This is a genomic window from Acinetobacter sp. YH12023 (assembly GCF_013420135.1).
Lineage (GTDB): Bacteria > Pseudomonadota > Gammaproteobacteria > Pseudomonadales > Moraxellaceae > Acinetobacter > Acinetobacter amyesii.
The window spans coordinates 1-57671 of record NZ_VOYU01000011.1; the positions used below are offsets into that span (position 1 = coordinate 1).

Sequence of the window (57671 nt, forward strand, 5' to 3'; positions counted from 1 at the left end):
GCTCAAATAAACTTCGAGTAATTTCTACCATCAATCAATGAAAATAATTTCGATCAATCAATCAGTAAAAATCCACACAAGTTGTTCTTCATAATCTCTTAATGATCTTCTTGTTGGTTCGTCACCATCAAGCTAGGTCGGCTATATTACTCTTTATTTCTAAAGAGTCAACCAGTAATTTAAATTATTTTTAAACTTAAAAAATAAAACCCAACTTAATCAATTCAACCAAGTCATTGTTTTATCAGAAGTTTTAATCTTCATCACCGCCGATGGATGTGCATTCTACAGCATTTCTGTTCCAACGCAACACCCTTTTCCATTTATTTTTAGTTTTTCATTACGTTTGTTTATTTATTCTACTAAATTAGTATTTTTTACTTAAAAAAGTGTTTTTAGCGTACAGAAAGCATGCAATATGCCACAGGCACCCATAAGATAAACATTAAAATTGGCATAACACCGTGCACTTCTTCAGGTTTTCTATACAACCACTGAATAAATGGAATGCCGATACCAAATAATGTCGCCATCAATAGCACATCTACAAATCAACCTGTCAGCAGTAGCCACAGCAATACTGGTACACTCATCAACAAGCCAATTATCAATAAAACACAGTATTCGTATTTCCTGAGCTGCCAAAGTGTGAACCCCTGAATGATCCAGAATCGCTCTGCAGATTCAAAATTTGATTTTAAGTCCATTTTTATCACACCTAGATTGAATAAACTCAGTGCAATATAGATGGCACACATCAATTGGAATAATTGTGAAGCGGTAAAATCAAGGCTCATGATGTTCCAAGTATCTGCCTGTGTGGCAAACCAATACAAAATCACGACCGCTGTAACGGACATACCGATACTAACAATACGATGGGTTAGAAATCTTTTATGAAATGCCTGACGAATAATGAGTTTATTTTGATTGAGCCAGAGTGGGCTATATTTCTGTATCAGAAATACGCTAGGTACTTGCAGCTTAATTGGTTTTGATTTCCTACCGAGCAGCCAAAATTTTATTGCCGCTATACAGATGAAAGTAGATAACAACACCGCAACGAGTTGAGCGTCCAATATCGCTAGGCTCAAAATGGGCAAATATGTCAAAAGACAGACTAAAACCCAATATTAATTCTGTTGTAAAAACAGCATTTGTAAAATTAATAAATTAAAGATCCAAAGTAGCATCAATACACTGATGCCAATGGAAGCTAAGAATTCATACTCAACCCAAACATATAGAAGCGCTAAAATAAATGGCAGTATCAGCAAAAAGCTTAAACTGCCTAAAAATTTAATTTCCACTGCAAAGCGACTTTTAAGCGTGATGGGCAATAGCGCTAGATAGCCATACCCTTCTCCACCACTCAAAGCTTTACGCTGTATCGCACACCAAAATACATTTAAGGCAAGAAAGCCTGTCCAAATAAACACATTCGTGATTAATGATTTGCAATAAACCAAATCAATAATGGGCTGCACTAAAGATAAGAGCAGTCCGAATAGCATTGGTCCGAGAATTAATGTGATTAAAATAAGTAAATGCTTTTGTCGTGCAACTGCGTCTGCTGTGGTCTTGACATAAAATGCCCATCGATATTTCAAAAGCGTTTTTATGATTGTTCGCTGCCCAACATGTCTTTGTTTATTCATGCCGCCTGCTCATTGGACTTTAGCCGATCTAGCTCGATGATTTTTGCTGCAAGACTGTCTCTAAATACTGGATCATGGCAAGACAATAGAATCAATTTCGATTAGCTCTGCTGTAAAAGTATACTTGTTAATTCAGCCAAGGCATTTTGATCTAAGCCATTGCTCGGTTCATCCAAAATCAGTAAAGGTGCCGAAGTCATTAAGGCTGCAACCAATAAAAACTTTTTGGTTGTGCCAAAAGACATGTCAGCAAATGGCGTGGCTAAATAGTGTTCTAATTTAAATTTTTCAATGAAGATTTGATACTGCTCATGCGCTATCCCTCGAATATCACACATTAAATTCAGAAACTCCTGCCCTTGTAAAAAATCATAAATAGGGCTTTTATCTGGCACATAGGCCACAAGTTTCTTGTATTCATTGTTGTGAAGAGCATATTGCTGATCATTAATCAAAATATTGCCTGTATCGTAATCCAACATCCCAGCAATCATCGCAAGTAAGGTGGACTTCCCTACTCCATTCTCAGCAACAACAGCGACAATTCCGAATTCGCTTAACCCTAAATTTAAATTTGAAAATATACTTTTTCCCGCAAAAGATTTGGACAGTTGCTGCAAGCTCAAAGAAACCATCATGATGTTCCTGAATTTATTATCTTAAGTTATTGATTTATTATTAATCTATCTTCACATATCTTGGATCAGAATTTAATAGATTATTTAAGAGACAAATTTATTTTTTCAGTGTTATTCACTATCTAGATAAGCCAAAATCATCTTCGACAATTCCACTTTAAGCTGTTGTTCTGTAATTAAAAAACTATTATTGCTCACATAGCGCATCATGGTAAATAAAGTACTGTTAATGATCACAAAAGAGCGATGTTTCAGCGTCTCAAAGTTCCAATGTGAATAGTAGCGATTAAATAAATACATCCCGACTTCAAAAAAATGCTTTTCCAAAACCTGAGAGGCATCTGAATGACTGTATTGATGCCAATGTTTCAAGATTTCAATGAAGAAGCCGCGATCAGCTTTCAACATATCAAAGCCAAACTGAATACAAAGTGGGATCACCTCATAAATACTGTGCAGCTCTTGCTCCACGACTATATTTTTTAGTGCTAACCCCAATTGTTCTGATTTTCTGAGCAGTAACTCTTCTACGATTTGTTCTTTATTTTCAAAATATTGATAAATTGACCCAACGCTCACGCCAGATTTTTCCGCAATTTTTGGCGTCGTCAGCTCCAGTAAACCTTGTTCTGCAATACACAACTGCGCAGCTTGCAAAATGTTTTCCACGATCATTTTCGCGCGTTGTTGTTGTGGTCTTTTTCTCATTCTATTGCTCTCCAATGCGATAGTGTTATGCGAATTGAATGCGAATAAATATTCATATTAGTGTGGTATGAAACAATAACATTGAAGATCAAAACATGACCACTCACTTCAATACCCGGCTGTCTTCATTTCAGGCCACGCAGCAATCTAATCTGCTGAGTTTTCTGCTGTCTCATTTGACGGGTCAAGCTGCACAGCCGAATTACCCTCAATATCTTGCCCTCAATAAAGCCCTGCAATGTGGTGATCCACAGATGGAAAAAGTGCTCACGTGGATGATGCAGAACCCTAAGCAGCATCGTGAATATTTTGAAATCGCTTTATTTAAAGGCGTCGAGCAGCTTCCCTTTCCTATTCCTGAACTCGAGCATTTTTTTAAGCATGTTGAACAAACACCGCCTTGGTTAGAGCCAGAAAAAATACAGCAAGCCCTTGAATTCACCCATCGACTCGGGATTAACAATGGCGTTATTTTGCGAGACCTTTCACTCATGGTCGGTTATCTCTTCCCCGGTTTCAATCAGCCACTCATGCTGACCGGTGCTTTAAATAAACAAGCCGGTACACGTCTGGCTGAAACCACTAAATGGTGGGTAGATATCACTGAAGAACGCGGACTCGAACGTTTGCATGCAGGATTTACATCGACAATTTATGTACGTTTTATTCACGCTTTGGTACGGCATCAACTCCAAAAAGGCAAAGACTGGGATTTTGCAACGTGGGGGGTACCGATTAATCAATTTGACTTGGCGATGACCAATCTTGCCTTTAGCAGTGTGGTACTTTTGGGCATTCGCGCTTTAGGAATTTTTCCGTCAAAACAAGAAGTTGAAAGCTTTTTGCATTTTTGGCGCTATGTCGGCTGGTTGATGGGTATTGATGAAAAATGGTTAATTGAAAAAGAATCTGACGGTTGGAAACTGCTGTATTGGATGCAATTTGTACATCCTCAATCCGATGCAAGCAGCATGGCTCTCGGCGCCAGTCTCTCTAAAGAACCTTTTGAAAGACAATACAAATACCTTCGACCATTTCAGCAAAAACTGGCTTATCGACAACATCTGGAGCTGACACAATTTTTTATTGGCAAAAAACGCATGCATAAATTAGGGCTCAAACCACAGTCCGCCGCATGGTTTGCCTATTATTTATTGGCTAGAAATCTTGTCATGTATTCAGGCGCTAAGCATGTCCCAAGTTTAAATCAAAAATTACAGCAAAAAGGCCGTGCGATTCAAAAACTCGGTTTAGCACTGTATCAAAGTAAAGCCAAACAACTGACGAGTATGCACCAATAAAAAAGCAGAGCGATCGCTCTGCTTTTTGGATGACAAATGTCAGAACTTAGAATTTCATCGAAATACGTGCCCAATAATTGCGACCAATATTATTAAACTGTTGATCGGTCGCTAAACCTGTCCCTGCATCACCCAGTTTATTTAGATGTTCGGTATAGGTTTTATTCAGGAGATTATCTACACCCACAGATACATCTACACCCTCATCAATATGATAAGTACCATTTAAAGACAGTGTGCCAAAACCTGCACTTTCTTTCAGGTCATAACCCACGATATTGCCTTGGTACGCACTGATACGATTTTGCCCATCAACCACACGCCAAAACGCTCCCAAAGTATAATTATCTTGGATATAACGTAAGTTGATACGTGCTTCTAAAGGTGAGATTTGCGGTAATGGCTTGCCATCTGTGGTGTTTTTACCCCACGCATACATTGCGCCAACATCGGCTTGAATATGATCGCTAAATTGATAGCCAATCCCCGCTTCAGCTCCCGCAATGGTGGCATCGACATTTTTCGCACCCGCGCTAAAGGTTGAACCATGATCATGCTCACCTGTATTTGGATGATCGTGATAACTCATCAAAATAAAGTCCTGAATCAGCCCCGCATAGGCAGATGCCCATGAACTGAATGCTCCATGTTCATGTTGATAGCCCACATCTAACTGCAAGGTTTTTTCAGGCTCGACGCCATTAAAGGTGTTTGTTGTGCCTGCATTACCGTGTTTAGGACTAAATAACTCCCAATAATCAGGCATGCGTTCCACATAGCCTAGACCGATATAGGTTTTACCATTGTCATGTTCAGGGTGTTTATTTTCAAAACGAATAAAAGCACTTGGCAATGTTTCATTCAGCTCCGTGTTATAGCCACTCGCTTTCGAAGCGGCACGCTCATCTTTCACTTGCACTTGATCGAGACGAAGTCCGGAAACCAACTTATTGTTGTCACTCAATTGATAACTGACTTCTCCAAAACCGCCATAGGACTGAAACTTCATATCGGTTTCACGTGCTTTGTCTTTATAGCTATTGCGCATCCCTTTGCGATTGCTATGTTCATTGTTCTGTGTGTCAATGCCTGTAACAAAGCCAATCTTATCCCATTCATGTGTCACAGCCATACGTGCATTTAATGTTCTGCGAGCAACATTCGATGCCATTGGCATATTCATCATGCCACTTGGTTGAAACTCACGTAAGCTGAAGTTATCCATGACATGGTCATTAAAGCTATAGTTGACCTGTGCTTCGATTTTTTTAATCACCTCTGTGACATTCTTTTTCTCGACACGAAGGCCTAAGCTTTCACGGGCAAATTGCGAACCATCCATTGAACGGCCTGCGTATACCGCCTCACCATCGGCTTTACCTCCAGTAAGTTCTACCCATGTATCTTCGTTTGGCGTCCAACCGAGTGCCAAATCTGTATTCCAACGCTCCCAGTCTGACGGCACAGTATTACCATCTCCATCTTGGTAGCTGTCTGCAACAGAACGGCTAGCATTTAAACGGACATATTTATGTTCATCCCCCACGGCCGCTTCGACATTATGATCTAAACGACCATAAGAGCCGATCATCACACTGACTTGACCACGGTAGTTTTTATCAGCATCGAATTGTTCAGGTTTGCGTTCAAACAAGACTGTTGCAGCAGAACCTGTATTGGCATATTGAACCGTTTGAGGTCCTTTAATTACTGAAATTCGGTCATAACTTTCAGGGGAAATATAAGAAGTTGGTGCATCCATTCGACTTGGACACGCCCCTAGATTTTCTGTGCCATCAGTCAAAATTTTAATGCGTGAACCAAACATGCCACGGAAGGTTGGATCTGCATTGGTTCCCCCATTTTTAATGGCACTAAACCCCACAATACTTTTTAAATAATCGGCCCCATCACTGGCAGGTATCGGTTGAATCGGCTGTTTGGGGTTGGCACGAACAATCAGGCCATTGGCATCATTCCCCTGATGTGATGTCACCACAATCGGTGCCAAAGTCTGTACAGCATTGGTTTCCGTCATCTCTACGGACATCTCGTCAGCCATCACAGAAGTTGAATAGCAGGCAACACAAATTGCAGCCGCAAGAGGCTGTAGAAAAAATTTAGGCTGAGCCATGTTTATCTCACAAAATACATAAATAAAGGCGTACCTGAGTCCTCAACGACCCAAGTTAAAAAAAACGTCGGATTTATGCAGCGAGTGGTGGGGCTCGACCTTGCGGAAGTAAAAAGAGTTGTTGAAGAACAAACCAGACATGCTTGAAAGCTTTTTGAAAAGCAATTAAACGAACTTGAATTCGATCAAGCACTTCTTTTACATCAAGTTCAGGAGGCAAAACCAAATTGCCATAGACCGTACAATACTGACATTGATGACTGGCATCATGTTCATGGGCAGTATGATCGACTTGAACTTGCTCAGCGTGAGCGGAAGATGAATGGTGTGAATGTGCTGTATGTTCAGTATGAACATTGGGAAGTAAAAGTGCACGCGTAATGGTTTCGCAGACCGGAGCAACTTGATATTGCTTGGGCAACAATGGCTGTAAAAAAACAGCAATCTGCAAAAAAACGGCTGCAAAGGACAGCAGCACTCCACTACGAAACAATACAGGCAAACCCTAACATTTGTCTGGTGCAAGTATAACAAAGCCCAATCGAAATTGGGCTTGTCTCAGGTATTTTTTAACCGCGATCAATTAACGCTTAACTGCGACTTTATCTTTTTGACGCTGGCGAACCAATTTTTCCACTTTGTCACGTGCACGTTGACGTTTCAAAGGCGATAGATAGTCGACGAATAACTTACCATTTAAGTGATCCATTTCATGTTGGATACAAACTGCGAGAAGTCCGTCCGCTTCCACTTCAAATGATTGACCTTCAAGGTTAATTGCCTGAATTTTTACACGTGACGGGCGCTCAACTTTATCGTATATTTGAGGCACTGATAAACAGCCTTCTTCATAGGGCTGCGTCTCTTGCGTCAATGGCGTAATTTTGGGGTTAATAAACACCATGGGTTGATCTTTTTCTTCAGATAAATCCATGACTATCAGCTGAATATGGTGATCTACCTGTGTTGCTGCCAGGCCAATTCCCGGTGCTTCATACATAGTTTCAAACATGTCGGCTGCTAACTGACGAATTTCATCAGTAACTTCTTCGACTGGTTTTGCAATGGTACGAAGACGGGGATCGGGGAAACTTAAAATAGGTAATAAGGCCATACGACATCCTCACTTATGCCATTGATCAAAAAACAAAATGAAGGAATGCTTCATCAAAAAATTGTGTGTAATATCGTTATTATAACGCAGTTACATACATAATTTTAGGAATTATGATAATGAAAAAGGTTTTGAAGGGCATGCCAACTTTTAGTGCCTTGGGGTTTAAAAAACAATTATTGGCACTTACAGTCTGTGTAAGTGTGGGGATGGGAATGGTCAGTGTTGCAGAAGCTGCCCCTGCTCGTAACATCAATCCACCATCATTGAAGGCAGGTGCGCCTCAAGTTTATGTGGTGAAAAAAGGCGATACGTTATGGGATATTTCCAAGCGTTTCTTAAAAAATCCTGTGCGCTGGCCTGAAATCTGGGCGAGCAATAAACACGTGAAAAATCCGCACTGGATTTTCCCAGGTGACCGCCTATTAATGTGTACCTACAATGGCCGCCCAATCATCGGTAAAGATGAGGGTGATGGCTGTGAAGGTATCATTCGTCGCTATACAGGTGGCACTAAACTTCAACCACAAGTTCGTGTTGAATCCCTCAACAGTGCGATTCCGGTTATTCCATTGGAATATATTAAGCAATGGCTTGAGCGCAGCATGATTGTTGCAGCTGATTCTGTGGAAGGCACACCTTACATTTTAGGTACAGCTGATCAACGTGTATTGGCAGCCAAAGGCCAAACAGTTTATGCACGCGGCCAAGGTATGCAAGTCGGTCAACGTTATGCTGTTTACCGTGAAGGCGAACCGTACATCTTCACCGATGTAAACGGCAAAAAATACAATGCAGGTTTAGAACTGACTCAAGTCGCTTCAGGTGTTGCCGTTCGTGGTGAAAATGACATTACCACTTTAGAACTGACCGATACTTATAATGCCGAAGTTCGTCGTGGCGATCGTGTTCTTCCTGAATATGACCCAATGCTGCCAACGCTCTTCTATCCAACCAATGCTGAAAATGTCACTGCTGGCGGTAGTATTGTTCGTGTCATGGGCTCGATTGGTACTGCAGCGGTTCACAGTGTTGTGACGATCGACCGTGGTAGCTTGCAAGGCGTTCAATCTGGTCAAGTCTTTAGCGTGAACCAAAAAGGTGAAATCGTGACTGATCCGAAAACCAAAGAACGTGTTCAACTTCCAGGACAACGTATTGGCAACATCATGGTATTCAAAACGTTTGATAACTTAAGCTATGCTTATGTACTTGAGAGCGAATTACCAATCAAAGTGGGTGCAACGATTCAGCCACCACTAATGGATGACTAAGACCAAATCCATAAAAATGAGGCTGTATTCAGCCTCATTTTTTATTATCCAACAACGATATCACTAATAATTTTAACCCATAAAAAGAAGACATATTCAAAGGTCTCATTATGCTCAACTCATTGACTGACTTGCATTTAGATTACATTCGTCTGTGGTTTGTGGTGCAACACTCACTTCGTAGTTTCTATAAAATTCAGCAGCACTATCCTGCCCTACACCACGCCCTTAAGCCTGATCAAATCACCACATGGCAAAAATTAGGACTGCATAAAAATCATTTAAAGCGCTTTGAGGAATTTCACAGCCCAAGTGGACAGCTTAGCTTTGAAAAATGTTTCAAGGATATTGAACAATACAGTGACTTTGTACTGATTCCTGAAGACCTAAACTATCCACAACAGCTGTTACCTTATAGCGACAAGCCGCCCATTCTATTTGGGCAAGGTAATGCCCAAGCCTTGATGCAACCCCAGATTGCAATCGTTGGTAGCCGCAAACCCAGCCCACAAGGTCGACAAATTGCCTATGATTTTGCTTATTATCTGAGTGAGCAAGGGTTCTATATCAATAGCGGTTTAGCACAAGGAATTGATGAAGCGGCACATCGCGCTGCCATACAACACCACAGAACCATTGCCGTGATGGGCACAGGTTTAGATCAAACTTATCCGACCGCACATCAGCGTTTAAGACAAGAGATCATCCAACATGGAGGAACCGTAATCAGTGAGTTTCTACCGCACACTCCCCCATTGCAACACCATTTTCCACATCGAAATCGTATCGTCAGTGGGCTTAGTCTTGGTGTCATCGTGGCGGAAGCGGCATTAAAAAGTGGTTCACTGATCACGGCTCAACGCGCTGCCGAACAAGGCAAATCTATTTTTGCCATTCCAGGGCATATTTATAGTGAGTCACATCAAGGTTGCCATCAACTCATACGCGAAGGTGCAATTTTGATTGATCATCCACAACAGGTCATTGAAGACTTGGCATTGGCTACACAATGGCAATCGCAGGCTGCCGAAACCTTAACAAACACCGAAATAGCGACACCCAAAACAGCAACACCGGACACCCCTCCACCCGAACCCATACCAGAACATTTAATTGCGCTGTATCGGCAACTCGATTGGGTCGGCCAAAGCCTTGATCAATTGTCCATTCAACTCAAAATCGATACCGCGACATTAACCAGTCAACTGATGGAATTAGAGTTAATGGGCTATGCCACACAACAAGCCGGACACTACCTACGTTGTCGAATGGGTAAATTAGGTTCACAATAGTCCTTTGTCGAATCAGATAAGGTCTATAGAAATGATTACCACCTCTGTTGCAGAAGCAGCTTCCTGTCTTAAAAAAGGTCAGGTTCTCGCATATCCTACAGAGGCTGTTTGGGGATTGGGCTGTGATCCCTACAATGAGCAAGCCTTTCTCGAAATTTTGCGCTTAAAACAACGTCCCATTGAAAAAGGCGTGATTTTATTGGCTGCCAATGTCGCTCAAGTTGAACACCTGCTCCAAGGCTTAACAGAAGATATGCGTCAGCAAGTCATTGCGACATGGACCAACCGTAAACCCAATGAGCGTGCAACCACATGGTTATTACCAGCTGGTGACCATATTCCAACATGGATTAAAGGCAATCATCCCAAAGTCGCAGTCCGTGTGACGACCCACTCTTTATGTGTGGCTTTATGCCAAGCTTTTAATGGCTTTATTGTGTCTACCAGTGCCAATCCTGCAGGATTAACCCCTGCACGTTCCTTACAAGAAGCCAATCAGTATTTTGCCAATGAACTAAATTACTTAAATGGTGATCTCGGCCTAAGCCAAGAACCAAGCAAAATTATTGATGCTGAAACAGGTGAAATCATCCGCGCATAAGCTCGGATGCCTGTCTATACCTGCCTTTTAGAAAATACAAAAAAAAAAAAAGCTCAGCCATATAGGGATGGCTGAGCATAAAAAAGGATGTGTATAAAATCACATCCAGAGGGTCTTGCAATCTCTGGGTAAATATCAAGTAATTATTAAGAATTACTTCCTCATTTACGATGAAAGTATTATGTAATATTTTTTTAAATTTAACAAATATATTTTTTATATAAATAAAACTACTGATAAGCACTTTATTTGTGATTTTATAACCACTTAGTCAAAATATGTATCTATTTTTGATTGATTTTTAAGACGAGAATTTGTTTTTTTAATTCAGTTTTACACTCAAAAATCCATTTTCAAAAGATTTGCTCTATAAAAAATAAGTTTGTTTGCTTATTTTTTAATCAATAATTCTCATAAATTTTCAACTTTTTACTAGATTTACTTACGCTGCGCCAAGATCACCCCAGTAATCGCCATCACTGTGCCGACGGTATGATAAATCATCCACTGCTCAGCCAACCAGAAATAGGCAATAATCGCGGTAAATACCGGCATCAAATTCATAAAAATACTGGTGCGATTCGGGCCGAGATGTTGTACAGCCAACATCCATACCAATGGTGCAATCAGTGATGGAAAAATTGCCGCATAAAATACACTTGGCGCATTGGCAGGATTAATCGCGTCTATGCCTAAATACAATACGAATGGCAAGTGATATAAAACGGCAAAGAAAATTTGTACATATAAGCTCAACAATAGCGGAAGTTTCAGTTGCCATTTTTTTAAAAACACCCCATAAAAGGCATAGAAAAACACTGCGAAGATCATCAGGATATCGCCGAAATGTCCGCCCATATTCAGTAATTGACTGAAATCGCCTTGCGCAATGACAAACAATAGCCCCGTAAATGAAATCGCACAGCCTAAGATGGCATAGCGGTTGGGTACATCTTTAAGTATGAAAAATGCAACGGCAATCGTAAAAACAGGGATAAAGGCATTGATGATGCCCATATTGGTCGCCGTCGTATAATGCGCAGCGGTATAGCCCAAGCCTTGATATAACACCATGCCAAAAGCACTCAGCACAGCCAATTGCTGCCAATGCTGCCCTATAAGCTGTCTTTGCTGCCAAACGGTTTTGAGCATAAAGGGGGTCAGGATCAAAAATGCAATAAACCATCGATAAAAACTGATACTGACTGGTGAAATATAATCCGTCACATAGCGGGTGACGGTAATATTTAACGACCATATAAATACCGCGATCAGAGGCAAACAAATTGCAAATTTCGCCCAACGCGCTTGAAGCAACATGTCTGACTCCTCAATATATCGTGCAAAGATTGGTCTAGGTATTTTGAGTGATGTCTGTTTTAATTGAAATACATGATTTCAGACATTTATATTGTAGTTCAGACATCGACTCTTAGGCTTATATGACGTCACCACCGATTGAACAACAAATCGAGCTTTTTGAAGCGCACTACACCACATTAGATACGGTCTACCCGCACAGTTGTCTTTGGGGTGATTTTAATTTTTGTCTCGATGGTATTTTCGAATATGAGATACAAGGGCAACACCATCTCTCACCTGCTAGTTATGGGGTGTGGATTCCTCCACATACAGAACATTGCTCAGTCGCGATTGATGAGCAACCCATTCATTATGTGGCAATCCGACTAGCACCTGATCTCTGCATAAATTTCCCCAAGCAGACGGAAGTATTTAGCATCCAGCCTTTCTTTCGTTTGTTGGTGCAAGAAATTTTGGCCTTTCCTACAGAGCAACATACCACACCACCCTATCGACACCTACTACAGGTCTTATTCGACCAGTTAAAAACTGCACCCAAACATCAACATTATTTACCGCAAAGCCATGATGCGGTGTTAAAGCCGATCTTGGCGCAGCTTGCAGATGTAGATCATTTTAGTTTGAGCCTACAGCGATGCTTATCCAATGTCGGTTTGAGTGAGCGTCAGTTATTGCGGCTGAGTCAGAACGAACTGCAAATGAGCCTTTCTGAATGGCGAAACCGTGCAAAAATTATTTATGCCATTCAACAACTCCGCGCTGGTCAGTCTATTAAAGCTCTCAGCTATGAATTAGGGTATCAACACAGCTCAAGCTTTATTGAATTTTTTAAACGCTATACAGGAAAAACCCCAAACCAACACCGCGCCACTAATTAAACGTCAAGCACTCAAGCAAGCATCAGCTCGAATTCTGCAAACTACTACAAAAATTATGCGAAAAGCCTATCGATAAAAGCTTGCTGTTCACCAGATTTCCCTTTAAAACAAGAATGAAAGGCACAACTTCAATTAGGAACGAATATGTCAGCTTCAGTTTACGATATCCCAGTAAAAACGATCCAAGGTGATGACACCACACTCAATCAATACCAAGGCAAGGTTTTATTATTGGTCAATGTAGCCTCTAAATGTGGTCTAACACCGCAATATGAAGGCCTAGAAAAACTCTATACAGAGAAGAAATCACAAGGTTTTGAAGTCTTGGGTTTTCCTGCCAATAACTTTTTAGAACAAGAACCTGGTTCTGAAGCTGAAATTCAAGAATTTTGCTCAATCAACTACAAGGTTGATTTCCCACTTTTTGCAAAAATTTCTGTGGCAGGCGCGGATAAACACCCACTTTATCAAACCTTAACCCAAGCCATCCCTGAACGCATTGGTGAAGGCCCATGGTGGGATGATTTAGTCGAATACGGATTAACACCAAATCCAAAGCCTGAAGTGCTCTGGAACTTTGAAAAATTCCTCGTGAATAAACAAGGCGAAGTTGTGGCACGATTTGCACCTGACATCAAGGCAGATGATGCTCGTATTGTCGATGCCATTAACGCTGAATTAGCCAAATAATTCGACAATATCTCAATCTCTCAGTTAAGATTATTGTGATTTTAACTGAGATTAATCATTTTAAATTATCACAATAATATTTAATAATTATCACATATTGATAATTTACACATTTTACCCATTGTTTTAATATTTCATATATACATTGTTCAAAGCTTCCCTGTAAATACTCATTATGATGAGTCTTATCAATTCACATCCAGCAGTAAACAGGTGAACTTAAAATACATTAATGAAAGCTATCGTTTTATCTATTTTTTGACAGCACGTGTATCTGCGCAAACAATAGATGCACGGCAAAATACTCAAAAGGCGAAAACCCAACAGCACACTAAACAATACACACGGGGTAAAAACCAAAGCCAGAACAAGAAAAAAGCGGTAAATCCATCACATACCTGGCGTTCTGGACGAAAAGTATCTTCTGAATACCGTGGTCATCGCTACAAAGGTGACCTCAACAAATATAAAAAATTGTCTAAATCAGGCAAAAACCAACAATGGATTAAAGTGAATAGTGACTACATTTTAATGAATGCCGTCAGCCACGCCATGATCAAAATCATTGCGGGTTAGACCCATCAAAACATCAAAAGAGGGCAAATGCCCTCTTTTTTGTTCGAGCGATTATTTTGTTATTGCTTTGCAACAATCTATTTTTAATCCACATTTTCCCCCTATATTCAAAGCAGAGACTTAACACATAGTGATGATTGAATGAAAAAGCTTGTGCAGAATGCCCTTCTCCCTTTTGCCATTTTTAGTGGTGTCTTGGTACTGATTGGCTGTGAACCTGCCACAGCACCGCAACAGGAACAAGAAATCGCAGCAGAAAATGATCGCCCTGCAACAACATCAACAAACGAAGGTCAATCCGCGACACAAAGTCAGGCGACCGATCAAAGTCAATTAAAAAGTGGCAATATGTTTTATATCGTTCGCGATGTTGCGGATATGCAACTTAAAGCCGGCACTTATGTTGAACAACTCAAACAAACGCAGGTCGATTTAGAAACCGCAGTCAGCAACCAAGATCATCTCCAATTGCAAAAAGCGGCAATCCAGCTGCAACAGCAACTCAAAGGTTTCAATCAAGTTTTGAATGATTTAAATCTAAAAAGCACTGAGATTAATGATATTCGCAGCAATCTACAGGCAGCGAATCAGCAAGTATTGGCCTCACCTTTTCTCAATGGACAAGTCGATTTAAGCAAAGTTGATTTTCAGAAAATCCAAAATCAAATGGGCAATATTCAAGCGGAAATGCTGAAATTGGCAGGTATGTTGATCCAAGACCAAGCAGCTAACAGCTCATCTAATGCACCCACTAAAACTGAATAAGTAGCGAAATTTAGTATTTCCATTGCATTCCACCTGTTGTAAATCAAAAAAGCGTTAGACCTTGAGCTAACGCTTTTTTCGTACAGTTCCGCTATAGAACACGACTGTTTTTCCTTTTAGATTAATGCTTAATAATAAAGCCAATGATGGAACAGTTATGTCAAACGCTGTGATTTATAACATTACACCCATTACCTTTCGTTTAGATTTAAAAGATCCTTTCTTATTTACTGCTCATCATATTGATCATTTTCCTGCTGCAAATGCAGACATGGGGCCAAAAACAGCCGCAGAGAAAAATGAATTCAATATGTACTATGGCAATGTGGTTCCAGGTTTCCCAGAGCATCCACACACTGGCTTTGAAACCATTACCTTGGTTGAACAAGGCTATGTCGATCACTTTGACTCATTAGGCAATGGCGGACGCTATGCTGCGGGTGATGTGCAATGGCTGTCTACAGGCAATGGCGTTGAACACTGTGAAATGTTCCCCCTACTGCATGAAGATAAAGCCAATCCTTTTGAACTTTTCCAAATTTGGTTTAATTCATCAGCTGAACAGAAAACCCATGATGCTGACTATAAAATGTTTTGGCGTGAAGAGATTCCTCACGTCTTTGAAACGGATAGTGAAGGAAAAAAATCGGATATTCGCGTGATTTCAGGGCAGTTTAAATCCACTGATGCTATTTCCCGACCGCCACACTCATGGGCGGCTGCCGCAGAAAATAAGGTCAACATTTATTTAATCACCATGCAAGCAGGTGCAGAGTTGGTGATTCCCGCAACAACAAGTAGCTCCAACCGTTTTGCTTATTTCTATCAAGGCAATACATTAGAAATAGAAGGTCAAACCATTCAGATGAAGCATTTGGTTGAACTCCAATCAGATGCCAACGTCCATCTCAAAGCAGGTGGATTAGAAGCACGGATTCTGTGGTTAGAAGGTGAACCGATTAATGAACCCGTGGCGATGCGCGGTCCATTTGTGCTCAATACCACGGAAGAACTCGATGCAGCTTTTAAACGCTATCGTGAAACCCATTTTGGAGATTGGCCTTGGCCAACACCTGCACCCGTTTTCAAACGTGATCAGGCTCGATTTGCCAGTTATGAAGGCGGTAAACGTGTAGAGCACCCAGAGCAGGAAAACTCACAAGCGTCTTAAAGTTCAATTAGTTGGATTGAGCAAATTCAAAAGTATTACAGTTTTTATCTTGTCCAAGTGCGCGCTGAACATCTTGTTTAAAACGTGTTTGGGCAAAGCTATATTGCTTCGGTAAAAATAAGGTAATACGTGTCGTCTGTGAATCTAAACTTTCGACCAACATTTTATGCAAATACGCCCCATTCTCAGTTCGTGCCATCAATGTCCCCTGCTCCAAATGCTCTTCTAAACGATTATCGGTATAGACGTAGCGATTGTTCGCGGTAAACGCAACACAGTGATTATAGGCTTGTCGCAGATTTCGAAAGGCGGTCATATATGGGATTTTAAGCTCCGTACTGATGCCATTATCAACCGATTCAGCGACAAGTGCAGCTTCAGTGGGAAGATTGGGTGTCGTGACGTATTGGCTTTGACATGCAACGAGCAAACTACAACAAAGACACAGCGATAAACTGTTGAAAAATTTGTGCATACAGACCTTTGCAACTTGTTCTTATTTATTTTGTAGAGATTGTAGCAAAACTGCGTTGCTGATTTAATACTCTACTATTCATTCCGTGCTTTCATTGCAAATGCTATGCAGCTGATTATTTTTACAGGCGTTCAAGCCTCTGGCAAATCCACCTTTTACATGTTGAATTTATATCATAGCCATTTACGTATTAATTTGGATATGTTGAAAACCCGACATCGGGAAAATATGATCTTTGAAGCAGGTTTGGCATCCAAAACCAAAATGGTGATTGACAATACCAACCCAGATCGGGAAGCTCGTGCTCGCTATATCCAACGCGCAGTTGATGCAGGGTTTGAAGTCATTGCTTATTATTTTGAAACCGATTTGGACAGTACCTTAAAGCGCAACAGTTTACGTGAAGGCAAAGCTCATATTCCAGAAGTTGGCGTGCATGCGACCTATCGAAAGCTTCAAGTTCCGTCACGGGATGAAGGCTTTGATCAAATTTTTAAAATTAAAATTATCAGTCACGGCGAATTTTCAATTTTACCCATGTATGAATAACGAGCATTAACCTGCTTTTTGGCTATCTTGCCATTTTTTAAAAGCTGATTGCATGGCCTGACGCTCATATGGTTTCACTAAACGACTTTCTAATGAAGCAAAATCACCTTTATAGGCAGCAGCGACCATCGATTTTGCCAGTTCTTGAATACTCACGCGCCCACGGTGTTCATATTGCTGGACTTCTTCATGGGTGAGTTCAACATCCCAACATGACACGACAGAACTTAGATCAACCGCAATGCTCAAATAATATTGATCAAAGTCTTGATAAAGTTCCCAAAAATGCGGCTCATAGGCGATAAGGTTCATGGTGTAATGCTAGCTGATTGAATTTAATCACCATAAAGATTGTATTGAATAAAATATATTCAACTTTAGATTGATCAATTTCAAATAATTTAGGGATAAAAACTACCCTTTCGAGTAGTTTTTTATCTACATATAAACCTTTATTTCAATGCGATGGTGGCTTTGCTGCAATTACCACCTTGTGCAAATGCATATTCGCTTACGGCCTTTTTGCCTGTTTGCTCATCAACCCGTTTTAAATTTGCCCCACCTACAAATGCGCCCATTTTAATAAATTGCTGAACAAAATATTGTTTACCTGCTTCAGTTTCAATATCCAAATGGTTAGGTGAAAATTCTGATTCAGTCGATATTGTATGTTTTTGATTACCCATTACTTCTTTATAAAAAAATACTCCACGAGAGGTTTCACCTAAACATTCCCCATCTACCCATACATCTTTCTTTAAGGCAGCGCCTTTCACAGAAGCTGAACGATATACATAAATTCCTGCATTGCCTTCTTGTGGGGCATTAAATTGTTTTACTGCTGTTGAAGCATTTTGATCTGCTTTAGGTACGGATGCACACCCAACAAATCCCAAAGATAATAGTAATGTACAAAAGATTTTATTAGACATCATTAATTCCATTGATATATTTTTAAGCATATGAAAAATAACAATTAATCAAAATATAATCAAATTTATTTATTATTCAGCCATAAAAAAACCACCCTCTCGGGTGGCTCTTTCAATCTCAAACTGCGTCTTATTGAGCGCGGTTTTTGATTTTGCGGATGGTTTCCAACTGAGCAGCAGTTTCTGCAAGAGCAGCCAAAGCAGCAGCTGAGTCCAAGTCGCTCTTTTGATTTGCTAACAATTGTTCAGCTTGTTTACGAGCTTCAATAATTGCTGCTTCATCAAGGTTGTCAGCACGTACTGCAGTATCTGCAAGTACAGTAACAACGTGCGGTTGAACTTCTAGTACACCACCTGATACATAGATTAATTCTTCTGTACCATTTTCAAGCAGAACGCGGATTGCGCCCGGCTTGAGTAAAGTTACTAGTGGCGCATGGCCAGGCATAATACCTAACTCACCACCAGCACCTTTAGCAATTAGCATAGTTACAGCGCCAGAGTACAAAGACTCTTTAACACTTACAACGTCACATTGCATAGTCGCCATGAGAATCTCCTAAATTAGGGAACTAATTAAAGTTTCTCAGCTTTAGCAATAACTTCGTCAATACCACCAACCATGTAGAACGCTTGTTCTGGAATGTGGTCGTATTCACCAGCTAGAAGACCTTTAAAGCCACGAATTGTTTCTTTAAGCGGTACAAGTTTACCAGGAGCACCAGTAAACACTTCAGCTACGTGGAACGGTTGAGAGAAGAAACGTTGGATCTTACGTGCACGGTATACAGTAAGTTTGTCTTCTTCTGCCAATTCGTCCATACCAAGAATTGCGATAATGTCTTTCAATTCTTTGTAACGTTGAAGAACGTTTTGAACTGAACGAGCGATTTCGTAATGCTCAGTACCCACTACAAGTGGATCTAACTGACGTGAAGTAGAGTCAAGTGGATCGATCGCTGGGTAAATACCAGAAGATGCGATGTCACGGCTCAATACAACAGTCGCGTCCAAGTGAGCGAAGGTAGTCGCAGGCGATGGATCTGTTAAGTCATCGGCAGGTACGTATACCGCTTGGATTGACGTAATAGAACCAGACTTAGTAGACGTAATACGTTCTTGAAGAACACCCATCTCTTCTGCAAGAGTCGGTTGGTAACCTACTGCAGATGGCATACGACCTAGAAGTGCTGATACTTCAGTACCCGCTAGTGTATAACGATAGATGTTGTCGACGAACAATAGAACGTCACGGCCTTTACCGTTTTCGTCTTTTTCGTCACGGAAGTACTCAGCCATAGTCAAACCAGTCAACGCTACACGTAAACGGTTACCTGGTGGCTCATTCATCTGACCGTAGACCATTGCTACTTTGTCTAGAACGTTTGAGTCTTTCATTTCGTGATAGAAGTCATTACCTTCACGAGTACGTTCACCAACACCAGCAAACACAGATAAACCTGAGTGAGCTTTCGCGATGTTGTTGATCAACTCCATCATGTTTACAGTTTTACCAACACCGGCACCACCGAACAGACCAACTTTACCACCTTTAGCGAACGGGCAAAGTAAGTCAATGACTTTAATACCAGTTTCTAAAAGGTCAGTAGAAGCCGCTTGTTCTGCATAAGAAGGCGCTTGACGGTGAATTGGTAAACGAGCTTCAGTACCAACAGGACCAGCTTCGTCGATCGGGCGACCAAGAACGTCCATGATACGACCTAAACATGCAGTACCTACAGGTACAGAGATAGGCGCGCCAGTGTTAGTTACAGTAAGACCACGCTTAAGGCCTTCAGTAGAACCCATTGCAATAGTACGAACTACGCCATCACCAAGTTGCTGCTGAACTTCTAATGTAGTTTCAGTACCATCAACATGGAGAGCGTCATAGATCTTAGGAACGCTGTTACGTTCAAACTCGACGTCGATAACCGCGCCGATGATCTGAATGATACGACCGCTACTCATTGCTGTCTCCTCAATTCAAACTAATAATGTTAAACGGCAGCGGCACCACCAACGATCTCAGAGATTTCCTGAGTAATCGCGGCTTGACGCAGCTTGTTATAAATAAGTTGTAGGCTCTTGATCAATTCACCCGCGTTATCAGTTGCAGCTTTCATTGCAACCATACGAGCAGACTGTTCACATGCGATGTTTTCAATCACACCTTGATAAACCATAGACTCAATGTAACGAACCAATAAACCATTTAGAAGCTCTTCAGCTTCTGGTTCATAGATATAGTCCCAACCGTATTGACGATTTAGGCCTTCGCTTTCCTCAGCAGCTGCTAAAGGAACAAGCTGTTCGATTTTTTGGTTTTGAGTCATGGCGTTGACAAAGCCGTTTGACACTAGATAAATACGATCTAACTCGCCTTTATCAAACGCGTCTAACATCACCTGTACAGAACCAGTTAACTGTTCAAGACTCGGAGCATCACCTACGTTTGTAGTTGCACCAAGAACTTTACCGCCGTAGTTTTTAAAAAACGAAACCGCTTTTTGACCAATTAAAGCAAATTGAACTTCAATTGACTGCTCTTGTTGCTGTTGTACGTGTTTGACCACTTTTTTGAACAAGTTAATGTTCAAACCACCAGCAAGGCCGCGATCTGAAGAAACAATGATATAGCCAACGCGCTTTACAGGACGTTCAACCATATAACGGTGTTTGTATTCAGGGTTCGCTTGTACCAAATGAGCAATTACACGGTGCATATTTTCGGCATACGGACGGCCTTGAGCCATGCGCTCTTGCGCACGACGCATCTTAGAAGCTGCTACCATCTGCATCGCGCGAGTAATTTTCTGCGTGCTTTTGATACTAGCTACTTTGGCGCGAATTTCTTTTAAATTTGCCATACGCTTAACCTAGTATTCGAAAGCCCTTTCGAGCTTTCGAAGGTTGATCCGTGAACCAAACCAGAACCAGATTCAACATCGTTGAATCTTAGTAAGTTTGAGTCGCTTTAAAGCTTTCAATACCTGCTTTGATTGCTGCTTCGATTTCTTTATCGTAAGCACCAGTCTCGTCAATTTTTTGCATTAACGCAGCATGTTCTGAACGGAAGTAAGAGATCAACGCAGCATCAAATGCAACGATTTTCTTCACTTCTACGTCAGCCATATAGCCTTCGTTAGATGCATAAATTGAAACAGCTTGGTCAGCAATTGAGTATGGAGCATATTGTTTTTGCTTCATAAGCTCAGTTACACGTTGACCATGTTCAAGCTGTTTACGAGTTGCTTCGTCAAGGTCAGAAGCGAACTGAGCAAACGCAGCTAATTCACGGTATTGCGCAAGAGCGGTACGGATACCACCTGACAATTTTTTGATGATCTTAGTCTGAGCAGAACCACCAACACGTGATACAGAGATACCCGCGTTCACAGCAGGACGAATACCTGCGTTGAATAATGATGTTTCTAAGAAGATCTGACCGTCAGTAATCGAAATTACGTTTGTAGGTACGAATGCAGATACGTCACCGGCTTGAGTTTCAATAATCGGTAATGCAGTTAATGAACCAGTTTGGCCTTTAACTTCACCATTAGTGAATTTCTCAACGTAGTCAGCAGATACACGTGAAGCACGTTCAAGTAAACGTGAGTGTAGATAGAATACGTCACCAGGATATGCTTCACGACCTGGTGGACGACGTAGAAGCAATGAAATTTGACGGTAAGCAACAGCTTGTTTAGACAAGTCATCATAAATGATAAGCGCGTCTTCACCGCGGTCACGGAAGTACTCACCCATTGTACAACCAGCATACGGAGCAAGATACTGCATCGCTGCAGGATCAGCTGCAGCAGCTGCTACAACAGTTGTGTACGCCATAGCGCCAGTTTCTTCTAGCTTGCGCACAACGTTAGCGATAGTCGATTGTTTTTGACCAATTGCTACGTATATACATTTAATGCCAGAGTTTTTCTGAGCGATGATCGCATCGATCGCCATAGCTGTTTTACCAGTTTGACGGTCACCGATGATCAACTCACGTTGACCACGACCAACAGGGATCATTGTATCTACTGATTTATAACCAGTTTGTACAGGTTGATCCACTGATTGACGCCAAATTACGCCTGGTGCTACTTTTTCAACAGCATCAGTAAGTTTTGCATCAATAGGGCCTTTACCATCAATTGGGTTACCCAAAGCATCTACTACACGGCCTAAAAGTTCTGGACCAACCGGAACTTCTAATACACGACCTGTGCAACGAGCTTTTTGACCTTCTTGAAGGCTTAAGTAGTTACCTAAGACAACGGCACCCACTGAATCCTGTTCTAGGTTCAGTGCCATACCAAATAAGCCGCCGTCGAATTCGATCATTTCACCGTACATTGCATCAGCAAGGCCGTGAATGCGCACAATACCGTCGGAAACCATAACAATGGTCCCTTCGTTCTTAGCGGTCGCGCTGGTGTCCAGATCGCCGATACGCTGTTTAATGAGCGCACTGATCTCGGATGGATTCAGTTGTTGCATTGCGCTATACCTCAATCTTTTTAAAGTTCAGTCTTCAAGCTGTTAAGCAAGAAGACGAGTCCGCATTTTTTCAAGCTTGTTAAGCGCAGAATCATCTATCACTTGGTCGCCTGCACGAATAACTACACCTGCGATTAACGCTGGGTTAACTTCTACTGAAACATTTACGGCAGCTTCGAATTTTTTCTCTAATGCATGCGCAAGTAATTGTTCTTGTACAGAAGTCAATGGGAATGCAGATTCAATCACTACATCCACAGTATTGTTATTCTGTGATTTGAGCTGTTCGTATTCTTCTGAAATTTCAGGAAGAAGTGCCAGACGGTCATTATCAGCAAGCAATGTCAAAAAGTTTGACACTGCTGCAGTCTGGTCTTCACCTAAAACTTTTGCGAAAACACTTACCTGCTCAGCAGGAGTAAGCTCAGGGCGATTTAGATAAGCTGAAAATGCTTCGTCTTGCACCGCAGCACTGAGCAAGTTTAATGCATTTGACCAAGCGTCAGTTGCATTTTGCTCAGAAGCGTAAGCAAATGCTGCTTTAGCGTATGGGCGTGCCAACGTCAAGAGTTCAGCCATAATCCGCCTCTCTTAAAGTTTAGCAGCCAGCTGAGTCAGCATGGCATTGTGAGCTTCTGCGTCAACTTGCTGGTTCAGAATTTTTTCTGCGCCAGTAACTGCAAGAGCAGCAACTTGTTGACGTAATTCTTCGCGAGCAGCATTGATTTCAGTATCAACAGCTTCTTTAGCTTGTTGACGAATACGCTCACCTTCAGCCGCAGCTTGAGTACGCGCTTCTTCTACCAATTGCGCACCACGACGGTTCGCTTGTTCGATCAATTGAGCCGCTTGTGCTTTAGCCGCATCTAATTCAGCTTTCACTTGTGCTTGCGCATCCGCAAGGTCAGCTTTCGCTTTTTCAGCAGCGTTTAAGCCATCAGCGATTTTACGCTGACGCTCACTAATCGCATTGATTAGTGGTGGCCAAACAAATTTCATGCAGAATGCGACAAAAATCGCAAAAGCAATCGCTTGGCCAATCAATGTGAGGTTGATATTCATTGCTATTCCTCAATAGTTTAATTTAGGAATTAAGCTGATTAACCTACAAATGGATTAGCGAAGATGAAGAACAAGCCAATACCAACACCGATCATAGGCACAGCATCAAGAAGACCCGCGATTAAGAACATACGAGTTTGAAGTTGTGGAGCCAATTCTGGTTGACGAGCAACAGCTTCTAAGAAACGGCCGCCTAGAAGACCAAAACCAATCGCAGTACCTAAAGCACCAAAAGCGATCAAGATAGCAGATGCAATTGCAACTAGACCTAAAGTGAGTTCCATGATAATTCCTCAGAGGTTAGGTTTATACCAAATTAAGTTAAAAAATTGTGTGCCCAACCACCCTTTGACAGTTGAGCAATACCATTAATGCTTTTCGCTAGCCATACTCATATATACGATAGTCAACATCATGAAAATGAATGCTTGTAACGTAATAACAAGAATATGGAAGATCGCCCAAGGCACAGACAACGCCCACTGGATCCAGAACGGCAATAATGCGATCAAGATGAAGATCAACTCACCCGCATACATGTTACCGAACAGTCGTAGAGCCAATGAGATTGGACGTGCAATAAAAGTTACTAATTCAAGAATAATGTTTACTGGAATAAGTAATGCTTTTAAAACTGGGTTACTTGGGTTAAATGGGTTAAGTGCAAATTCTGCACCGAATCCGACAAGACCTTTCTCACGGATACTATAGAAAATAGTTAACGCAAATACTGACAATGCCATACCAAGGGTAATGTTAGGATCAGTAGATGGAACGATTTTGAAGTAAACGTGGTGAGGATCCATACCAAACACGTTAGCACCGATCAATTGAGCTGTATAAGGAATCCAGTCAACAGGGATCAAGTCCATCAAGTTCATGAGGAAAATCCACACGAAGATGGTCAACGCTAACGGCGCGATTAAGCGCGATTTGCCATGGAAAGTGTCACGGACACTTGAGTCAACGAACTCGATAATCATTTCGATTGCAGACTGGAACTTGGTCGGAACACCAGAGTTTGCAGCTTTCGCTACAACCCAGAACAACAAACAGAAAACAATACCAAGGCCGATAGACCAACCCATTGAATCCAAGTGAATAGCAGTGAACCCCATCTCTTGAGCTTCTTTAGCAGTCTCAGCTAACTTCCAAGTACCATCTGGCATTTTGCCATAGGTCATGTTAGTCAAGTGATGCTGAATGTACTCGGTCGAAGTAAGGGCATGTTCTTCAGCAGCCATAAATCACACCTGGTCAATGTCAAAACTAATAGAGAAAACGAATATCGCGTGCTGCCTGATATCTCGTTACTCTCCAAAAAACTTTTCAATTTTTTTGTTGTGTTTATACTCGTTTTTTTAAGCGTGTTGCCCAAAAAGGAGCGACCCACGACATACTTTGTACGAGCATAAAACCACAAAACAATGCCACCGCTGACAACGGTTTGACATTGATCAAAATCAAAATGAATCCAACAATCACGATTGCAAACTTGCCCATTAAGCCACGATACATGTTTGACAGCACCTGTTTAGAGGCGCGGGCACCAGCCGCACGAAACGACTGCCATGAAAAGTAGCTACTTGCTAGCCAGCATACCAACGCACCCAAAGCTGCACTATATGCTGTGATTGTGTCTTTAAGGACCCAACCAATCAGGGCTGAAACAGGAATCATTACTGCTTGTAAGATGACTAAAGCTTTCGCTAATCGTCGATCAATCATGCGACTAGTTCGACTCATTTTTGTTCACTCACAGCAATTCTGCTTGACAAGTTTAACTGATGATTATTTTTAATCGCAGGCATTATAGAGTTACACCCCTTAACTTGCAATCTTTTCCCGACCTTAGTCGTGTTTTTTTAAATTGGTAAACTGCTTTCAAACTAATCAATAGTTGTTTGTTTTTTACATTACTTTCGCGCATTTAGTGTGCACTTCAGGGTTTTATCAGCCAACATCTTCCATGCTGTTACAAAATCCCCTGCCCCACTCATGGTTTCGTCCACCGGCTGAAAGACGATGCCACCGAGCTTTTGATACTGATTTTGGCTGGCATGTGCTTCTGCAAGTAAGCATACTTTTGGCTGCGCGCGATGGTCTTTCAAGTATTTGATTTGTGCCAATGTCGGCGCGACATGTGGATCATCTGTCAACGCACCGGTAAATTTCAAATTCAGTGAGCGCTCAAGATATTGATAGGCATCGTGGTAGGACCAGTAAGGCTGAGCACGGCTCGACACATCTGTTTTTTGGGCTGTGATCAAGAGTTTCTGCGCAAATGCACGCGCATTAGCCCAATATTTTTCACGATGTTCTGGAAACTGTTGTGAACGTAAAGCAGCAATAAAAAAGCCGATTCGAACCGCATTGTTAGGTTCAAGCCAGACATGGGTATCGATTGTGCCTTTTAATGCATTGCCTCGGACATCCCGTAATGGCAAAGCACTGATAATGCCTGAGTCTAAAATAGCGATACTTTTGCCACTTTCACCCAACATTTTTGCTAAAGGTGCTTCGTGTGCATGGCCTAACCATAAAACGAGATTAGCATCTTGCACGGTTTTACGGTGTGCAGGCGTCAAACTCACATCATGTCCAGATTGATGGTCAAGCAATAGCTTTGGCTGCTCTACACCCTTGAGTACATCCTTCGCGATTAGATAAATCGGTTGTGTAGAAACAACGAGACCTTGTGCCCAGCTCATCACACTAAATAAAGCCAAACTACAAAAAAGAAATACACGGGACATGGGGAGAGAGCACCATAAAATGAATAGTGTTATAATATAACAAAATCGTAAAAAAACCTACGTCTGTTCGTAAGTCCTTACGCTTCATGTTAAGATTTAAAGTCTTTTTCTTTATACAGTTTCGTACTCGAGGTTGGCTATGAGCGCATGTTCACACGAACATCATAATGCTTTGCATGGTGTACACGATCATCATAATGTCGAACAGCGCCTTGCTGAAGCTGAGAGTATCTGTAGTGCGACGGGTGCTCGGCTTACGCCCTTGCGTAAAGAAGTATTAGAACTGATCTTAAATGCAACAGGACCAATGGGCGCTTATGACCTTTTGGCTAAAATCAAAAGTGAGTCTGACCGACCTGCAGCTCCACCGACAGTGTACCGTACGCTGGATTTTCTGCTTGAAAAAGGTTTGATTCACCGTCTGACTTCGATTAATGCGTACATCCCATGTTGCCATCCGCGCGAAGGACATCAAGCAGCATTTCTGATTTGCACAGACTGTAAAATAGTCAAAGAAGCATCTGCTCAAGGCTTGATGGCGCAACTCGATGAATTGTCTGCATCCGATGGCTTTACTGCACATCACAGTATTATTGAAATTTCAGGGATCTGTCAGCAGTGCCGCAGCAAACACTAAATATGAAGCCCATTGTGGCTTTAGAGCATGTTCATGTCCGAATCGATGAACGTGACATTTTAAAAAATGTAGATTTCGCCTTACACGAAAAAGAAATTGTCACCTTGATTGGTCCCAATGGTGCAGGCAAATCCACACTCATCAAAGTGTTGTTGGGTATTGTAAAACCTGTCTCCGGCAAAGTGATCAGCACACAAAAATTAAAATTCTCATATGTGCCACAAAAATTTAATCCATCACACAGCTTACCGCTACGTGTGTGTGATTTATTGGCCCTAGAAAAATGTGATGCCAATATCAAGCAAGAAATAATTCGTGATACAGGCATTGCCAAGTTGCAACAATCTAAAGTTCAGCAATTGTCGGGCGGCGAACGTCAACGTGTATTGATTGCACGGGCTTTATTGCGTCAACCGAATGTATTGGTTCTGGATGAACCTATGCAAGGTCTGGATATCCAGTCTGAAGCAGAACTGTATGACTACGTGCGTAGCTTGCCAGAAAAATATGGCTGTGCAGTTTTGATGGTTTCTCATGATTTACAGTGGGTCATGCAAGGAACACATCGTGTGGTTTGCCTCAATAAGCATATTTGTTGTAGTGGCTTGCCTGAAAATGTCCAGCAACATCCTGAATATCAAGCGATCTTTGGGACAAACCGTGTGTTCTATCAACACCACCATGATCACTGTGCACATGGCGATAGTGCAACGCCTTGCCAGCATGACTCTCGTCCCCATATTCACCCTGAACCGGAAGCATAATCCATGATGGAATGGCTACAACTCCTTTTGCCAGCATGGATCATGGGCACTTTGCTGGTGTTCCTGACTGCGCCGCTTGGCTGTTTAATGTTATGGCGTCGCATGTCTTTTTTTGCAGACACCATGGCGCATGGCACTTTACTCGGTGTCGCCATTGCCGGTGCAATGAGTCTACCACTTTGGACAGGCGTTACATTGATTGCACTTTTATTAGTTGCAATCTTATGGGTGTTACACGACCCTCGCTTACCCAATGACGCTTTGCTCGCGCTTTGTTCTGCAACACTCCTGTGCTCAGGCTTACTGTTCATACAACATTTGCCAAGCTTAAGACCTGAATTACTCAGCTATTTATTTGGTGATTTACTCACTATTTCTTGGTCAGATTTGCCTGTCTTTGCAATGGTGATCATTGTGGCACTGACCGTGCTGTATAAAAGTTGGCAATCGCAGATTCAGATTGCCATTGACCCCGATATTGCGGTCAGTGAAGGTGTCAGCGCCAAATGGCAACGTCTGATTTTTATGTTGTTACTGGCCTTATTTACCGTATTGGCTTTACGTGCTGTCGGCTCATTGCTGATGGGTGCACTGTTAGTGATTCCTGCATTAACCGCTCGTTTATTGGCAAATTCTCCGAAGCAAATGGTGCTGTGGTCTTTCATTATTGCCCAAGTCGGTGTGACCGTGGGGTTATGGTCAAGTGCTGGTTTAAACACCTCTACAGGACTGACTATTGTATTAACCATGGCGCTGCTCTTTGCCCTGATTTTTATTATGCAAAAATTTAAGAAAGTGGCTTAAGTAGCAACGTTCATTGTTCAATTCGCGACATATCAAAAAAAAGCCATGCAGTTGCATGGCTTTTTTTGCACGTCAAATACGATGCTCAGAATCATCTCACTGGATTTATTGATGCACCAAACTCAATAAACTCGCAGCACAAGCGAATAATACCGCAAAGGTTCGATTCAAATATTTTTGTTGTTTGGGTGATTTTAATAACCGCAGCACTTTTGCAGCGAGACCAGTATACCCCGCCATGACAATCAGATCGATGCTAATCATCGTTGCAGCCATAATGACATATTGAATCCATTGGGGTTTGGATAAATCTAAAAACTGCGGCAAAACCGCCAACAAAAATACAATCGCTTTAGGGTTGCTCATATTGACCAAAAAGCCATGTAAAACTAATTTTGAACGTGATTTATTTGGTAAATCTTGTTGGATTTCAATTGACTCTGTTGGCGCTGTCCACTGTAAATAAGCCAAATACAATAAATAGCCCACACCAAACCATTTCACGATCAGAAAAGCCCATGATGTCGTCGCAAATAAGAACCCTGCCCCAGCTGCAACAATGACTATCTGAACCAAAAGTGCCAATTGCAGGCCGATGGCATTCCAATACCCATGCTTAAACCCATAATTCAAACCACTCGACATAGACGAAATTGCACCTGCACCTGGGGAAACACTAATCACCCAACATGCCAACATATATGCAATCCAGATTTGATAGGACATCATTAGCTCAAGTTTGAAATGGGTCTGTATTATATGACATTTACTCTATTTTCATGACAATAATGCACGCTAAAAGGCCAAATGAAGGCTACACTCTCAGCGCTGCTTAAGGCACAATACACACAGCCACTCAGAAATTATAATTTTTAGGAGCCATGAATGTCTGCTCAATCTGTAATTTTGCCATTACCCTCAGATCATGCTCGTTTTATTGTTTTACGTTTAAAAGATTTAACGATTAGCGAATTAAAAGAACAACTTGAAGACTTACTTAATACTCGTGATCGTCTGATTACCCAACATCCAAATGCACAGATTAAAACGGCTGTGGCTTTTGGACCAGAACTTTGGGCACAACTTTACAGTCAATCCCCGGCAGGCTTTAAACAACTTGATCCAATTCAAGGTTCATTTAACATGCCTGTAGCCCCAGCAGATGTATTTATCCATATTGCAGCACAGCGTACAGATATTTGCTTTGCGCTGAGCCAAGCATTCTTTGATGGTATTCAAGATAAAGTTGACGTACTGGATGAACGTGTGTGCTTCCGCAATTTTGATGGCCGTGATTTAACCGGCTTTATTGATGGTACTGAAAACCCTCAATTTCCAGATGACCGTGCTGAAACAGCATTATTAGCAGAAGATGCGGGTATTTTTGCTGATGGTTCTTTTGTCTTTGCACAGCGTTATGCACATAACTTAGATAAATGGAAAAAGTTAAAGGTAGATGCTCAGGAACATGTCATTGGGCGTACCAAACTTGAGTCGATTGAGTTGGATGAAGACGAACAACCTGAAAACTCACATGTATCACGTACCGTTGTTGAAAATGGCGAAGGTGAAGAACTAGCAATTTTGCGTCATTCATTGCCTTATGGCGATGGCCGCGGTGACCAAGGTTTGTTCTTTATTGCTTATACCAATGACCTCAGCATTATCGACAGCATGCTGGTTCGCATGTTCGGTACTAGCGGTGACGGCATTCACGACCGCTTACTTCACTTTGTTACGCCAATGGACGGAGCGTATTACTTTGCACCAAGTGAAGAGTTATTAGAAGAAGTTTTAGAAGGTTAAATAAATAAAGCCGACGAGAGTCGGCTTTATTTAACAATGTTGGATTTTCCAAGTCCTTAACAATATTTCTATATTGAATAAATGAAGCCCAAATAAATTGTTAAAGATTATTACAAAACATCTGATAATTTTATATAGCCTTTTGTTATTTTACCCAACCCCTTAAATTCAACATTAATATAAATCAGGTTATTATTCTCAATCAAGCCATCTATTTTTACTTTATCACCACGAATAATATATGATTTTGTTTTCTTTAATTCATTATTAAAAAAATATGCTTTATTTGCGCTTATTTCTAAATTTTTCACTACTTGATTTGAATTGTTTTTTAAATACATTTTAAACAACCCACCTGAATAAACCTTACTTAAATTAAGATCACTATCTAGTGTTTTCAATTCTTCTGACAGGAGATATTTACCATTTTTCAAAACATATATTCGAGTATACCCAACAGCTCCATCATTAAACCTTTCAATAATTTTATATTCATTAATATCAAATTCTGGATCATATAGAGGGCTTAGATAGAATTTTTTTGCTTTATTTTCTGATATATCGAATATTTCATATTTACCCCCAGAGTTACAATCATCAGTGTGATTTACAAATAAATATCTTTTATTATCATTAGTTAAATTTTCAATTGAAAAAGCATCTTTATCAAAACAGTAATTCTCATCAGTAAATAGAAAAATTTTAGCATTGCCCTGTTTAAAAAAAATATTATTATTTTCTTTAACCAGCTTATTATCGGCACATGCAAATGTGGAATAAACCAATATAAATAGAAAAATAAAAAAATTATTTGAACCCATTTCGCTTTTCAACCTCTCTTAATATTTTCAAAAATAAGCTTTTTCTTTCAGCAAGGCCATTTGTACCACCATTAATCCTTTTGCTTACCTGCTCTACTACACCTAAATGATATGAATCTGAGTATGTTTTTGTAAAATCAATATAACCATTACGAACTAAACTATCCGCATTTTTAAACTCATTAAATGCCCATACTGCACTTTCCACAGCATGAAAAAGATCATTGCATAATAAGTCTGGATCACTTACCACATCGATCCCTGAATATTTTTTATATTTAAGATATGCACTTTTCCACGTTAATTGAATTAAACCTTTACCTTTATATTTGGGTCCATCACCTGGAGTCGTATTTCCTTCTGCTAAAATTTGTTTACGCCTTCTACATGATCTACTCTTAGGAGCATTACATACTTCTGGAGGAAAATTTCCAATGTCATAATCCTTTCCACTTGCATATTCAATCAAGGTATTAAAATGATCACACTCATGATAAATTTGAGCAAGAAAATGACATAATATAAGCTTATCTGTCATTTTATACTTCAACAATCCCTTATTTAAAGCGGGTAAAAATTGTTCTGGAGTCGAGTTTTGAGTTGGTCTTCCATTCATTGTTTTATGCCAAAACAATTTTTTTGTTCCATAAACTTCTTTGAAAAAGCTTAATGAAATTATCTCTCCCGCAGAGGTATCTTCTATCCGCTGTGGCGTAATTGGATCATTTTGGGCTGTTTTTCCATTTAAAACATCTACATCTAATTGTAAATCAATAAATTCTTCTTTTACTCTTCTAACCATAAAATCTACTGAATCTAAAGGTTTTCCATCGGGTTTAAATATAGTCAATTTAATTTTTTGACCAACCCAATTTGTTAATTTCAACTGTCCGTTTTTAACTTTAAAATTTTTCTTGTTAACATTATCAAAAATCATTTCAACATCAACATCTTGAACCGCATAACGCTGACCTGATTTATCTAACACCTTTATTAGGGTGAAACCTTTAAAATTATTATATGGCTCATTAAGTTTAATTAATATAGGTTGTTCTTTTCCAGCCCCCGAATTTCCAGAAAACTTAAGCTCAAATTGATCATTAGAAGTAAGTACTAAAACTTCAATATCTCTATTTGGTGATGATAATACCTCAACAATACCTTGGTCATTGGTGTATTTATCTGGGGAACTCCCCTTACCTTTTGGTCTTGACTGAATGGGGAAATTAACCATTGCTTTCCCATTACTATCCAATACTTTAAATAATGTACTAACTATTCCTTTACTAGGACTTACATTGCTTGTTCTTTGATATTCTTCAATTGTTTTAGGTAAGTTAATTATAATAGGATTCTTTTCTGATGAGCTTATTGAAGAATTAATTAATTTAAATGATGTGTAATCCTTCTGATTAGGAGGTTTTGCCAATATCTCTATCATTCTATCCGGCGATGCTTGAAATATAAAAAGACCATTAACATCTGTTTTTTTTAAATTTTCTTTCGATGATCCTAGGTATTTAGATTTTACATTTAAATTAATTACATACTTTCCAGAACTATCAAAGAATTTTGCTATTATTGTATTTAATTCAGCCATTTAAAAATCCTCACTTGTATATACATTATTATCATCAAACTCAAGTAAAGCCTCTTCTAATAATTCATCTTTATTATCACCATCTAATCGTTTTTGTTTCAGCGAAACATATGAAGAATCGAAACCTAACGCAATAAAATCATCCGCTTTTGGTGTATAAAATCGTAAAGAACTTATTTTATTTTCATTATCTAATAAATCTTTTTTAGCTTTTAATAAGACATTCTGCTTTTCATTTAAAATAATAATTTCTTTTTCTATTGTGGAATTTTCATTCCAAGTGTAATCAACCTGATTACTATAAATTGCTTCTAGCTTTGGCAAACTTACTTTAGGTGTTATTGCAGTTCCGCCTCCCACAAAACTATGCTGCCCGGCCTTACTCTCAAACTTGCCGCCTGTTGTTGTAAATATTCCACTGCCATTAATTTTCAGTTGCGAGCCCCCTGCAGTCAGCACAATTTCTTTAGGACTGGTAATTTCAATTTTATCTTCCGTTGAAATGAGCTTAATCACCTTTCGTGCAATTGCTTCAATAGCATCATCTTGGGCTTGTAATTCAACTTTCCCTTTTGCGGCATACGCACTCAGGCCCTTTTGAGCCGCAAACAAACTGATTTTATCTTGCGCATGATGCACAATATTTTTTTGAGCACTGAAATTAATCGAACCTTGTGCACTTTCTGCAATATCCTGTGAGGCTTGTAAAACAATATCTTCCGGTGTAGTGAGTGCAATACCATTAGGTGATGCAAGTAACATCAGTGCTTGGCGGAATAATTTGCCTTGTTCTTGTTTTGCCGCTGTATTGGATTTTTCTAAACCTTGCGCATAGCCTTCCATAAAGCCTTGTACTTTTTCTAATGCTTTTATGGGTGTCATCGCTGGTGGCAAACCAAAACCACCATTATTCAACAAATCATCAGGGTTAAATTTGATGTCTTCGATCAATTTACCCACATCTTTTAATGCTTTTAATGGATCTTCTTTGAGGTTACTTTTCAGACTTGCAACCCGCCCTTGAATCACATCCTTACCATTTTCTTCAATATGATCTATGACAGACTTTAAGTTATCAAAGGCATCTTCGGCATCATTAAAAAATGATTTAAATTCTTTTACTGTACTTTTGACATCATGTGCGATTGAGCCCATTTCTTTGACAAAACTTTTGCAGTTTTTTAACGCTGCCAATGGGTCTCGACTTAGCTCCTCCTTGAACAAATTTAAAGTCGCTTTAACAGCTTCGGCAGTACTTTTGATTTCTAAAGAGTTTATTAACTTCGGCAAACGATTAATCACATTTAATGCATCGGTCTGCTGCTTTACGGCTACGCCGCTCAGCATATTCATGCTCTGATGCCCTTGATTTAAAAGAGACTGAGCTTCAGCAGCAGCAAGATGATCGGCAACTGCTTTATCCTGTGCATAGGTACTAATAAGTAAACCTTTACCTGCACGCATTGCCCCCCAAGCATCCGTTCGTAGCTCAAACCCCTCACCACGGCCATGGCTACTGTCTTGTTCTTTAGGATGGCTGAGATTACCTAAATTCAGCTGTGTCGCCGCATGACTACTTTGTAATTGGGTACTGATCTGCCCCGTCGTGTCATCAAAGCGCAGTTGGTTAAAGCCTGCTCCCGCAACTTCTTGCGAGCGAATACCACTGAGTTTTTTGGTTTCAGGAAGCTGACCTTTGAGGTCAAACATGGTCTGAGATCGCTCAGCTTCATGTATTCGTCCTACTACAAAGGGTCGATCCACATCGCCCTCAAAAAAGTCAATGACCACAATCTCGCCAATACGAGGATGGAAACGTACCCCATAACCGTCACCCGCCCATGGGGTCAGTACATCGACCCAAGCTGAGTCACTGTCATTATCATTACTCCCTGCTCCACCATCATGACTGTGGTCATCACTGCGGGTGAACGTAAACCGAACTTTGATACGCCCCCAAGCATCGACATAAATACTTTCACCTTCTGGACCGACCACTTTAGCCCGCTGTGGAAACGCAGGTGGCCGGTGTAATAAAGGATCATATTCAGGAACAACAGAAATTTGCCGACGGACCACATACAGCTCGTTGGCCTGCCGTTCATCCCCTAAAGATAGCCAACGGCTCGCAGCAAGTAACTTTTCTAATTGAACCAAAATGTCTTTGGGTAAATTATTTTGGTTATAAAATGCTTTGCCTAGTATGAGAAATTCACGATCTGTCGTTTGATGTTGATCGATTTCAGGATGATTTTCTAATTCAAACCAATACCCAACTTGTGCATCCCTTACGCTACTGCTGGCGGTAAAATATTTGGCTTGTAATTCCTGATATTGATTGAGTTGCCGATTCAACTGATCCAATTGCTGTGTATTTGAAGTGGTCGCCTGATCTGCACCTTTGAGGTCAGTTGTCCAAGCCGAACTTACGGTCCAAGCCTGCTCTAAACTTAAGGTTTCATTGTGCTGTTGCTCACTCTGTGCATGGGCGCTTAAGAGCGGATTACTTTGGTCTTGTGCCAAATATTGAGCTTGCCAACGCTGCGTTTGAATGGTGGTCGATTGTAAAAAACGTTCTGCCACAAAACTGGTGATCGTATCCAAGCGTTCCGTGGCATGACTACGATGAAAGCGAATCTTTTTCCGTTCCAAAGCACTATAAGCCTGATTCGTATCAATTAAACGCAGCTGCTGTGCTTGCATCGGTGCAGCCGATAATGCGACAAATAACTCAGCTTCATCAATTAACCAATTGATCCCTTCACTGCGCCAAAGGCGAGTTAAAAATGCATAATCACTTTCATTCGCCTGCATGGTGAATGGACGCACATCATAAGTACGTGCCAACCCCTCTAAGTTCAGACTTAAACTGGCAGCAAACAACGCACTTTTTTTCTGCCATTCACTAAAAATAATCTCGGTCATCTCCCCAACCGATTTATTCATAAAGACACGGCTGTTACGACGCTTATGCCAGAGTGCTGTGGCATCCTCAATCACCAGCTTATAAACCGTCAATGCACCATCACTTTGACCTTGGCTTACCCCGGTAATCACCCCAGTCAGGCGACTGAGTTGTCCCAAATCTGTCACTTGATCGACAGCCACTCGGCCACCGATAAACTGCTTTAAAGCAAGATGAGCATTGGTCGAGAGACAAATAATTTCCGCACGAAAGCCTTGATTGATACGGTGTTGACCTTCAATCCGTTGAATAAAAACTTCTGTGTTTAATGATTCATTTGAAAAATGAATGTGTAGCGCACGTTTCTGTACGCTAAAGCCAAAGTTTTCCACCATGGCGTGAATATTTTTAAGCATTGTTATTATGTATTTAATTTTTTTTAATGACGGCATTTTAGGAAATGATTATTTTTTCGTCTACCCCATTTTGCAAATAATTTGTTGAATTCTTCTTTTTGGCTTTTGCAACACTTTAGGATTCAAGTGAATAGGATCATCTATGCAGGATCAATTTTACGGATCTAACTTTTCGCAGTCGCTGAGATGCTGCTACACTCAAAATGCAACCTATTAAAAATTTTAAGCTCCATGATCACAATTGAATCCAAACTGCCTGCACAAGGTGTGACTATTTTTAGCGTCATGAGCGCAATGGCGCAGCGTCTAAATGCACTGAATTTATCTCAAGGTTTTCCTGATTTTCCTGCACCTCCAGCGCTGTTAAATGCGCTAAGTGATGCGACTCAACAGGGTTTTAACCAATATGCACCCGGCGATGGACTGATACATTTGCGTGAACAATTGGTCCAACTGTTTGCCCATCGAGACCAATTAAATATTGACCCTCACACCGAAGTCACCATTACCCCGGGTGCAACCATTGGTATTTTTAGTGCCATTCAAGCCGTGGTTCATGCGGATGATGAAGTGATTATTTTTGATCCGAGCTATGACAGTTATGCGCCCAGTGTAAAATTGGTTGGGGCTCATCCCATTCACATTGCCTTAGAGACGCCCCATTTTACTGTGGATTGGAATCGTGTTGCCGCTGCGATTAACGATAAAACCCGAATGATTATTGTCAATACACCGCATAATCCAACAGGTGCTGTTTGGGGGCGTGAGGACTGGCTCAACTTGATCGAACTGATTCGAGATAAAAATATTATTGTGCTGTCGGATGAGGTCTATGAGCATTTAATTTTTGATGGTCGTCAGCATCTATCTGCTTTGTCATTTCCTGAGCTGCGTGAACGTAGTTTTGTCGTGGGTTCATTTGGTAAAACTTTTCACGTTACAGGGTGGAAAACTGGTTATTGCATTGCAGCGCCAGCCTTGATGCAAGTGTTTCGCCAAATCTTTCAATTTGCCAATTTCTGTGGAGTTACGCCCGTACAAATGGCATTGGCTAACTTTATGGCAGAACATCCTGAGCACATTGCTGAATTGGCCGATTTTTACCAAGCCAAGCGTGACCGGTTCAATGCGGGCTTAAGCCACTCTAGATTTGAGTTGATTCCATCGGCAGGTACCTATTTCCAAAACCTTGATTACAGTGCCATACGCCCAGATTTAAGCGATGTGGAAATGTGTCAGTTGTTGGCAGAACAACATAAAATCGTGGCGATTCCTGTCTCGGTATTCTATCAAAAACCGCCGGAAAATTTACGATTATTACGTTTCTGTTTTGCCAAACAAGATGCCACCTTAGATCGAGCTGCAGAGATTCTCTCCGCGGTTTAAAGCCGTATCTGCCCAAACGTTTTTTAAAACAGACATGTAGAAATAATGAAGCCTTGGTTACTCAAAAACTAAGGCTTTTTTGAATGCCAACATGATAGTGTTATCAGTAACTTAAAATCATAAAAAGCCGCGTATAGGACCTGAGCATGTCAAAACAACAGTCCCTCGTTACTCAGCAAAATTTATGGAAAACGTTTTTAGTTTTTCTGGTGCCTTTGATCGCCACCAATATTTTGCAGAATTTATCTGGGACCATTAACACCGTTTTTGTCGGTCAGATGCTTGGGGTGCATGCCATTGCAGCGGTTGCGGTATTTTTCCCGATCTTGTTCTGTTTAATGGCTTTTGTGATCGGGCTCTCGGCAGGTGCAACCGTGTTGGTGGGGCAAGCTTGGGGCGCGCAGAATCTTGAAAAAGTCCGTACTGTGGTGGGTTCCACCCTTTTTATGACCTTGATTGGTGGCAGCATTATTGCCTTTTTAGGGGTGATATTTGCCAAGCCCATTTTATTGGCCTTAGGCACAGCCCCTGACGTGATGCATTTATCTTTGCCTTATGTGCAATGGATGCTTGCGGGTAGTCCACTACTCTTTATTTATATTATTTACACCTCGATTTTGCGTGGGGTCGGTGACAGTACAACACCGCTGATTGCGTCAGGTATGACCATTGGTTCAGGGCTGATCATTACACCCGTGCTGATTGCCGGAAAATTTGGATTTCCAAGTTTAGGCATTATTGCCCCTGCCATTGCCAGTCATATCGGCTTTTTAATTGCCTTGGTATTTTTATATTTCTACTTAAAAAAGAAAGATCATCCGCTCAAACTTGACTTCGCGTTACTCCGTCATATTCGCCATCAACATGATCTCAGCAAAATTATCTTAAAACTAGGCATTCCTACGGGTATACAGATGGTCACGACCTCTGTGGCCGGTCTCGTGATTGTCGGTTTAGTTAACCGCCATGGTGCTGATGCCACTGCTGCATATGGCGCGGTCAATCAGGTTTTGAATTATATCCAATTCCCTGCCTTGTCTATCGCGATTGCAGCTTCTATTTTTGCCGCGCAAGCCATCGGTTCGGGTCAATCTGAATTAATTAATCGCGTGAAACGTACGGCCATCGGGATGAATTTCATAATTACTGGTATCTTGGTGGCATTGGGCTATTTATTCTCTAAACATTTAATGGCGCTGTTTATTACAGATCCTGAAGTTGTGGTTCTCGGTCAAGAATTGCTGTTCATTGTGCTTTGGTCGATTTTATTTTTTGGTGCCAGTGCTATTTTTGCTTCCATTATGCGGGCTAGCGGAACGGTGACCGTGCCGATGATTATTAATATTATGGCGATTATTTGCATTGAAGTGCCGTGTGCCTACCTATTCAGTGAATGGTGGGGCTTAAAAGGCATTTGGTATGCCTATGCTTTGGCTTTTGTCAGCTTATGTATTTTACAAGGGCTGTATTACCAACTGGTATGGAGACGAAAAGCCATCAAAGTATTGCTATAAAGTTTGCTAATAGCGTTCAATGCCAATACACGCTTTAAGTTTACATATGGAAAATCTTGTACTGATCCATGCATAAAGTTTGCCGTTAAACTGCTGTTTATTTTTCAACATTTGGTTTTATATCCTGTTGATTTATCTACACCTAGAACCAATTAAAATTAAAAATTGCATATTTTCAAATAATTACGGTTTGGCATAGATTTTGTTCTTATCCCTTTTATCTTTTAAGAATAATTGGGATGAGAAATTTTTTATGTCTAAACGTCAAATAAAGCTTGGGGCTTTTATTCCAACCACCTCACAGCATGTCGCGGGTTGGCGCCACCCAGAATCTCGCCCACAAGATCATCTCAATATTGATTATGCAATTGAACTGGCAAAAACCGCAGAACGTGGTCTATTCGATGCCTACTTTCTTGCCGATGGTCTGTCTGTCCGTTGGAGTTCTGCTGTCGAAGGTGAAAAAGGTTTGGGCGATAAAGGCGTCGGCTTTGAACCCGTCACATTGTTTGCAGCCTTGTCTGCTGTGACGCAAAATATTGGCTTTATTGCCACAGCATCTACGACTTATGAAGACCCTTATATTTTGGCGCGTAAATTTGCTTCTTTAGATCATATTTCTAAAGGTCGTGCTGCATGGAATGTGGTAACGACAGCCTCTGCCGATGCCGCAAAAAATTTTAACATTCAGCAGCACCCTGAACCCAAAGAGCGTTACGAACGTGCCGATGAATTTATTGAAGTCACTCAAAAACTTTGGGACTCTTGGGAGGATGATACCTTCCATTACAACAAAGAAACTGGGCAATTTTTTGATGCCCGCAAACAACATCAGCCCAATCATCAGGGCCAATACTATCAGGTACTGGGGGCTCTCAACGTCTCTCGCCCACCGCAAGGCTATCCGGTGATTGTTCAAGCAGGGCAATCTGAAGATGGTCGTGAACTAGCCGGTAAATATGCCGAAGTGATCTTTACAGCACAGCAGAATTTAGCAGATGCGCAAGCCTTTTATCGTGATGTCAAAAACCGCTTAGTGAAATATGGACGCCATGCAGATGATCTCAAAATTATGCCGGGGGTTTCGATTTTTGTTGCCAAGACAGCGCAAGAAGCCCAAGAAAAATATGACTTTTTAAATAGTTTAATTCACCCAGAAGTGGGTTTAAGTTTATTGTCTGCTTTGGCAGGTGGCATTAATCTGGCCAAATTTGATCTAGATGCCCCTTTCCCGAAAATAGAAGATGCAGACATTAATTTCTCCAGTCGTCAGCAAATGATGATTGATATTGCCCGTAAGCACAATTTTAGTATTCGTCAGCTCTATCAATATATCGCTTCAGCCCGTGGACATTGGACCTTGATTGGCACGCCTGAACAAGTCGTAGATCAACTGCAAGAATGGTTTGAGAATGACGCTGCCGATGGTTTTAATGTCCTACCGCCAACAACACCTGCGGGGTTAAATGATTTTGTCGATCTCATCGTTCCTGAACTGCAACGTCGCGGTCTATTCCGAACGGCTTATGAAGGCAAGACCTTACGAGAAAACTTAGGTTTAAAACGACCTGAAAACCAATATGTTTTAGAAAAAAGACATATCTCCCAAGCCTCATAAACCAACGTTTAATAAAACTGAAAAACAAATGCCCCAACTGGGGCATTTTTATGGACTGATATTAATCCAACTTAAGCGATGATCATACTGACCTATATTTGATAAGCCTAAAAAAAGCCCTGAATTCAGGGCTTTTACATTGTCTAGGTGATGGTCAATTCAGACTTACCATGCAAATTTATAATCGGCAAATCGATGAGATAAAGGTTCAAGCAACTGATCTTTTACTGGATCACTAAAGTCAGTCAAAATGTCATTTTTAATATTGGTCAGACGGACATCTTCGCGTTTACGCGGATGGGCTAAATGAATATCTACAATACGTTTAATTCGTCCCGGATGTGGCTGCATGACCACTACCCGATCACCCAAAAATACCGCTTCTTCGACATCATGGGTGACAATAATCATGGTGATTTTTTCACTTTGCCATATTCGCTGTAATTCATCCTGTAAATTTTGCCGCGTCAATGCATCGAGTGCGCCAAAGGGTTCATCAAGCAGTAGAATCTGTGGTCGATTCACCAAACTCCGGGCAATCGCCACACGTTGATTCATCCCACCAGACAACTGCGAAGGATAAGCATCTTTAAATTGGGTTAATTTGACCAACTCTAAATGTTCATCAATCAATACATCTTCTTCTGCACGGCTAAACTGGCTTTTATGCAATGCAATCCGTACATTTTCCCGTACCGTCAACCATGGAAACAGGCGATGATCTTGAAAAACGATACCACGTTCCAAACTCGTGCCCTGTATAGGCTGACCATCAACCAAAATCTGGCCCTGAAACTGACGCTCTAGACCAACCAACAACCGTAATAATGTGGATTTTCCGCAGCCACTACTTCCCACAATACTAATGAACTCACCCGGCTGAATATTCAGGTTAATGTCCTTAAGTACGGTTAAGTCTTCTTGCTTTTGTGTGGGATAATGTTTCGTTAGCTGCTGAATAGAAACCGAACCAGCTTGTTCTACGCTCATATCATTATTCTCTATTTGTGCTGACAAACTTTGCTGGACTAAACCTTAGAGTTTAGCCAGTGACACTTCCGTCGATTTAATTAACACCACCACCTCTGAACCTACTTTTAAATCTAAATCCTTCACCGAACGCGTCGTGATCACGGACGTAAAAAAGCCCGCTTTGGTTTCCACATCAATTTCTGAAACCACAGGACCTTCTACGATTTCATTAATCACGCCTTTGAATTGGTTTCGCACATTTACTGAAGTAATCGCCATTTTAATTATGCCTTTTGTTATTTAGAGAGCTTTACTATAAAACAGTTCAATCACTTGCTATATCTTGATTTATCCTTTAGTTATCCCGATTTTATTTATCTTAAAATCAGATAAATAATCCACGCATGAATTTATCGGTGAAACTGATATTTAAATATCGAATTATTATTTATCTTTTATTTTTAAATCTTTCATCATGATCTGCATTTTCAACAACTATAAGAAACGATATGTCTATTTTGACCCACCCTGCAGTGCCCTCTGCACTGAAACATAAACGGGCAACAGCAACGGTCTTTGCAGATCCGTTATCGCAAGCGTTGTTGTCTCGAATTGAACAAATTGCACCAAGTGAGGCCAATGCACTCATCATTGGTGATACAGGCACAGGAAAAGAGTTAGTTGCACGCCAAATCCACCAATTAAGCCATCGTGCCAAAGGTCCATTTATCGCAGTGAACTGTGGTGCCTTTACCGAATCATTAGTCGAAAGCGAATTATTTGGACATGAAAAAGGAGCCTTTACAGGGGCAATTAATAGCCGTGTCGGTTGGTTTGAAGCAGCCCATAATGGCACCTTATTTTTAGATGAAATTGGTGACCTGTCCTTGCCTATGCAAGTCAAATTACTCCGTGTTTTACAAGAAAGAGAGATCGTTCGAGTCGGCTCACTCAAATCCATTCCAATTAATGTCCGAATCATAGCCGCAACCAATGTCGATTTAGAGCATGCCGTACAGGACGGGCGTTTCAGGGAAGATTTATTCTACCGCTTACATGTGGCGTTGCTACGCATTCCACGTCTCTCAGAGCGTCGTGGTGACATTTTGCCTTTGGTTAAACACTTCATTCAGGTCTATCAAACCAACCCACATGACACACCATTACGCCTCAGCCCATTGGCGCTCAAGAAACTCCATTTACATAGCTGGCCGGGAAATATTCGCGAATTAGAAAATACCATTCAACATGCGATTTTAGTCAGTGAAAAAGGTGTGATTGAACCAGAAGATATTAGTTTTTCGAGTATTCAAAGTGCATCGTCGTTTTCGCGTGCAGAACCTTTTAACTTACAAAATGCCACCTCTGCTGTAGCCAACATCAAAGATATTCAAGATGCTGGACAGTTACTTGAGCAGACCTTTTTACAAATTTTTCAAGCCGCAAATCAACTTAAGCATGACAATATTAATGAGCTGATTGAAGAAAAATTTATCCGAAGTGCGTATCAGCACTGTCAATACAATCAAGTGCATACGGCTCGTTTGCTAGGAGTGACAAGGAACGTGATTCGCACTCGCCTAATTAAATATGGCTTATTATAAATAAGTCATATTTTTATTTACTCCACATTAAAATAATAATCCCAAAAACTGATACATAAATATTCATCTACATTATTCTTTATTCATTGCATTATTTTAAGTATAAAAAATCAGTAATAAAAAACCTCGGTATATCCCGAGGTTTTTATTTATTTTTCCATTTTGTCTAGATTATTCCACGGGGTTTCGTTTCCACGCTGTAAAGTATTTTTCTAGTCCAATCAAGAAATAGTTAAAGGATAAGCCTACGAGGGTAATGACTAATATGCCTACAAACATTTGTGGAATTTCAAAGCTAAATTGCGAATAAATAATCAGATATCCTAGACCTGCTTTGGCACCAAACATTTCTACTGCAACTAAGGCCAAAATAGAAATTGCCCCTGCTAGACGGATACCGACAAAAATCGTCGGAACCGACGCAGGCAGAATCACTTTTCGGAACAATTGATAGGGTTTTAGGCCCATGGTTCGTGCCGATTTAATCAGTAAAGGATCGACCGTTTGTACGCCTGTAATAGTGTTCAATAAAATCGGCCATGTGCACGCGTAGACCAACAGACTGATTTTTGAGGTTTCACCAATGCCTAAAAATAAGATAAACAGCGGCATTAACGCCAATGCTGTGGTATTTCGAAACAATTCTAACAATGGATTTAAGGTTTCAGCCACGAGCTTGTACCAACCAATGATGAGACCTAGAGGAATGGCGATCGCTAGGGCCAAAATGAAACCAATAATGGAACGCTTTATACTGGCCAAGAAATGGATGCCTAATTGACCGCTTTGATATAGCTGCCATGTAGTTTCCAATACCACAGATAACGGCGGTAAAAAAGCCGGATTGACCACACCACTCCGCGGCAGAATCTCCCACAGAAAGAAAAAAGTTACAATGGCAATGGTGCGTTTAAAGACCGTGTTTAACCAAGTGAATTGTAGTCTGGGTTTAATGTCGTTATACGATTGCGTATAACTGATGGCTTGTTTAGTCGATGACATAAATAAATCCTCTGAATATTTTAGTTATGTGCAAGCTGTTTATGTTTTTCGAGGGCTTGCGCTTTAATCACTTCTTCACTGAGCAATGACCAAATTTTATGGCGAATTCGGCCATATTCAGGCAATGAACGGACATCTTCACTGGAGCTGCGCAGGCTTTGCGGAATTTCAATCACTTCCTTAATTCGCCCCGGTCTTGAGGTCATAATCGCCACGCGCTGACTCAGATAAATTGCTTCATCAATACTGTGAGTAATAAAAACAATGGTTTTTTTCGAGCTTTTCCAGATATTGATCAGCTCGGCTTGTAAGGTTTCTCGGGTTTGCGCATCTAGGGCAGCAAAGGGCTCATCCATTAATAAAATTTCTGGTTCATAAGCCAAACTTCTAGCAATCGCAACCCGCTGCTTCATCCCGCCCGAGAGTTCATTTGGATAATGATTTTCAAAGCCACTGAGACCCACAAGCTGCAAATAGTATTCGGCTTTTTCACGGCGTTCTTTTTTTGCTACGCCTTTGGCTTCTAGACCAAATTCGATATTTTCCAGTGCGGTTAACCATGGATAGAGCGCATATTGCTGAAACACAATGCCACGGTCTAAACCCGGTTGAGTAATCTGCTTACCGCTCAGTAAAATCTGCCCTGTAGACGGTTTGGTTAAACCCGCAATTAAGTCTAATAATGTAGATTTTCCACAGCCACTTGGCCCCACGATTGAAACAAATTCACCCGGCTGAATATCCAAAGTGACATTTTCTACAGCAACAAATTCAGGCTTATAGTTTTTACTGCCTACATGGTTCTGTGCAGGAAAAACCTTACGCACGTGATCTAAATGTAATGCACTGGTCATTGTTATGTTCCTTTTGATTTTTGGTCTTTCGCATAGGGATTAAATTCATTGCTATAGATGCGACTGACCTCAATTTGATTCGGTTTTAATTTGTGTTCTTTTTCTAAGGCACTCACCCATGGGGCAAAATCCTGATCTTTTTGCACGCCACCGACTTCGTGAACACCTGTACCTGTGTAATATGGAATCAGTGCTGTATTTTCATTGCGTTGGCGTTTTTCGATAATACTTTCCATACGAGCAATGATTTGCTCTTTCGGCGTGTTGTGTAACCATTCCTGTGCTTTAGCTACGCCACTGACAAAAGTACGAGCCAACTCGGGATGTTCTTGAATAAACTCTCCTCGCATCGAAAAACTCCCTGCGGTAAAGGGGCCGTATAAATCAATATCTTTAAAGATGCTGCGTACACCACCATTTTTTAAGGCACGTTTTTCCAAAATGCCAGAGAACACTGCAATATCAATTTGCCCATTCCTTAAGGCTTGTTCTGAGCTCACCGGTGGCAACATAATCAGCTCAACTTGACGGATTTCATCATCGGTTAATCCATGGCGAGCCAAATAATCTTTCACCACAAAGTCATAATGCGCCCCGTAGGCATTCACTGCGACTTTCTTGCCAATAAAGTCTCGTGGGCTACGAATAGGACTATTTTCTAGCACATAAAAACCCACGTTTTGTTCAGCATCACTGCCATAAGAAGCCACTACGGGAACGACATCTAGACCCGCAGCGATGACCTTCACCACAGCACCATTAAAGGCGCCAGCAAAATCAACATCACCGGCCACCAAAGTGAGTAAATCTTGTGGCCCACCTTGTACCGTGCCAACATAACTGAGTTTAACGTCGCCTAAATAGCCCAAGTCTTGTGCCAATTCAGGTAAGGACACCAGTCCCGGATAGCTTTGATAGCGTAGTTCTTTTAAAGCCACTTGCTGAGGTTCATGCACTCGCTGCGTGCTGCAACCCACCAAGGCTGTGCCACCGACCAATGCTGCAAGGAACATATTGCGCCAGAGTTGAGGAATGTTATGGATTGTCATTTTTTTCATTGTTATGTTCTCCTATCCAACCTGCTGCCAAGCTAAAACTTTACGCTCAACCCAAGTCAGTACCGTATTGAGCAACACGCCCACAATTCCTATCAGCAACATGCCAAAAATAATCAGTTCGACATCAAAAGCCTGACGCCCTTGAATCACGATATTGCCCAGACCATTGCCATAGTTCGCCAATAAAAATTCAGAGCCGATGGTGGCAAGCCATGCGAAAATCAGCCCAAGTTGTAAACCGACAAAAATCTGCGCCGAAGCACCGGGTAATATCAATTTACGAAACGCGTATGTCTTGGGAAATTGGTAGACTTCGGCCACTTCACGATATTTATGCGAAATACTGCTCACACCTTCAAAGGTGTGTAGCGCCACGGGATAAAACACCGATAAGGTAATAAACAGCACTTTGGCGCCATGTCCCTCACCTAAAAAGGTCGAAATTAGTGGCAACCATGCAAACAGCGAAATTTGACGCAATACATGAAAGCTCGGTGCAAATAACCAATTCGAAAGGCGTGAACTCGCGATTAAGATGCCAAATAACACACCCGCTATCGCACCTATGCCATAGCCGATAAAATTTCGCGCCAAACTTTCGCCAAAGCCTGTCAAAAAGCTCGGTTGTTGGAGCACGGTTACTGCTTTTTGCAGCACGAGCCATGGACTAGGAATCAACTTTGGATCAACCCAATTTTGCTGTGAGGCTACTGCCCACAGTGCGATAAATGCCACAGGTAGAACGAGTGCTTTTGCTGCTTTAACTAAGACTTGGCGCGCTGCCCCGTGTAATGAAAGAATGCTCATGAGTTCCCTCCTACTCGGGTTGCGTGAAAGCGCGCAGTTTTTTCTAACCAAGCCAGCAAGGTATCTAAGACATAGCCCGTAATACCAATCAGAATGATCGCCATGAAGATCAAGTCCATCTGCATTAGCTGACGTCCCCACACCATGAGATAACCAATTCCTTCACTACTTGCTAATAACTCGACAAAAACCAATGCCAACCACGCCTGCATAATGCCTTGACGTAAACCACTGATCACACTGGGTAGTGCAGCTGGGAAAATCACTTCTTTGAGTTTCTGCCAATTGCTGTATTGGTAAACCTCTGCCACTTCCATCAAACTATTCGGCACATGAGTAATGCCCTTATAGGTTGCAATCAACAGCGGTGGTAACACAGCCAATGAAATAGCGGCAATCTTCAAAGCCTCATCGATGCCTAAGAAAATCATCAATAATGGAATCCAGCCAACAATCGGAAATTGCGCAACAAGATTCACCGTCGGAAAAATAAAGTCCCGACTACGCTTTGCTAATCCCAACACAGTACCAAGCAAAATCCCGACACTGGCACCAAGCAAGACACTCCATAAAATACGTTTGGCACTGATGGCAAAATGAAAACTCAATTCACCGCTTTGCCATAATTCGACTGTGCTTTGCCACACCAGACTCGGTGCAGGTAAAATCTGCTCAGGCAACCACTGTTTAAGTGTTGCCACATACCATAGACCGAACAACAAAACTGGCATCAGGAGTCCACACGCCACTTGCAAAGTTAGTTTTAAATAGGTCTTAAAAAAATCCAACGCACTTCGGTCACTTTGCAAGGGAACCGAATGTGCAGATACATCCGTAAGGCTCATAATTCTTGTCCTTTTACGCTCTGTTCTGAGACATCAGGTTTTAAAAATTGAATAAATTCCTGATCTTTGCTGATCAAAATAATCAGACCAATAAACACCAGCCCGATCGGTAAAAATAAATTTTGTAGTCCAACCTGTGCACCAAATACGGCGCCTATCAAGCCACCCCACAGTCCACCCGAAGGTCCGACGAGGGCTAAAATTGGAGAAATCTTAGCCATCGCGGTTTGCTCACCCACTCGGGCGAAAGACATAAAATTGGCGATATGCAACATACCGAGTCCAAGTCCAAACATGACCGAAGCAGGCCACATCAACAGCGTGATTTTGGTTAAGGCTAAAATCAGTAATGCCGTTGCCATCAGGCTTAGGCCAATCAAATAAAACTTTTGATAACCCATCAGCTCAGCCAAACCGCCCATGCTAAATAGCGATCCCACAAAGACGATGCCTTGTACGGTCAGCAGCATCACCGCCATTGGCTCTGAAAGTGCAAAACTTTGGATAGCAATCACCACAATGAAAAAGCCAAAGTAGTTATTTGCCACGCTGCTCAAAAATTCCAATATGCAAACAATCCGTAATGAGGCATGGGTTTTGATCAGTGCCAAAGGCGCCACAATATCCCGCCATTGAAAATGCGGGCAATTCGTCGCTTGTGGAGTGCTACGTTGAAAGCACCACGGAGCCAACAGCAAGGTGCCTAAAAAAAGCAAAGACACCACATAAAAACTTCCGCCATAGCCGAAATGCTCGATCAACAACACGCTCAATGCAGGCGCAATCAGGAAATATCCCATCATGTGCGAACCGCGAAACCAACCCGCACGGGCTGGACCTAAACGTTTTAAGTTGCTCAAAAAAACGGTATTGATCGAAACAAAACGCATGGGTAAGACAAAACTTACTAAGGCTGTGACTGCAAAGAGATACCATGCACCGGCTTTGAGTGGCGTTAAGCTATACACCACGGCGCCCAACACACTGCCGATGCAGAATATTTTCAAAGACCCAAAGCGCTGTACCAACACACCAATCGGCAATGCCATGATCAAAATGCCAAAATTTTGCGCTGCAGAAATTAGCCCCAATTGCAATTCGGTGGCTTCTAAATGCACGGCATACAAGGAAATTAATACCCGTGCGACACCCACACCCAGTCCAGCCAAAATCGTGAGCAGCACAAAACTGCTCATAAATTTGGTGGTTAATGGACTGGCAATTACATTGCTTTCAATCGGACGACTCATGGCTGCGACTTACTTCGGTTGACCTTGAGCATTAAATTGGCGCCAGTAACCCTCTAACTTCAGCTCTTTCAAGGCATTATTTAGATACTTCGGTTCATACCACGTTTTGGTATCCACATCACGACGGATTAAGCGTGCGTCTTTGGCAATTTTTAAAGCACTATCAATTTGTGAACGATGAAACTCGTCTAGTAGCGGTGTAGTGCGGTCTTTTAAATTCCAACCATCCCATGTTTTTTGATAATCCACCAACGGAATGCCACTTTGTGCCCAAAGTTTATATTGCGCACTACGATTAGCTTCTTGAGAACTCCACTGCGCTTGTTTAATCAGTGTCGTCACGACACGTTGCACCACCTCTGGATATTGTTTTTCAAAACTTTCTGTCACCCAAAAGTGCGCAATCGGTGCAACTTTGGGATCTTTAATTTCTAGTAATGTTTTCGCCACACCACGCGCTTGCAAACTAAATGGTGAAGTAATCGTGGCATCAATATCACCTGTCGCTAAGGCCGTACGCGCCGAATAGGCATCTTGCGAAATCACTCGTAAATCGCGCTCAGTTAAATTGTATTTTGCTAACACACGGTTAAAGACGATCTGACCATTGGTGCCTTTAAAGACGGAGAATTTTTTGCCTTTTAGATCTGCAAAGGATTTGGCATTAGAGCCGGCAGGCACCACCACATAAGTTGGGCCAAAACGCCCTGTTGAAAACAAGACTTTGGTTTTTAATCCCGTTGAACGTCCAACCAATGAGGGCAAATCACCATGCAATGCAAAGTCCACTTTGCCATTGGCTAAAGCTTCATTGGTTGCAGGGCCTGCTCCGGGGAAGAACAGCCAATTCACCTTAATGCCATCTTTTTTAAATTCTTGTTCGAGCACACCTCGTAAATGTGCTGTAGCTACAAAACTACCGCCCACTTTGGGTTTGCCCCCCTCACCCGCGGCTGATACAGAAATACGAATTTCTTTGGGATTGGTAGCATGCAATTGAACGCTTAAACCAAGTGCTGAAAGTGCCAAGAATGTGGCTGCGATTTTTTTAGAGATAATTTTCATTTTAAATGTTCCTTAATGGTTTAAATATTTGAATTAAAAGGTGTACTGAACCTGAGCTTGCAGCTCATTGGTGTCTTTTTGATTTGCCGTTTCGACATCAAACAGGTAGTGATTCAGCTGTAATTGGAATTTTGTGGTTTGCGCAAAAAACAGATTTAAGCCCAAAGAGTGAATGTCATATTCACCAATACGACCGCTCGCGGTGTCGAGATAGCTTGCGTTGTTTTTATTCGGGTTATAGCGGTCAAAACGGTAATAGCCTTGGACTGACTTTGGCCAGAAATCATCAAATTTGGCATTGGATTTAATACTGTTATAGAACTGATCGCCCAAGGTGTAGAAAGCGGTAAAAGTATGCCCTTCCGCTTTGGCTTCTTTGATGTCTTGGGCTACAGTGTCGACATAATCGGTCTTGCCTTGCAGATATTCATAGGTCACACCAAATGGAGCGTGGTTATAATAAATATCGAAACCCAAACGATCACGTTTTGCAGCATCATCACTGATTCCGCCGGCTGAAATTTTCGATTCGCCTTTGATATAAGAGGCCCCAAACTTTAACTCACGGAAAATGCTGGCGTAGTCCACTGGCAAGGTAAAAGCCACACGACCGATATAATCTTTGCCGTTGTTGTCATCCGCCTTATTACTGGCATTCCCATTGGTTACCCCTAAGGCATACTCAAATAGCGGCGCACGGTAGTTCGATGCAAAGTCGACAAAAGGTTTGGCATCACCACGGACGATAAAGCCATTTTGACGGTTAAACAGTCCTAAAAAGGTCGAAGCTGCAGCGGTACTAATGGTCGGACGCAAATCTTCAGGAGACTGCACATCTAGACCAAAGGGCAATAACTGCTGACCGAGCGTAAAGTTGAGTTTGGCAGTTTCAGGGCCCGCATTGGTGGCAAAAGCGTTATAGCGAACAAAGGCATCTAGTAAGTTAAAGTTACTGTTATTGGTGCCATCATTGCGTTTGCCATAACCAAAGGACAATTGATAATCGAGGTTTTTGCCTTCGTTATAATCCCGGAATAAATTCCCGCGCACACCAATTAGCGCAGTCCCAATATCAAATGTCGATTTGGTTGCACCCAACACACCCGTTTCATCGAGCGCACTGGCACGTAGTTGAACCGTGCCATACAGGGTTGTGTCACGGGTCGATTTGGTGGTTTGACGTTCATATTGACGTGACTGATCGTACTTATAGTTTTCAATATCTGCACGTAAGCCGTCGATATCTTCGGATGTTGCTGTGGTTACTTCTGCAACCTGCGTTTCACCTTCAACATCAGCGGCGTTGCTCGTATCGTCTGTCGTCACCGCGGCCGTTTCGACGACTTGGCTTTTCGTCGCACCAGATTCCACGGCATTTAAGCGTTTTTGCAAACTCTCAATTTGTTGTTTTAAGCTGCTCAGTTCTTGCTGAAGTGCTTCATCGGATGCAAAACTCAGCTGACTGGTTGCGGATAAAATCAGTCCGACCGCAACGGTTAATGTGGTTTTTTTCATGATTTGGTTTCACTAACATTTTTCCCAAAGCGCAAAATCCCCCAACCCCATGCAAGGTGCATGAAGTGAATGTACTGCGTGGGTTTTTTAAAAATTAATCTGAGTGGTCGTAGGTTTTATTCAACTTATGCACGACCGAAACTCGAAGACAGCTTTTAGAATTTAAGCGCGCATCATCGCGAGTGTCATAGCACAACAACATGCCTGTTGTAGGACACGAAAAGCAGAAAGATATCGATGCGTAAAAGTACTCATAAATGTTCCATACAGTGGTGAGTTTTGTTCACTCTAATATGGCAACAACTGTGCCAACATTTTAAGTATTTATTTTTTAAAATTTTATTATTTAAATCTGATAAATTCTGTTGGTTTTAACGCCAAAAAAATGTTGGTTATTCAACAGTTGCTTATTTCAAATCATCAGTTATTTCCATTTTTATATCTTATTTTATGAAATAAGAAATACGCTTTGGGCTTTTAATAACTGATGTTACGCCTGTAAAAGTAATTTCGGATTTTTAAAATGATTTTTAAATCTATTCGATGGAGTCTTACATCTAGGGATTGAATAACGGGATTAGCCTTCGGCTGGAGGTACTCTTACGAAACGTTGTTTCTCATTCGACAAAATGAGAAGCGTGCTTCGCAAGGAAACCATCTTGCGGTGCAATACACCTCACCGACAAAACTCGTTCAATACCATCAAATGATTCAAAGGATCGCAAAAACATTTTTGATTAAAAGTCTTCTTGTCTCAAACAATTGCGGATGACACTACCGCGTATCGTTCTTTTATTTGGATCAAATTGCGCTTCTGATATTACTAGAGCATAAAAAAACCCACTGACGTGGGCTCTTTTCAATTGATTTTAATTACCGCTTATTGACCAAATTTAGTCGCCATGGCAGTTAATTTTTGATAACCCGTCGGTAGCAAACGTTGAATTAAATCAATCGCTTTTGCATCATTACCAATCAATAAACGGCGCTTATCTTTTTGTACTGCTGCAATGATTTGACGAGCCGCTTCTTCAGGTGGACAACGCAAGAATTTATTAAACGACTGTGCCGATTTTTGTGGGTTCATGCCTAAACTTTTCAAGCTGTCATTCATTTTTGCGGCATTGGCAATATTGGTACGAATCCCGCCCGGATGTACACATAGCGCACTCACGCCACAGTTTTCAATATCCAATTCTTGGCGTAAAGATTCGGTAAAGCCACGTACTGCAAATTTAGTGGCATTATATGCCGACTGTGTTGGCTGTGCAGTTAGACCAAACAAGCTGGAAATATTGATGATATGACCTTCACCACTTTGCTTGATATACGGTAAAAATTCTTTGGTGCCATAAACCACACCCCAGAAGTTAATATTGACAATCCACTCCAGCTCTTCGTAGCTTGCGCCTTCAACGGTCGTGCCCAAAGCCACACCCGCATTGTTAAAAATCATATTCACGGAACCATGATCTTTAACGGTCTGTGCTGCCCATGCTTTCATTGCTGCAAGGTCTGACACATCGAGTTTTTGCGTGGTTACACGTACATTGCTGGCTTTCACCAATTCAACGGTTGCCGCTAGACCCTGTTCATTCACATCGCTTAAAGACAGATGACAGCCTTGTTTCGCCAAAAGCACTGCCAATTGCTGACCAATACCTGAACCTGCACCTGTAATGGCAGCCACTTTATTTTTGAAGTTTTTCATTGTGATTCCTTATTCCTTTATGCTGCCGCTTGGCTTTATCACAGCGTGATCTCATTTGCCAATGTGTGCAGTTCGTCAACTTAATATAGTTTTGACAATACATATTGTCAATGTCATCTTAGGACGTGCTAAGCTGTTGAAATCGCCAATGCTTAAACATAGGTTTAAACTGAAATTATTGCTAAAATAAGACAAAATTCTGCTTTAGTTCAGCGTATATTTTCATGACAGATGCAACAAATCACACAGAACAACAACAGGCAAAAAATGTGAAGGAACGTCAATTTAAAGGGCTTTCTCTCAGTGAACGTAAGCAAGCGCGACGTGAAAAACTGATTGAAGCCGGTATAGAAGCCTATGGAACACATGGCTTTTTTTCAGTGACTGTGAAAGATATTTGTTTGGAAGCCAAGCTGACCGAACGCTATTTTTATGAATCATTTAAGAAAAGTGAGCAACTGTTCCAGACCATCTTTTTAAAATTAATCGATGAACTGCAACAAAATGTGATGCAAGCCATCATGCAAGCATCTACCGATTCTAAAAAAATGATTGAAGCGGGCTTAACCGCCCTATTGTTAACCTTAAAAAATAATCCTCGCATGGCGCGCATCATTTACATCGATGCTATGTTGGTACAAGAGCTACATAACCAAGCCACGATTCATGAAACCATGATGCGCTTTGACCGTATGATTCATGCCTTTGTCATGCTGATGATGCCGAATATTGATCGTTCAGAACGCGAAATTTCAATGGTCGCAACCGGTCTCAATGGTTATGTCACCCAAATCGCGATTCGCTGGGTCATGAGTGGTTATAAACAGCCGATTGATGAAGTTTTATCGTCATGTAGCGTGGTCTTTTTGGCCTTGTTGGATGCTTTTTCTGAAAAACCCAGGAAATAAATTTTGTCCTCAACACTGATCTTTACAATTTTTTGAATGATTTTTTTGTGACAACAGCATGATGCAAAGCCCATGGTGTTGAATATTTCAGGATTTAAATTGTCACAATTTCTTTCTAAACCCCAATGAAAGATCATTTTTGCAATGATACTGTCATAATTAATCTTTGTAATAAGCCTGTCATAAATATAAAACGGTCTACCGTTTACATAAAATAGGGTATTGCGCTGTGAAAGATGACTATATTTTAATCGTCGACGACGAACTCCCGATTCGGGAAATGATCCATACTTCACTGGATATGGCTGGTTTTCAATGTCAGCAAGCTGAAGATGCCAAACAAGCGCACCAAATGATTGTGGATCAGCGTCCTGCACTGATTTTATTAGATTGGATGATGCCTGGCGGCGTGAGTGGTGTAGACCTATGTCGTCGTTTAAAACGCGATGAAAATTTGTCAGAAATTCCAGTCATCATGCTCACTGCGCGCGGCGAAGAAGACCATAAAGTCCAAGGTCTGGACGCGGGTGCAGATGACTACATGACCAAACCCTTTTCCACCCGTGAGTTGGTGTCACGCATTAAAGCGGTGCTGCGTCGCTCAAATGCATTGGGTGGTGAAAAAACCATTGATGCCAATGGCTTAATCCTCGATCCAGTCAGCCAACGTGTCAGCTTTGGCAACACCATTTTAGATATGGGACCGACTGAATATCGTCTATTGGCCTTTTTCATGACTCATCCTGAACGTGCCTATACCCGTGCTCAATTATTAGATCAGGTTTGGGGTGGAAACGTGTATATTGAGGACCGTACCATTGACGTTCATATTCGTCGTTTGCGTAAAGTTCTTGAACCTTTCCAAGCCGATCGTTATGTCCAAACTGTTCGTGGTACAGGTTACCGTTTCTCTACCCGTGCAGACGCTGTAATGGGTTAGTCATTTTAGGTCTTTAATTTTATATGTATGAACCGTATCCCGTCCCTGAACTTGCCAGTGAACATAAAAAATTCCGTTACAGCAGTTTATGGACTTTTGCCAAGCAGGATTTGAGACTGCTGGCATTTTTCCTACTCATTGCTGCACTCATCGGCTTTGGTACCGGGTACTTATGGATCTGCATCTTAATTGCCTTTGCAGTGTTCTTTGCATTGCAAATGCGTTCGCTGTACTTGGTCAACGAATGGATTTCAAACCGTCCTTATGATGTCCCGCCGAATTTAGACGGCATTTGGGGGGCTTTGCTCTTTAATGTATACCGTGCCCAGCGCCAAGAACGCATCGTACAAGCTGAAATGGTCGGCCTAATTGACCGCGCTCAATCTTCCTTGGTAGCACTTGCTGAAGCTGTGGTATTGATTGATGAATTACACCAAATCGAATGGTGGAACCCTGCCGCAGAAAAGCTTTTGGGGATTCAACAGCTCGATCAAGGGCGCAATATTTTAAGTATTTTAAGACAGCCTAGTTTTATCGAATACTTTACCAATATCGATTTAGCCCCCGATGGTTTAAAAATGAAATCATCAGTGCTCGAAGACCATTATGTGCAAGTCAAATTGACCCGTTTTGGTCGCGAAAGTCGTTTATTGGTGGCTTATGACGTCACGCGCATGCATAACCTTGAGCAGATGCGTAAAGACTTTGTCGATAATATTTCACATGAGTTACGCACACCGCTCACGGTTTTAAGTGGTTATATCGAAACCTTTACCGATCAGGAAGATTTAAATCCACGCTGGAAACGCGCATTCGATCAAATGCAGTCTCAAACCCGCCGTATGAATGCTTTGGTTAATGACTTGTTATTATTATCTCGTCTGGAAAATGATAAAAAAGTTGCTAAAAATCAAATCATTGAAATGCCCAGCCTAATGAACCAACTATATGACGATGCACATGCTTACAATGTGGATTATGGACATACACTGAATCTCGAGATTGATAGTCACTGTGACCTGATCGGATCAGATATGGAATTGGCGAGTGCCTTTAGTAACCTCATCACCAATGCAATTAAATACACCCCGAAAGGCGGTACTGTGACCATTGGTTGGCATGATGATGGTACGCATGGTTATTTTACCGTTGAAGATACGGGTATCGGGATTGACCCGAAACACTTACCCCGTTTAACGGAACGGTTTTACCGTGTGGACAGCGCACGTAGTCGCCAAACGGGAGGAACAGGTTTAGGTCTTGCCATCGTGAAACACGTTTTGATGCAACATCAGGCACACCTTGAAATTGAGTCCAAAGAAAACCGTGGTTCGCTGTTTAAAGTCGTCTTCCCTAAAGAACGCTTGTATCATGTGAGCTAAGCAGAATCATCCTGCCGGTCTTGCTGTGCTTCCAACTGTTGTTCTTGTTGTTTGGCACGGCGATATGCAGGACGCTGTTGCATCCGTTGTAAGAAAGCCTGAATTTGTGGATATCGCCCTTGAGTTCTGGTCATGACGGCTTCTAATGGAAACGTCATCTGAATATCCGCAAAGCTAAACGGTCCCGCAAAATATTCATTTTCCGCTAAATGGTTTTCTAAAAACTCGATATGTTCTTTTAAGCGAGGTCGTACAAAACCTTTTTTGACCCCATCACAAATGCGATTAGCTACGGGTTTGATGACCCAAGGTACATGGCGTGGCACATTGCTCATGACCAACTGCATCACCAACAACGGCATTAGAGAACCTTCGGCATAATGCATCCAAAAGCGATATTGTTGTTTTGAATGTTCCGCCTTGGCTGCAAAAAAATCATGCCGATCATACTTCTCTTGTAAATACTCCAAGATCGCTGCAGATTCTACCAAGACCAGTCCATCATCCTGCAATATGGGCGACTTCCCTAAAGGATGGATGGCTTTAAGCTCAGGGGGAGCAGACAAATTTGGCTGGCGCAGATAAAACTGAACCTGATAATCCAGTCCTAATTCCTGCATTGCCCATAAAATACGAAATGAACGAGATTTTTCTAGATGATGTAGCACCCGCATGGGTTCATCTCCTATATGAAGTCTAAAATTTTCTTATTTCTGGCAAGCCATTATTATTTTGAAGTACTTAAATCATAAAAAGTGTCAGATCACTGCTTAGGGCTATATCAAAACTAAATTTTGCACAGTACAGCAGCGACCTGCTTTTAAATTAAACTAGAGTGGTTTTAATGTCTACACTGCGCAATAAAGTTTTTGTCACTGGGGTTTTTTCACAAATGGACAAGATTTTTTGCTCTAATTCTGCATCCAAGGACGTTTGAAAATGCAGGCGTCGCTCAACCCATTCAGCTCCTTCACGGTTCGCACAAAAGTCTGCCTCGACACGAAACTCACCCAATTGGATTTGTTTATGTGCTGCATACATGCGCAAGGTAATCATGGTGCATGAGATTAAAGAGGCGCACAGTAAA

Annotated in this window: 60 protein-coding genes (1 of these 60 running past the window's edge); 21 read left to right on the top strand and 39 right to left on the bottom strand. The window is 41.4% G+C overall.

Annotated elements, in window-relative coordinates:
* Positions 1-395: 395 nt before the first annotated feature.
* The 5 genes from FTT92_RS12260 to FTT92_RS12280 all read right to left on the bottom strand — a co-directional run bounded on the left by FTT92_RS12260 (position 396) and on the right by FTT92_RS12280 (position 3004).
* Positions 396-533, bottom strand: coding sequence for a hypothetical protein (locus FTT92_RS12260; RefSeq protein ID WP_180172244.1), 138 nt, complete (start codon positions 531-533; stop codon positions 396-398).
* Positions 534-551: 18 nt separating this feature from the next.
* Positions 552-1079: a hypothetical protein gene (locus FTT92_RS12265; protein ID WP_180172245.1), complete on the bottom strand. Its 528-nt coding sequence runs from the start codon at positions 1077-1079 to the stop codon at positions 552-554.
* 54 nt (positions 1080-1133) lie between these two features.
* The gene (locus FTT92_RS12270) at positions 1134-1658 is read right to left on the bottom strand and encodes a hypothetical protein (protein WP_180172246.1); all 525 of its coding nucleotides are present in this window, start codon (positions 1656-1658) and stop codon (positions 1134-1136) included.
* Positions 1659-1759: 101 nt separating this feature from the next.
* Positions 1760-2296 carry an ATP-binding cassette domain-containing protein gene (locus tag FTT92_RS12275; protein WP_180172247.1) on the bottom strand — a complete coding sequence of 179 codons (537 nt, stop codon included), beginning with the start codon at positions 2294-2296 and terminating at the stop codon, positions 1760-1762.
* Positions 2297-2407: 111 nt separating this feature from the next.
* Positions 2408-3004, bottom strand: a complete 597-nt coding sequence (locus FTT92_RS12280; protein WP_180172248.1) for a TetR/AcrR family transcriptional regulator — start codon at positions 3002-3004, stop codon at positions 2408-2410.
* A gap of 95 nt (positions 3005-3099) precedes the next feature.
* Between FTT92_RS12280 and FTT92_RS12285 the strand changes: the two genes are divergently transcribed.
* The gene (locus FTT92_RS12285; RefSeq protein WP_180172249.1) at positions 3100-4305 is read left to right on the top strand and encodes an oxygenase MpaB family protein; all 1206 of its coding nucleotides are present in this window, start codon (positions 3100-3102) and stop codon (positions 4303-4305) included.
* 46 nt (positions 4306-4351) lie between these two features.
* Here the strand turns inward: FTT92_RS12285 and FTT92_RS12290 are convergent, their stop codons facing one another.
* The 3 genes from FTT92_RS12290 to def form a co-directional block, all read right to left on the bottom strand.
* Positions 4352-6367, bottom strand: a complete 2016-nt coding sequence (locus tag FTT92_RS12290; RefSeq protein WP_373684119.1) for a TonB-dependent copper receptor — start codon at positions 6365-6367, stop codon at positions 4352-4354.
* A gap of 145 nt (positions 6368-6512) precedes the next feature.
* Positions 6513-6932 (bottom strand): DUF2946 family protein, encoded by a 420-nt coding sequence (locus tag FTT92_RS12295; protein WP_180010841.1) that lies wholly within the window; start codon positions 6930-6932, stop codon positions 6513-6515.
* 90 nt (positions 6933-7022) lie between these two features.
* A complete protein-coding gene (gene def, locus FTT92_RS12300; protein ID WP_078191459.1) occupies positions 7023-7553 on the bottom strand; it encodes a peptide deformylase in 531 nt (176 codons plus the stop codon).
* A 119-nt stretch (positions 7554-7672) separates the two neighbouring features.
* Here def and FTT92_RS12305 point away from each other — a divergent pair, with 119 nt between their 5' ends.
* The 3 genes from FTT92_RS12305 (at position 7673) to FTT92_RS12315 (ending at position 10720) form a co-directional block, all read left to right on the top strand.
* A complete protein-coding gene (locus FTT92_RS12305; protein WP_180172251.1) occupies positions 7673-8827 on the top strand; it encodes a LysM peptidoglycan-binding domain-containing protein in 1155 nt (384 codons plus the stop codon).
* 110 nt (positions 8828-8937) lie between these two features.
* Entirely contained in the window at positions 8938-10119 is a 1182-nt protein-coding gene (dprA, locus tag FTT92_RS12310; RefSeq protein WP_180172252.1) for a DNA-processing protein DprA, read from the top strand.
* A gap of 31 nt (positions 10120-10150) precedes the next feature.
* The gene (locus FTT92_RS12315) at positions 10151-10720 is read left to right on the top strand and encodes an L-threonylcarbamoyladenylate synthase (RefSeq protein ID WP_111885874.1); all 570 of its coding nucleotides are present in this window, start codon (positions 10151-10153) and stop codon (positions 10718-10720) included.
* A gap of 438 nt (positions 10721-11158) precedes the next feature.
* Here the strand turns inward: FTT92_RS12315 and FTT92_RS12320 are convergent, their stop codons facing one another.
* Positions 11159-12040: a DMT family transporter gene (locus tag FTT92_RS12320; protein WP_180079238.1), complete on the bottom strand. Its 882-nt coding sequence runs from the start codon at positions 12038-12040 to the stop codon at positions 11159-11161.
* Positions 12041-12162: 122 nt separating this feature from the next.
* Between FTT92_RS12320 and FTT92_RS12325 the strand changes: the two genes are divergently transcribed.
* The 5 genes from FTT92_RS12325 to FTT92_RS12345 all read left to right on the top strand — a co-directional run bounded on the left by FTT92_RS12325 (position 12163) and on the right by FTT92_RS12345 (position 16123).
* Positions 12163-12921, top strand: a complete 759-nt coding sequence (locus tag FTT92_RS12325; protein ID WP_180172253.1) for a helix-turn-helix transcriptional regulator — start codon at positions 12163-12165, stop codon at positions 12919-12921.
* Between the two features lie 144 nt (positions 12922-13065).
* Entirely contained in the window at positions 13066-13611 is a 546-nt protein-coding gene (locus FTT92_RS12330; RefSeq protein WP_111885877.1) for a glutathione peroxidase, read from the top strand.
* 213 nt (positions 13612-13824) lie between these two features.
* A complete protein-coding gene (locus FTT92_RS12335) occupies positions 13825-14187 on the top strand; it encodes an RcnB family protein (RefSeq protein ID WP_373684118.1) in 363 nt (120 codons plus the stop codon).
* Between the two features lie 141 nt (positions 14188-14328).
* Entirely contained in the window at positions 14329-14952 is a 624-nt protein-coding gene (locus FTT92_RS12340) for a hypothetical protein (protein ID WP_180172254.1), read from the top strand.
* Between the two features lie 157 nt (positions 14953-15109).
* Positions 15110-16123 (top strand): pirin family protein, encoded by a 1014-nt coding sequence (locus FTT92_RS12345; protein WP_180172255.1) that lies wholly within the window; start codon positions 15110-15112, stop codon positions 16121-16123.
* Between the two features lie 7 nt (positions 16124-16130).
* Here the strand turns inward: FTT92_RS12345 and FTT92_RS12350 are convergent, their stop codons facing one another.
* Positions 16131-16598 carry a hypothetical protein gene (locus FTT92_RS12350; RefSeq protein ID WP_180172256.1) on the bottom strand — a complete coding sequence of 156 codons (468 nt, stop codon included), beginning with the start codon at positions 16596-16598 and terminating at the stop codon, positions 16131-16133.
* Between the two features lie 105 nt (positions 16599-16703).
* Here FTT92_RS12350 and FTT92_RS12355 point away from each other — a divergent pair, with 105 nt between their 5' ends.
* Positions 16704-17147, top strand: coding sequence for an AAA family ATPase (locus tag FTT92_RS12355; RefSeq protein WP_180172257.1), 444 nt, complete (start codon positions 16704-16706; stop codon positions 17145-17147).
* Between the two features lie 6 nt (positions 17148-17153).
* Here FTT92_RS12355 and FTT92_RS12360 read toward each other — a convergent pair whose 3' ends face one another.
* The 12 genes from FTT92_RS12360 to FTT92_RS12415 all read right to left on the bottom strand — a co-directional run bounded on the left by FTT92_RS12360 (position 17154) and on the right by FTT92_RS12415 (position 26400).
* Positions 17154-17459, bottom strand: coding sequence for a hypothetical protein (locus FTT92_RS12360; protein WP_168378803.1), 306 nt, complete (start codon positions 17457-17459; stop codon positions 17154-17156).
* 140 nt (positions 17460-17599) lie between these two features.
* Entirely contained in the window at positions 17600-18079 is a 480-nt protein-coding gene (locus FTT92_RS12365; protein ID WP_180172311.1) for a DUF2846 domain-containing protein, read from the bottom strand.
* 130 nt (positions 18080-18209) lie between these two features.
* Complete coding sequence (locus tag FTT92_RS12370; RefSeq protein ID WP_078194022.1) at positions 18210-18629, bottom strand: F0F1 ATP synthase subunit epsilon; 420 nt, start codon at positions 18627-18629, stop codon at positions 18210-18212.
* A gap of 26 nt (positions 18630-18655) precedes the next feature.
* Positions 18656-20050 (bottom strand): F0F1 ATP synthase subunit beta, encoded by a 1395-nt coding sequence (gene atpD, locus FTT92_RS12375; RefSeq protein ID WP_078191473.1) that lies wholly within the window; start codon positions 20048-20050, stop codon positions 18656-18658.
* A 29-nt stretch (positions 20051-20079) separates the two neighbouring features.
* Entirely contained in the window at positions 20080-20949 is an 870-nt protein-coding gene (gene atpG / locus FTT92_RS12380) for a F0F1 ATP synthase subunit gamma (RefSeq protein WP_078191474.1), read from the bottom strand.
* An 88-nt stretch (positions 20950-21037) separates the two neighbouring features.
* Positions 21038-22582: a F0F1 ATP synthase subunit alpha gene (gene atpA / locus FTT92_RS12385; protein WP_078194023.1), complete on the bottom strand. Its 1545-nt coding sequence runs from the start codon at positions 22580-22582 to the stop codon at positions 21038-21040.
* Positions 22583-22624: 42 nt separating this feature from the next.
* Positions 22625-23161 carry a F0F1 ATP synthase subunit delta gene (locus FTT92_RS12390; protein WP_078191476.1) on the bottom strand — a complete coding sequence of 179 codons (537 nt, stop codon included), beginning with the start codon at positions 23159-23161 and terminating at the stop codon, positions 22625-22627.
* A 12-nt stretch (positions 23162-23173) separates the two neighbouring features.
* Positions 23174-23644, bottom strand: a complete 471-nt coding sequence (locus FTT92_RS12395; RefSeq protein ID WP_078191477.1) for a F0F1 ATP synthase subunit B — start codon at positions 23642-23644, stop codon at positions 23174-23176.
* 38 nt (positions 23645-23682) lie between these two features.
* Positions 23683-23928, bottom strand: coding sequence for a F0F1 ATP synthase subunit C (gene atpE / locus FTT92_RS12400; protein ID WP_000424060.1), 246 nt, complete (start codon positions 23926-23928; stop codon positions 23683-23685).
* An 84-nt stretch (positions 23929-24012) separates the two neighbouring features.
* Positions 24013-24888 (bottom strand): F0F1 ATP synthase subunit A, encoded by an 876-nt coding sequence (gene atpB / locus FTT92_RS12405; protein ID WP_078194024.1) that lies wholly within the window; start codon positions 24886-24888, stop codon positions 24013-24015.
* Between the two features lie 103 nt (positions 24889-24991).
* Positions 24992-25390, bottom strand: a complete 399-nt coding sequence (locus FTT92_RS12410; protein ID WP_078194025.1) for an ATP synthase subunit I — start codon at positions 25388-25390, stop codon at positions 24992-24994.
* A gap of 170 nt (positions 25391-25560) precedes the next feature.
* A complete protein-coding gene (locus FTT92_RS12415) occupies positions 25561-26400 on the bottom strand; it encodes a metal ABC transporter solute-binding protein, Zn/Mn family (protein WP_180172258.1) in 840 nt (279 codons plus the stop codon).
* 139 nt (positions 26401-26539) lie between these two features.
* Between FTT92_RS12415 and FTT92_RS12420 the strand changes: the two genes are divergently transcribed.
* The 3 genes from FTT92_RS12420 to znuB are packed head-to-tail and all read left to right on the top strand — an operon-like array spanning position 26540 to position 28605.
* Positions 26540-27037 carry a transcriptional repressor gene (locus FTT92_RS12420; RefSeq protein WP_180172259.1) on the top strand — a complete coding sequence of 166 codons (498 nt, stop codon included), beginning with the start codon at positions 26540-26542 and terminating at the stop codon, positions 27035-27037.
* Between the two features lie 2 nt (positions 27038-27039).
* Complete coding sequence (gene znuC, locus FTT92_RS12425; RefSeq protein WP_078194027.1) at positions 27040-27801, top strand: zinc ABC transporter ATP-binding protein ZnuC; 762 nt, start codon at positions 27040-27042, stop codon at positions 27799-27801.
* Between the two features lie 3 nt (positions 27802-27804).
* The gene (gene znuB, locus FTT92_RS12430) at positions 27805-28605 is read left to right on the top strand and encodes a zinc ABC transporter permease subunit ZnuB (protein WP_180009577.1); all 801 of its coding nucleotides are present in this window, start codon (positions 27805-27807) and stop codon (positions 28603-28605) included.
* 105 nt (positions 28606-28710) lie between these two features.
* Here znuB and FTT92_RS12435 read toward each other — a convergent pair whose 3' ends face one another.
* Positions 28711-29331: a LysE family transporter gene (locus tag FTT92_RS12435; protein WP_180172260.1), complete on the bottom strand. Its 621-nt coding sequence runs from the start codon at positions 29329-29331 to the stop codon at positions 28711-28713.
* Between the two features lie 159 nt (positions 29332-29490).
* On the opposite strand from FTT92_RS12435, the gene FTT92_RS12440 reads away from it, so the two are divergent.
* Complete coding sequence (locus FTT92_RS12440; protein ID WP_180172261.1) at positions 29491-30411, top strand: Dyp-type peroxidase; 921 nt, start codon at positions 29491-29493, stop codon at positions 30409-30411.
* A gap of 110 nt (positions 30412-30521) precedes the next feature.
* Here FTT92_RS12440 and FTT92_RS12445 read toward each other — a convergent pair whose 3' ends face one another.
* The 3 genes from FTT92_RS12445 to FTT92_RS12455 are packed head-to-tail and all read right to left on the bottom strand — an operon-like array spanning position 30522 to position 36153.
* Complete coding sequence (locus FTT92_RS12445; RefSeq protein ID WP_168378810.1) at positions 30522-31232, bottom strand: hypothetical protein; 711 nt, start codon at positions 31230-31232, stop codon at positions 30522-30524.
* The gene (locus tag FTT92_RS12450; RefSeq protein ID WP_078194032.1) at positions 31219-32832 is read right to left on the bottom strand and encodes a glycoside hydrolase family 19 protein; all 1614 of its coding nucleotides are present in this window, start codon (positions 32830-32832) and stop codon (positions 31219-31221) included. Before FTT92_RS12450 ends, FTT92_RS12445 begins: the two co-directional genes overlap by 14 nt.
* Complete coding sequence (locus FTT92_RS12455; protein ID WP_180172262.1) at positions 32833-36153, bottom strand: type VI secretion system Vgr family protein; 3321 nt, start codon at positions 36151-36153, stop codon at positions 32833-32835.
* A gap of 231 nt (positions 36154-36384) precedes the next feature.
* Between FTT92_RS12455 and FTT92_RS12460 the strand changes: the two genes are divergently transcribed.
* The 3 genes from FTT92_RS12460 to FTT92_RS12470 all read left to right on the top strand — a co-directional run bounded on the left by FTT92_RS12460 (position 36385) and on the right by FTT92_RS12470 (position 40671).
* Positions 36385-37539, top strand: a complete 1155-nt coding sequence (locus FTT92_RS12460; protein WP_180172263.1) for a methionine aminotransferase — start codon at positions 36385-36387, stop codon at positions 37537-37539.
* A gap of 146 nt (positions 37540-37685) precedes the next feature.
* Positions 37686-39053, top strand: a complete 1368-nt coding sequence (locus FTT92_RS12465; protein ID WP_180128511.1) for an MATE family efflux transporter — start codon at positions 37686-37688, stop codon at positions 39051-39053.
* Between the two features lie 253 nt (positions 39054-39306).
* Positions 39307-40671, top strand: coding sequence for an LLM class flavin-dependent oxidoreductase (locus FTT92_RS12470; protein WP_180172264.1), 1365 nt, complete (start codon positions 39307-39309; stop codon positions 40669-40671).
* Positions 40672-40836: 165 nt separating this feature from the next.
* On the opposite strand, the gene FTT92_RS12475 is transcribed toward FTT92_RS12470, so the two are convergent.
* Positions 40837-41661, bottom strand: a complete 825-nt coding sequence (locus FTT92_RS12475; protein ID WP_078194037.1) for an ABC transporter ATP-binding protein — start codon at positions 41659-41661, stop codon at positions 40837-40839.
* 45 nt (positions 41662-41706) lie between these two features.
* Positions 41707-41922 (bottom strand): molybdopterin-binding protein, encoded by a 216-nt coding sequence (locus tag FTT92_RS12480; protein ID WP_067765474.1) that lies wholly within the window; start codon positions 41920-41922, stop codon positions 41707-41709.
* 230 nt (positions 41923-42152) lie between these two features.
* On the opposite strand from FTT92_RS12480, the gene FTT92_RS12485 reads away from it, so the two are divergent.
* The gene (locus FTT92_RS12485; protein ID WP_078194038.1) at positions 42153-43247 is read left to right on the top strand and encodes a sigma-54-dependent Fis family transcriptional regulator; all 1095 of its coding nucleotides are present in this window, start codon (positions 42153-42155) and stop codon (positions 43245-43247) included.
* A 171-nt stretch (positions 43248-43418) separates the two neighbouring features.
* Here FTT92_RS12485 and FTT92_RS12490 read toward each other — a convergent pair whose 3' ends face one another.
* The 9 genes from FTT92_RS12490 to FTT92_RS12530 all read right to left on the bottom strand — a co-directional run bounded on the left by FTT92_RS12490 (position 43419) and on the right by FTT92_RS12530 (position 53354).
* Positions 43419-44249: an ABC transporter permease gene (locus FTT92_RS12490; RefSeq protein WP_180172265.1), complete on the bottom strand. Its 831-nt coding sequence runs from the start codon at positions 44247-44249 to the stop codon at positions 43419-43421.
* 20 nt (positions 44250-44269) lie between these two features.
* Complete coding sequence (locus tag FTT92_RS12495) at positions 44270-45103, bottom strand: ABC transporter ATP-binding protein (protein WP_180172266.1); 834 nt, start codon at positions 45101-45103, stop codon at positions 44270-44272.
* Between the two features lie 2 nt (positions 45104-45105).
* Entirely contained in the window at positions 45106-46161 is a 1056-nt protein-coding gene (locus FTT92_RS12500) for an ABC transporter substrate-binding protein (protein ID WP_257231709.1), read from the bottom strand.
* A gap of 12 nt (positions 46162-46173) precedes the next feature.
* On the bottom strand, positions 46174-46968 hold the full coding sequence (locus FTT92_RS12505) for an ABC transporter permease (protein ID WP_078194041.1): 795 nt from the start codon (positions 46966-46968) through the stop codon (positions 46174-46176).
* Positions 46965-47813, bottom strand: coding sequence for an ABC transporter permease (locus FTT92_RS12510; RefSeq protein ID WP_180010791.1), 849 nt, complete (start codon positions 47811-47813; stop codon positions 46965-46967). Before FTT92_RS12510 ends, FTT92_RS12505 begins: the two co-directional genes overlap by 4 nt.
* On the bottom strand, positions 47810-49063 hold the full coding sequence (locus tag FTT92_RS12515; protein ID WP_180172267.1) for an MFS transporter: 1254 nt from the start codon (positions 49061-49063) through the stop codon (positions 47810-47812). The genes FTT92_RS12510 and FTT92_RS12515 overlap by 4 nt, the downstream gene beginning before the upstream one ends.
* Positions 49064-49072: 9 nt before the next feature.
* Positions 49073-50128: an ABC transporter substrate-binding protein gene (locus tag FTT92_RS12520; RefSeq protein WP_180172268.1), complete on the bottom strand. Its 1056-nt coding sequence runs from the start codon at positions 50126-50128 to the stop codon at positions 49073-49075.
* Between the two features lie 33 nt (positions 50129-50161).
* The gene (locus FTT92_RS12525; RefSeq protein ID WP_180172269.1) at positions 50162-51643 is read right to left on the bottom strand and encodes a carbohydrate porin; all 1482 of its coding nucleotides are present in this window, start codon (positions 51641-51643) and stop codon (positions 50162-50164) included.
* Between the two features lie 880 nt (positions 51644-52523).
* A complete protein-coding gene (locus tag FTT92_RS12530; RefSeq protein WP_180010800.1) occupies positions 52524-53354 on the bottom strand; it encodes an SDR family oxidoreductase in 831 nt (276 codons plus the stop codon).
* Positions 53355-53578: 224 nt separating this feature from the next.
* Here FTT92_RS12530 and FTT92_RS12535 point away from each other — a divergent pair, with 224 nt between their 5' ends.
* From FTT92_RS12535 to phoR, 3 genes are all read left to right on the top strand, one after another.
* The gene (locus FTT92_RS12535) at positions 53579-54262 is read left to right on the top strand and encodes a TetR/AcrR family transcriptional regulator (protein WP_111885789.1); all 684 of its coding nucleotides are present in this window, start codon (positions 53579-53581) and stop codon (positions 54260-54262) included.
* 229 nt (positions 54263-54491) lie between these two features.
* The gene (gene phoB / locus FTT92_RS12540) at positions 54492-55202 is read left to right on the top strand and encodes a phosphate regulon transcriptional regulator PhoB (protein ID WP_078194048.1); all 711 of its coding nucleotides are present in this window, start codon (positions 54492-54494) and stop codon (positions 55200-55202) included.
* A 23-nt stretch (positions 55203-55225) separates the two neighbouring features.
* Complete coding sequence (gene phoR, locus FTT92_RS12545; protein WP_180107659.1) at positions 55226-56584, top strand: phosphate regulon sensor histidine kinase PhoR; 1359 nt, start codon at positions 55226-55228, stop codon at positions 56582-56584.
* On the opposite strand, the gene FTT92_RS12550 is transcribed toward phoR, so the two are convergent.
* Together FTT92_RS12550 and FTT92_RS12555 are read right to left on the bottom strand one after the other, a co-directional pair.
* Positions 56581-57258, bottom strand: a complete 678-nt coding sequence (locus tag FTT92_RS12550) for a glutathione S-transferase family protein (RefSeq protein WP_180035124.1) — start codon at positions 57256-57258, stop codon at positions 56581-56583. The genes phoR and FTT92_RS12550 overlap by 4 nt on opposite strands.
* Before the next feature lie 151 nt (positions 57259-57409).
* Positions 57410-57671, bottom strand: partial view of an OsmC family protein gene (locus FTT92_RS12555; RefSeq protein WP_180133304.1) — the 3' portion only. Its footprint extends 137 nt past the window's final position; only the last 262 of its 399 coding nucleotides appear in the window; its start codon lies beyond the right edge, outside the window; the stop codon is at positions 57410-57412.

Coding starts and splice junctions, on each gene's coding strand:
- FTT92_RS12260 (WP_180172244.1), bottom strand. CDS start 533: ATGGCGACATTATTTGGTATCGGCATTCCATTTATTCAGTGGTTGTAT.
- FTT92_RS12270 (WP_180172246.1), bottom strand. CDS start 1,658: ATGAATAAACAAAGACATGTTGGGCAGCGAACAATCATAAAAACGCTT.
- FTT92_RS12275 (WP_180172247.1), bottom strand. CDS start 2,296: ATGATGGTTTCTTTGAGCTTGCAGCAACTGTCCAAATCTTTTGCGGGA.
- FTT92_RS12280 (WP_180172248.1), bottom strand. CDS start 3,004: ATGAGAAAAAGACCACAACAACAACGCGCGAAAATGATCGTGGAAAAC.
- FTT92_RS12285 (WP_180172249.1), top strand. CDS start 3,100: ATGACCACTCACTTCAATACCCGGCTGTCTTCATTTCAGGCCACGCAG.
- FTT92_RS12290 (WP_373684119.1), bottom strand. CDS start 6,367: ATGGCTGACGAGATGTCCGTAGAGATGACGGAAACCAATGCTGTACAG.
- def (WP_078191459.1), bottom strand. CDS start 7,553: ATGGCCTTATTACCTATTTTAAGTTTCCCCGATCCCCGTCTTCGTACC.
- FTT92_RS12305 (WP_180172251.1), top strand. CDS start 7,673: ATGAAAAAGGTTTTGAAGGGCATGCCAACTTTTAGTGCCTTGGGGTTT.
- dprA (WP_180172252.1), top strand. CDS start 8,938: ATGCTCAACTCATTGACTGACTTGCATTTAGATTACATTCGTCTGTGG.
- FTT92_RS12315 (WP_111885874.1), top strand. CDS start 10,151: ATGATTACCACCTCTGTTGCAGAAGCAGCTTCCTGTCTTAAAAAAGGT.
- FTT92_RS12320 (WP_180079238.1), bottom strand. CDS start 12,040: ATGTTGCTTCAAGCGCGTTGGGCGAAATTTGCAATTTGTTTGCCTCTG.
- FTT92_RS12325 (WP_180172253.1), top strand. CDS start 12,163: ATGACGTCACCACCGATTGAACAACAAATCGAGCTTTTTGAAGCGCAC.
- FTT92_RS12330 (WP_111885877.1), top strand. CDS start 13,066: ATGTCAGCTTCAGTTTACGATATCCCAGTAAAAACGATCCAAGGTGAT.
- FTT92_RS12340 (WP_180172254.1), top strand. CDS start 14,329: ATGAAAAAGCTTGTGCAGAATGCCCTTCTCCCTTTTGCCATTTTTAGT.
- FTT92_RS12345 (WP_180172255.1), top strand. CDS start 15,110: ATGTCAAACGCTGTGATTTATAACATTACACCCATTACCTTTCGTTTA.
- FTT92_RS12350 (WP_180172256.1), bottom strand. CDS start 16,598: ATGCACAAATTTTTCAACAGTTTATCGCTGTGTCTTTGTTGTAGTTTG.
- FTT92_RS12355 (WP_180172257.1), top strand. CDS start 16,704: ATGCAGCTGATTATTTTTACAGGCGTTCAAGCCTCTGGCAAATCCACC.
- FTT92_RS12360 (WP_168378803.1), bottom strand. CDS start 17,459: ATGAACCTTATCGCCTATGAGCCGCATTTTTGGGAACTTTATCAAGAC.
- FTT92_RS12365 (WP_180172311.1), bottom strand. CDS start 18,079: ATGTCTAATAAAATCTTTTGTACATTACTATTATCTTTGGGATTTGTT.
- FTT92_RS12370 (WP_078194022.1), bottom strand. CDS start 18,629: ATGGCGACTATGCAATGTGACGTTGTAAGTGTTAAAGAGTCTTTGTAC.
- atpD (WP_078191473.1), bottom strand. CDS start 20,050: ATGAGTAGCGGTCGTATCATTCAGATCATCGGCGCGGTTATCGACGTC.
- atpG (WP_078191474.1), bottom strand. CDS start 20,949: ATGGCAAATTTAAAAGAAATTCGCGCCAAAGTAGCTAGTATCAAAAGC.
- atpA (WP_078194023.1), bottom strand. CDS start 22,582: ATGCAACAACTGAATCCATCCGAGATCAGTGCGCTCATTAAACAGCGT.
- FTT92_RS12390 (WP_078191476.1), bottom strand. CDS start 23,161: ATGGCTGAACTCTTGACGTTGGCACGCCCATACGCTAAAGCAGCATTT.
- FTT92_RS12395 (WP_078191477.1), bottom strand. CDS start 23,644: ATGAATATCAACCTCACATTGATTGGCCAAGCGATTGCTTTTGCGATT.
- atpE (WP_000424060.1), bottom strand. CDS start 23,928: ATGGAACTCACTTTAGGTCTAGTTGCAATTGCATCTGCTATCTTGATC.
- atpB (WP_078194024.1), bottom strand. CDS start 24,888: ATGGCTGCTGAAGAACATGCCCTTACTTCGACCGAGTACATTCAGCAT.
- FTT92_RS12410 (WP_078194025.1), bottom strand. CDS start 25,390: ATGAGTCGAACTAGTCGCATGATTGATCGACGATTAGCGAAAGCTTTA.
- FTT92_RS12415 (WP_180172258.1), bottom strand. CDS start 26,400: ATGTCCCGTGTATTTCTTTTTTGTAGTTTGGCTTTATTTAGTGTGATG.
- FTT92_RS12420 (WP_180172259.1), top strand. CDS start 26,540: ATGAGCGCATGTTCACACGAACATCATAATGCTTTGCATGGTGTACAC.
- znuC (WP_078194027.1), top strand. CDS start 27,040: ATGAAGCCCATTGTGGCTTTAGAGCATGTTCATGTCCGAATCGATGAA.
- znuB (WP_180009577.1), top strand. CDS start 27,805: ATGATGGAATGGCTACAACTCCTTTTGCCAGCATGGATCATGGGCACT.
- FTT92_RS12435 (WP_180172260.1), bottom strand. CDS start 29,331: ATGTCCTATCAAATCTGGATTGCATATATGTTGGCATGTTGGGTGATT.
- FTT92_RS12440 (WP_180172261.1), top strand. CDS start 29,491: ATGTCTGCTCAATCTGTAATTTTGCCATTACCCTCAGATCATGCTCGT.
- FTT92_RS12445 (WP_168378810.1), bottom strand. CDS start 31,232: ATGGGTTCAAATAATTTTTTTATTTTTCTATTTATATTGGTTTATTCC.
- FTT92_RS12450 (WP_078194032.1), bottom strand. CDS start 32,832: ATGGCTGAATTAAATACAATAATAGCAAAATTCTTTGATAGTTCTGGA.
- FTT92_RS12455 (WP_180172262.1), bottom strand. CDS start 36,153: ATGCTTAAAAATATTCACGCCATGGTGGAAAACTTTGGCTTTAGCGTA.
- FTT92_RS12460 (WP_180172263.1), top strand. CDS start 36,385: ATGATCACAATTGAATCCAAACTGCCTGCACAAGGTGTGACTATTTTT.
- FTT92_RS12465 (WP_180128511.1), top strand. CDS start 37,686: ATGTCAAAACAACAGTCCCTCGTTACTCAGCAAAATTTATGGAAAACG.
- FTT92_RS12470 (WP_180172264.1), top strand. CDS start 39,307: ATGTCTAAACGTCAAATAAAGCTTGGGGCTTTTATTCCAACCACCTCA.
- FTT92_RS12475 (WP_078194037.1), bottom strand. CDS start 41,661: ATGAGCGTAGAACAAGCTGGTTCGGTTTCTATTCAGCAGCTAACGAAA.
- FTT92_RS12480 (WP_067765474.1), bottom strand. CDS start 41,922: ATGGCGATTACTTCAGTAAATGTGCGAAACCAATTCAAAGGCGTGATT.
- FTT92_RS12485 (WP_078194038.1), top strand. CDS start 42,153: ATGTCTATTTTGACCCACCCTGCAGTGCCCTCTGCACTGAAACATAAA.
- FTT92_RS12490 (WP_180172265.1), bottom strand. CDS start 44,249: ATGTCATCGACTAAACAAGCCATCAGTTATACGCAATCGTATAACGAC.
- FTT92_RS12495 (WP_180172266.1), bottom strand. CDS start 45,103: ATGACCAGTGCATTACATTTAGATCACGTGCGTAAGGTTTTTCCTGCA.
- FTT92_RS12500 (WP_257231709.1), bottom strand. CDS start 46,161: ATGAAAAAAATGACAATCCATAACATTCCTCAACTCTGGCGCAATATG.
- FTT92_RS12505 (WP_078194041.1), bottom strand. CDS start 46,968: ATGAGCATTCTTTCATTACACGGGGCAGCGCGCCAAGTCTTAGTTAAA.
- FTT92_RS12510 (WP_180010791.1), bottom strand. CDS start 47,813: ATGAGCCTTACGGATGTATCTGCACATTCGGTTCCCTTGCAAAGTGAC.
- FTT92_RS12515 (WP_180172267.1), bottom strand. CDS start 49,063: ATGAGTCGTCCGATTGAAAGCAATGTAATTGCCAGTCCATTAACCACC.
- FTT92_RS12520 (WP_180172268.1), bottom strand. CDS start 50,128: ATGAAAATTATCTCTAAAAAAATCGCAGCCACATTCTTGGCACTTTCA.
- FTT92_RS12525 (WP_180172269.1), bottom strand. CDS start 51,643: ATGAAAAAAACCACATTAACCGTTGCGGTCGGACTGATTTTATCCGCA.
- FTT92_RS12530 (WP_180010800.1), bottom strand. CDS start 53,354: ATGAAAAACTTCAAAAATAAAGTGGCTGCCATTACAGGTGCAGGTTCA.
- FTT92_RS12535 (WP_111885789.1), top strand. CDS start 53,579: ATGACAGATGCAACAAATCACACAGAACAACAACAGGCAAAAAATGTG.
- phoR (WP_180107659.1), top strand. CDS start 55,226: ATGTATGAACCGTATCCCGTCCCTGAACTTGCCAGTGAACATAAAAAA.
- FTT92_RS12550 (WP_180035124.1), bottom strand. CDS start 57,258: ATGCGGGTGCTACATCATCTAGAAAAATCTCGTTCATTTCGTATTTTA.